This window comes from Gemmatimonadota bacterium, from assembly GCA_016704275.1.
GTDB lineage: Bacteria > Gemmatimonadota > Gemmatimonadetes > Gemmatimonadales > GWC2-71-9 > Palsa-1233.
This window is the reverse complement of the sequence record JADJAK010000002.1, coordinates 514,698-571,865: the sequence shown is the minus strand read 5'-3', so window position 1 is coordinate 571,865 and position 57,168 is coordinate 514,698. Positions and strand designations below refer to the sequence as shown.

The following is a 57,168-nucleotide window of genomic DNA, read 5'->3' as shown; positions in this document are numbered from 1 at the left end:
CTCGGTGCTCGCCCAGATCGGCACCATCGCCGCCGTCGATCGCGACCGCTACCTCTGGCCGCACATTCTCGACGAAGTCGCCAACGCCGTGCCCGATTACACCTGGCTGGTCGAGGTGTCGCAGGTCGGCACCGGGACGCCGGGCACCACGGCCGACAGCAGTGGCATCGTGGCCCCGCCGCCGGTGGTGCGGATCGTCGGGCTGACCAATGACTTGCAGCACTACACCGCCTTCTTGCGGCAGCTCGAAGCCTCGCCCTGGCTCGCCGACGTGATGCCGATCGATGCGAAGACCGTGGTGATCCAGAATCGCGCGCTGACCCGCTTCACGTTGCAGGCGTCGTATTCGCGGGCCGACAGCACGCACATCCGCACGGTGCCGATCCTCGAATCGGTGGTGAGGTAATCGATGGCCGACACACCGAAGACCACCCCCATCCTGCTGGGCCTGATCGCCCTCGTGGTCGGTTATGCCGGCTGGAGTGGCGACGGACTCAATCTCCTCGGGATCGAGGGATTGCGAGCCCGGAGCGCCCACGCCGCGGCGCTGCAGGACACGCTGACGGGGCTTGAAGCGCAGATCGACACCGCCAAGCGCGACCTCGCCAAGGAGTCCGTCGAGGACGTGAAGAAGCGGGCAGCCGCCTTCAGTTCCTCGCTGCAGATTCTCCGCGCCCTGGTGCCGGAGCAGCGCGAAGTGGCGAACCTGCTCGACGACATCCAGATCCGCGCCAAGGTGCGTGGCGTCAACGTCGCCGACTTCACCGTGCTGCCGACCTCGGAAGGCCCGGCGCCGTTCGACACCTATGCCTATCAGATGGCCGTGATCGGCCGCTACCACCAGGTCGGCTCCTTCCTCACCGACGTCGCCTCGCTGCGGCGGATCATGGTGTCGAGCGACGTGAAGCTGGCGGCCGCGGACATGGCCCGGGCCAAGGCACTCGGCGACACCACGGCGATGATCGAGGCACGCTTCACCATCCGGACCTATGTGAAGGCCAAGGTCGACAGCACCGCCACGGAGGCGCCCGATGCGCAATAAGCCCCTCCTGCTCCTGCTGATGCTGGTGGCCGCGTGTGGTGGTGGCAAGAACCCCACCGAGATCGCCGACTCGACGAATGCCGCCCAGCAGGCGGCGGCCGCCGAGGATGCCTCGGCCACGACCGCGAAGCAGACCGCTGCCGCCAAGCCGGTCGTGAAGGCCGAGCCGATCGTCCTCGACACGGCGGGTCTCGCCGGCGATCACCCGCTGCTGCGCGAATCGTTCGGCTACGACGTTGCGTCCCGCGATCCGTTCCGCGCCGTGATCAGCACCGAAGCACGTGGCCCGGAACTCCCGGACCTCCGCCTCGTCGGCATCATGTACGACGAACGGTCGCCGGCGAACAGCGTCGCGACGTTCCGCGATATCGGCAGCACCAAGCGCTACAACGTTCGCCCCGGCGACCGCATTGGCCGCCTCCTCGTGGCCTCCGTTCAGGCTACGGACGTGGTGCTTCGGATGAACGACTTTGGCACCGTCCGTGAACAGACCTACTCGCTCCGCAAGACGGAGGACGCTCCATGATGACCCGCTCCCTCTCCTGGCTGCTGCTGCCGGCCCTCGTGGCCGCGGCTCCGGCGCCTATCCGCCTCCTTCCCGACGCGGCGGTCACGTCGCTCGCGCTCTCGAGCGGTGGGGGGACAGCGCGACTCGCGATCTCCGTCTCCGGCACGGTGTCGGTGAAGGAATCGACGCTTCCCGATCCGGCCCGCCTGGTGCTCGACGTCCAGGGCGCCAAGGTCAGCGACCTCGGTCGCTACGACGGGCTCAAGCGCGGCCGCGTGGTCGACGTCCGGGTGAATCAGTACACCACGGATGTCGTCCGCATCGTGCTCGAGCTTGATCGCCTGCCGAGCTACACGGTGAATCGCGACGTGCCGGGGGTGATCACCGTCACCTTCGCCGACGAGCCGTTCGCCTCGTGGACGGCCGGACAGGGCGGCGCCAAGAGCGTCACCATCGTGTCGGAGGCGCTGGCCGATGCGGCCGCCCCGCCCGCCGCGACCCGGGCACCGACGCGCGAGCGTCCGGCCGCCGCCTCGTATTCGCAGAGTGGCGACCGCTACGCCAGCGGCCTCACGATCACGCCGCAGGCCGGGCAGCAGGGCCAGGACATGCGCCCGATCTCGGTCACCTACGACAAGACCCCGATCGGCGACGTCCTCAACCAGTTCGCCGTCTTCTCGGGCCGTTCGATCGTGCCGGGGAAGGGCGTGGTCGGCGACGTCACGATGTCGATCATCAACCAGCCCTGGCCGTACGCCTTCGAGGCGGTGCTGGCCCAGCAGGGCCTCTCGGCGATGGAGATGCGCGGCGGGATCATCCGCGTCGACGCGCCGGCCGAACTCGCCAAGCTCGACGCCGTCGAGGTCCTCGACACCCGTCAGAAGCGGCTGAACTATGCCCGCGCCGGCGACGTCGTCAATTCGCTCAAGGCGATGATGCTGAAGGATCGTGGCTCGGTCGTCGCCGATTCGGCCAGCAACTCGCTGATCATCACCGACACGCGCACGCGGATGCCGGGGATCCTCGAGTTCGTCGATCAGCTCGACATCCGGACGCCGCTCGTGGCGATCCAGGCCAAGCTGATCTACGTCGACCGCACCGACCTCCAGCAGCTCGGCCTGAAGTACGACATCGGCACCGCCGATCAGTTCTTCAACAAGCTGGTGTCGCGTCCGGATCCGCTCACCGGGCAGCCGTACAACCCGAACGTGAACGTGGTGAACCTCGGCGGCAGCGCGGTCTCCGCGATCTCCAACGCCGACGCACTCATCTCGGGCTCCGCGCTCGACCTGGTCTTCTCGACCGCGATCGGCGGCTTCTCGGTCACCTCGTTCCTCTCCGCCCTCGAGCGGGTTGAACTGACGGACGTCGAGGCCTCGCCGTTGGTCCACACGCTCGACAACAACGAAGCGACGATCTGGTCCGGTGAAGAAACGCCGGTCCGCGTCATCGACGCCTCGTCGTTCGGCCAGGTCAACCAGGCGCCGCGCGCCAACGTGACCTTCAAGGAGACGGGCATCAAGCTGATCGTCCGCCCCCACGTCACGGCCAACCGGCAGATCTCGATGGAGATCAAGGCCGAGCGGTCGTCGATCCAGCCGCTCGCCGCGGCCGACCTCGGCTTCACGATTCCGAAGCAGTACGCCGAGACCCGCACGCTGGTGAACGATGGCGAGACCGCGATGCTCGGCGGCCTGACCATCACCACGGTGACGCGCAACCGGAACGGGATTCCGCTCCTCTCGGGGCTGCCGTTCATCGGCAACCTCTTCTCCTTCACGGAGAATCGCGAGAACCGCAAGGACCTGATCATCCTGGTCATGCCGCGGATCGTGGACGACGCGCAGAACATCGTCCCCTGAGCCCACGCGGCTCGCGGGACCAGGGCGCCCGGCTTCGGCCGGGCGCCTTGTCGTTTGCCCCCCTCGCGTCGCCACCACCCCCGGGTGTTAGCTTCCCTCCACTATGCCACTGACCTTCCGCACCGCCGGTGAATCGCACGGCAAGGCCCTGCTCGCGCTTGTCGAGGGCGTGCCCGCCGGATTGCCGATCTCCGCCGACGCCGTCGACAAGGACCTCGGCCGCCGCATGCAGGGCCACGGCCGCGGCGCCCGGATGAAGATCGAGCAGGACCGCATCGAGTGGATTTCCGGCGTGCGCGCCGGCGAGACGATCGGTTCGCCGATCGCGATGCTGATCCACAATCGCGACTGGGCCAACTGGGAAGAGGTGATGTCGGCCGAGGGGACGCCCGGGGAGCTGCGGCGCCGCCGCGTGACCCGCCCGCGCCCCGGCCACGCCGATCTCGTCGGCGTCCTCAAGTATGATCGCGTCGACGCGCGCGACATCCTCGAGCGCGCCTCCGCCCGCGAGACCGCGGCGCGCGTTGCCGCGGGTGCCGTCGCACGCCGTCTGCTGGCCGAATTCGGGATCGACATCGGTTCGCATCTCGTCTCGCTCGGCGGCATTCGCGCCACGGTGCCTGCGGTGTTGCCGACGCCGCTCAACGATGCTTCCGATGCCTCGCCGGTGCGCACGCTCGACCCCGTGGCCGGCGCGGCGATGATCGCGCGGATCGACCAGGCCAAGCAGGACGGCGACACTCTCGGCGGCGAGATCGAGGTGGTGGCGCAGGGGCTTCCTGTGGGCCTCGGCTCGCATGTCAGCTGGGATCGCAAGCTCGACGGGCGGCTCGCGGGAATCCTGATGTCGATTCCCGCGGTGAAGGGCGTCGAGATCGGGCTGGGGTTCGAGGCGGCGCGGCGGCCGGGATCGGAGGTTCACGATCCGATCGTGGCCACGATCCCGACACCCAACGACGCGCACGGATCGTCGATGGTGGGCGACGCGTGCCCAACCCCCCCCCCCCCCCCGCCCCCGCCGCCGGCGGCGCCCCCCCCCCCCCCCCCCCCCCCCGCGCCCGGCGCGCCCGGGCCGGGGGGGGGGGTGGTGCGTCCCCACTCGGCAGGCCTGGGCGCGTCGACGGACCCCCGCGCCGGGTTCCGCCGCGTCGGCAACAACGCCGGCGGGCTCGAGGGCGGGATGACGACCGGCGAGCCGCTGGTGGTGCGCGTGGCGATGAAGCCGATCTCGACGCTGATGTCGCCGCTCAAGACGGTGAACCTCGCGACGGGTGGTGAGGCGAACGCGGTGAGTGAGCGGTCCGACGTGACCGCGGTCCCGGCGATGGGGGTGATCGCGGAGGCGCTGGTGGCAATCGTGCTCGCCGATGCGATGATCGAGAAGTTCGGCGGCGATTCGCTCGCGGAGATGCAGCGCAACCACGCCAGCTACCTCGCCTCGGCGGGGGCGCGCTGGGCCGCATTGCGTGATGCCCCGGCGCCGGAGGAGGAGCGCTGAGCACGCCGCGCTCGCTGATCCTGGTGGGCCTTCCGGGGGCGGGGAAGAGCACCGTCGGCCCGCTGGTGGCCGCCGCGCTGGGGGCACGCTGGTCTGACCTCGACGACCTGATCGTCGCCGAGGCGGGACGCACCATTCCAGAGATCTGGGCCGAGGAAGGTGAGGCGGGATTTCGGCTGCGTGAGCGGGCGGCGATGGCGGCGGCCCTGGCCGACGGGCCGCAGGTGATCGCTGCCGGTGGGGGGTGGATTGCCCAGCCCGGCAACCTCCTCGAAGCCGAGCCGTTCGCACTCGTACTATATATGTCGCTGGATCCGGCCGATGCTGCGCGAAGGGTGGCCGCCCAGGGGGGTCGACCGTTGCTGGAGGGACGCGATCCTGATGCGGCGTTGCGGGAGCTGCTGGTCGAGCGGGAACGCTGGTACCGACTGGCCGGCGTCGAGGTTGCCGTGGGGCGTGCGGCCCCTGCTGCCGCCGCCGAATCGATCGTGGTCGCGGCGAGGCAATACGGCGGCTGGTAAGGCGTTGAAAAGACATAACTTGCGGTGATGGCACTTGCCGGAAGGCGACGGGGTGGGGTATTTAGGGGCAGTTAGAGGTCCTTCGACTGCGCGCCCCTTCGGGTCGCTTCGCTCAGGATGACACCGTTTCACGTTTCACGTCTCACGACTTTCCATCAGGCATCCCAATGGCCACTCGCACCACCAAACGCGCCGCCCCCAAGTCCTCCTCCGGAGGGCTGGGCAGTCGTGCGTTGGTGATCGTCGAGTCGCCGACCAAGGCCAAGACGATTCGCGGCTTCCTGCCGGCGGGCTTCACGGTGGCGGCCTCGATGGGCCACGTCCGGGACCTGCCCCGGAAGGCCGCCGAGATTCCGCCGAAGTACAAGGACCAGAAGTGGGCCAAGTACGGCGTGAATGTCGACGAGGGGTTCGAGCCGCTCTACATCGTGACCCCCGACAAGAAGGGCACCATCCGCGAGTTGAAGGAACTGCTCAAGGATGCCGACGTCCTCTACCTCGCGACCGACGAAGACCGCGAGGGGGAGAGCATCTCGTGGCACCTGCTCGAGGTGCTGCAGCCGAAGGTGCCGGTGCATCGGATGGTGTTCCACGAGATCACCAAGGAGGCGATCCTCGACGCGCTCGCCCATCCGCGTGACCTCGACGAGAACCTGGTCCATGCGCAGGAGACCCGACGGATTCTCGATCGGCTCGTCGGCTATACCGTCTCGCCGATTCTCTGGAACAAGGTCGGCGGCAACGGCCTCTCGGCGGGGCGCGTGCAGTCGGTGGCGCTGCGGCTGATCGTCGATCGCGAACGCGAACGGCTCGCCTTCAAGACCGGCTCGTACTGGGACCTCACCGCGACGCTGGCGCACAAGAGCGCCGAGTTCGAGGCGGGCCTCGTCTCGCTGAACGGCAAGCGCCTCGCGACCGGCAAGGACTTCGACGAACAGACCGGCCGGATTGCCGAGGGGAAGGACGTCCTTCTGCTCGACGAGGCGCAGGCCGGCGCGCTGGTGGCCCGGCTCAAGGATGCGCCGTGGCGCGTCGAGTCGGTCGAGGAGACGCCGCGCACGTTGCGCCCGTATGCACCGTTCACGACGTCGACGCTGCAGCAGGAAGCCAACCGCAAGCTGCGCTTCGGCGCGCGGCGGACGATGCAGGTGGCGCAGAAGCTGTACGAGAACGGCTACATCACCTACATGCGAACCGACTCGACGGCACTGTCGGATCAGGCGATCCAGGCCGCGCGCGCCAACGTGACGCGCCTCTACGGCGACGAGTACCTCCCGCCCGCCCCGCGCGTCTATGCCAACAAGGTGGCCAACGCGCAGGAAGCGCACGAGGCGATCCGCCCCGCCGGCTCCTCCTTCCGCACGCCGGAAGAGACGCGCTTGGGCGGCGAAGAACTCGCGCTCTACTCCCTCATCTGGAAGCGCACCGTCGCCTCGCAGATGAAGGACGCCAAGAAGACCAGCACGACCGCCGAGATCGTCGTCGGCGAGGCACGGTTCAAGGCGAGCGGCATTCGCACCGACTTCCCCGGCTTCCTCCGCGCGTATGTCGAAGGCTCCGACGACCCGGATGCGGCGCTCGAGGATCGCGACAATCCCTTGCCGCCGCTGAAGGTCGGTGACGCGCCGACCTGCACCGAGCTCGAGCCGGTCGGCCACGAGACCAAGCCGCCGGCGCGCTACACCGAAGCGTCGCTGGTGAAGGCGCTCGAAGAGAACGGCATCGGCCGTCCGTCGACCTACGCCTCGATCCTGGGCACCATCCAGGAGCGCGGCTACGTCGTGGCCCAGGGGCAGGCCCTGGTGCCGACCTTCACCGGCTTTGCCGTGAGCGACTTCCTCGTGCGGCACTTCTCCGAGTTGGTCGACCTCGCCTTCACGCGGAAGATGGAAGGGCGGCTCGACGACATCGCCGGCGGCGACGAGTCGTGGCGCGAGTATCTCGGCCAGTTCTACTCGGGACCGAAAGGCCTCGCGGCGCAGGTCGAAGAGAAGGCCAAGCTGCCGTCGAACGAGGGCCGCACGATCGCCCTCGACGGGGTGGAAGGGATCGTGCGGATCGGCCGCTTCGGCGCGTACATCGAGCGTGAGCTCGACGGGCAGATGGTGAAGGCCAACCTGCCGGCCGACGCGACGCCGGCCGACCTCGATCCGGAACGGATCGAGCAGTTGCTGCGGCAGCGCGCTGAAGGACCCGCGTCGCTCGGTTCGCATCCCGACAACGGCGAGTCGATCTATCTGCTCGACGGGCAGTACGGCCCGTACGTGCAGCTCGGTCAGCAGGTCGAAGGGAGCAAGGAGAAGCCGAAGCGCGCGTCGCTGCCGAAGGGCGTGACGCCGCCGCAGGTGACGCTTGAGATGGCCGTCGGGCTCCTCGCGCTGCCGCGTCTGCTCGGCAACCACCCGGTCAGCGGCCGTCCGGTGAAGGCTGGTCTCGGCCGCTTCGGCCCCTACATCCTGCACGACCTCGGCAAGGGCGAGGCGGAGTTCCGCTCGCTCAAGGCCGGCGATGACGTCCTCACGGTGCAGCTCGATCGCGCGGTGGCGCTGCTCGCCGAACCGAAGCTCGGCCGCGGTGGGCGCGCGGCGGCAACCCCGATCCGCGAAATCGGGGCGCACCCGACTGACGGCAAGCCGGTGCAGCTCTTCGAAGGGAAGTACGGCCCCTATGTGAAGCACGGTGACTTGAATGCCTCGGTGCCGAAGGGCGTCGACCCGATGACGTTCGCGCTCGACGCGGCGGTGGAGCTGATCGCCGAAAAGGGGAAGGCGCCGAAGAGCCTCAAGGCGAAGGGGCGCACCGGCGCCAAGAAAGCGGCGCCCCGCAAGAAGGCTGCGAAGAAGTCCGCGAAGAAGAGCGCGAAGAAGACGGCCAAGAAGGCCACATGAAGGCGACCATCATCGGTGGCGGGCTCGCGGGCTGCGAAGCGGCCCTCGCGCTGGCCGCACGCGACGTGGATGTCACCCTGGTCGAGATGCGGCCGGTGGTGAAGACTGCCGCGCACCAGACCGACCGCCTCGGCGAGCTGGTCTGCAGCAACTCCTTCAAGTCGATCGAGCTGCAGAACGCGCACGGCCTTCTCAAGCAGGAGCTGCGCGACCTGGGCTCGCAGCTGTTGCCCTGCGCCGACGAAGCGCGCGTTCCCGGCGGCGCCGCGCTCGCGGTCGACCGCGAGGTCTTCTCGCAGCTGGTCGATGCGCGCGTCAAGGCGTCGAGTCGGATCACCGTGGTGCGCGAGGAAGCGACGGCGCTGCCCGAGGTCGGCATCGTGGCGACCGGCCCGCTCACCTCCGACGCGCTGGCCACGGCGATCAGCACGCGCCTCGGCACCGGCGCGCTGGCGTTCTTCGATGCGATCGCGCCGATCGTCTCGCATGACTCCCTCGACCACAGCCAGCTCTACGCGCTCAGTCGCTGGGGGAAGGGCGACGGCGACGACTACCTGAATGCCCCGATGGACAAGGCGATGTACGAGGCGTTCATCGACGCGCTGGTGGCGGGCGACCAGTTCCAGGGCCACGCCTTCGACGAGGTGCCGTACTTCGAAGGCTGCCTGCCGGTCGAGGAGATGGCGAAGCGCGGCCGCGAAACGCTGCGCTTCGGGCCGATGAAGCCGATCGGGCTGCACGATCCGCGGACCAATCGCGAGCCGTATGCGGTGGTGCAGTTCCGGCGCGAGGACAAGGCGGGGCAGATGTGGAACCTCGTCGGGTTCCAGACGCGGCTACGGATCCCTGAGCAGCAGAAGGTCTTCCGCACCATTCCGGGGATGGCCGAGGCGGAATTCCTCCGCTATGGCTCGATCCACCGGAACAGCTACCTCAATGCGCCGGCGGCGCTCGGCCCCGCGTTGCAGGTGAAGGATGGCGCCGCGCTCTTCTTCGCGGGGCAACTCACCGGCGTCGAGGGATACACCGAGTCGCTGGCGACCGGCATCTTGTGCGGGATCAACCTGGCGCGGGTGCTCCATGGCGAGGCGCCGAGCGTGCCGCCGCCGAGCACGATGCTGGGCGGGTTGCTGCGCTACCTGCAGGAGGCGGAGCCGGCGCACTTCCAACCGATGAACGCCAACTTCGGCCTCCTCGATCCGATCGAGGGGCGTGCGACGAAGGTGGAGCGGAAGGCGCGGGCGGTGGAGCGCGCGCGGCAGGACTTTGCGGCATGGCGGTCCACCCTGTGAGAGTGCCCCTGGTGCGCGAGTTCCTCGAGCACCTGGAGAAGGCGCGTGACCAATCGCCCAACACCCTCGTCGCCTACGGCCGCGACCTCGACGCCTTCACCGAATTCCTGACGCGCCGCGCGGCTGGGGCGGCGTGGAGCTTCGAAAAGGTCGACCGCCTCGCGCTCCGCGGCTTCCTCGGCGAACTCGAACGCCGCGGCCTGGCTCGGCGCTCGGCCGCCCGCACCCTCTCCGCGATCCGCTCCTTCTACAAGTGGCTCCACGTCCACCACGACGTCGACATCCCCGCGATCCGCGCGGCGAAGTTGCCGCGCCTGGAGAAGCGGCTGCCGGGTTATCTGCTGCAGGAGCAGATCACCCGGCTCTTTGCGTTTGCCGAGGAGCAGGCGGCGTCGGGCGAACTCGACGACGTGCGCGACCTCGCGATGCTGGAGCTCTTCTATTCGTCGGGGCTGCGGCTCTCGGAGCTGCGTGGGTTGGACCTGGATCGGCTCGACTTGCTCAGCGATCAGGTCAAGGTCGTCGGCAAGGGGCGCAAGGAGCGGATCGTCCCGCTGGGTGCGCGCGCGTCACGAGCGCTGCGGCAATACCTGAACCTGCGCGAGACCGTGATCCGCCTGCCGGGTGCCGACAAACCGGCGGTGTTTGTTGGGCGGCGCGGCAAGCGGCTCTCGCCGGTCACCATCCAGCGGCGGATGCACCGCTTCTACGACGCGATCGGCGCCGACGGGATGGTGACGCACTCGATGCGGCACACCTTTGCCACGCACTTGCTGGATGGCGGCGCCGACCTGCGCGCGGTGCAGGAGCTGCTCGGCCATGCCTCGCTCAGCACGACGCAGATCTACACGCATACGTCGGTGGAGCGGTTGAAGCAGGTGTATCGGGATGCGCATCCGAGAGGGAAGACGGTGAGGGGTGAGGGGTGAGGGGTGCCACAGGGTTGTCATCCTGAGCGAAGCGACGGCATGACCCGCCCTGCCGCTCGCAGTCGCTCCGGCGCGCTCGGCCCGGTTGGGAAGCTGCTCGGACGCAGCAGCAGCCAACCGGCCGGCGTCGCCCCGTCGGGCCACTGCTTGATCTCGGGGACGGCGAGTGCTTCGCCGGCCATGCGGGCGTAGTAGCGGAGCGGCAGGGCAGTGAAGCCGTCGAAGACGTAGATGGGCTGCCGAGGCGCGCGAGTCAGCAGCGTCTCCGTCACGGTGCGCCAAGGCAGTCGCCAGGTTGCCGGGGTGAAGGCACCCCACGCGGAGAGGGCGAGGACGGCCGCGGTGGAGAGCGCGGCACCGCGATGCGGCGTGTCACTCCATTCGCCGATCAGCAACGCCAGCGGCACCACAGCGCCAATCAGGTAGCGCGGGTCCCAGAGCCCGACGCCGAAGACCAGCCCGCCGGCGAGGATGGCCACTGGCGGGGCGACGACCAGCAGGGCGAGATCGCGCTGGGCCGGCGTGCGCACGGCGTTCGCGAGGAGCAGCCAGCCAAGCAGTGCGGCGACGGCCATCGCGATCGCTGGCGTGCGATCGGCGAGCATCGTGCCGGGGAGGAGCAGCGCATCGTGGAGCGTGGGCGGATGGCTCCACGCGAGCTGGATGCCGACGGTGCTGCGAGATTTGGCGGCGAGTGCGACGGCCCAGGGGATCGCCGCGAGCACGGCGGCGCCACCGACCAGCAGACCATCGCGCCAGCGACCCCGACGGGCGAGGATCAGGACCACCGCGAGGACACTCGGCCAGGCGAAGTAGTGGGTCCAGGTGGCCGCGACTGCCGCGGCGACCAGGATGGCGCGATCGGCCGGCCGATGGCCCTCGGGCGTCGTGAGGCGGCGCACGGCCCCGATGGCGAGCGCCAGCAGCGTCACCAGCAGGATGTTCCCCCGCAACTCGGCGCCGGCCTCGAAGACGATCGGCGAGACCGCCACGGCGAGGGCAGTCACGGCACGGCCCCTCGGTGACAGCGCGGCCGCGGCCCACCAGCTGGCGAGGATCGCGGCGACGTAGAGACCGAGGGGGAGGAGGCGGAGCGCGGCCGGGGTCGGCTCGACCAGCTTGAGCCAGCCCCAGAGGGTCAGATAGAAGAGCGGAGGGTGGACCCGGTCGGCCACGGCCGACGCCCAGAGCTGGGGGAGGTCGCCCAAAGCCGTGAATACCGAGTAAAGTTCGTCATACCAGAGGTCGTAACGGAGCAGGGTCGCCGCGCGGAGCGCCATGGCGCCGACGATCAGCACCACCACGAGGACGGGCCAGAGACGATGCTGACGACTTTTCACGGTACGACAATCCTAGCCGTCCGGAAGGATGGCCGCTTGGCCCTGGGCGGCGACGGCCAGGTCTCGATCGGCGACACGATCATGAAGGGACACGCCGTGAAGGTCCGGGCGCTCAAGGGCGGGCGAATCCTCGCCGGCTTCGCAGGGTCGGTGGCCGACGCCCTGACGCTCTTCGAGCGCTTCGAGGAGAAGTTCGACCGCTACCCCGGCAACCTGACCCGCGCGGCGACGGAGCTGGCCAAGGATTGGCGCAGCGATCGCTACCTGCGCCGGCTCGAGGCGCTGCTGGTCGTCGCCGATCTCGACCACGTCTTCCTGCTCAGCGGGACCGGCGAACTGATCGAGCCCGACGACGGTATCCTCGCTGTCGGCTCCGGTGGCACTTACGCCCTCGCCGCCGCCCGCGCCCTCCTCCCCGACGAGCGCCTCTCGGCGCGGCAGATCGTCGAGCGGAGTCTGGGGATTGCAGCGGAGATCTGCGTGTATACGAATACGAGTCTGACGATTTTGGAGTTGCCGCAGTAGCGACTGCGAACGGCGAGAGGCGAACGGCGAACTGCTGACTCGTGTCATCCTGAGCGAAGCCGGGCCCCCGGTATTGTCATCCTGAGCGAAGCCGGGCCCCCGGTGTTGTCATCCTGAGCGGAGCCCGCGAAGCGGGCGGAGTCGAAGGACCTCTTACCCATTCGCAACGAAGCAGGTCCTTCGACTGCGCGTCGGCTGCGCCGCCGCTCCGCTCAGGATAACACCTGCCCTCGCTGCTCGCCGTTCGCTGTTCGCCGTTCGCCGTTCGCCCCGAGGCTAGATTCCCCGCATGACGACTCCCCCGACCCCCGACGCTGAATTGCCCCCGCCGCTGCCCTGGCTGGAGGAGCTGCCACCGCGCCAAATCGTGGCGGAGCTCGACCGCTACATCGTCGGGCAGGGGGCGGCGAAGAAGGCGATTGCGATCGCGATCCGGAACCGCTGGCGCCGCGGGCAGGCGCCCGAGGGGATCCGCGACGAGATCACGCCGAGCAACATCATCCTGATCGGTCCGACGGGTGTGGGCAAGACGGAGATCGCTCGGCGGCTGGCGCGGCTGGCGGGGGCGCCGTTCGTAAAGGTCGAGGCGACGAAGTTCACCGAGGTGGGCTACGTCGGTCGCGATGTCGAGGCGATGATCCGCGACCTGGTCGACGCGGCCATTTCATTGGTGCGCGCCGAGCGCGAGGACGAGGTCTTTCCGCAGGCGGAGCAGCGGGCGATCGAGCGCGTGCTCGACCTGCTCTTGCCCGCGAGCGATGGCGATGCTGATGATGCCGCGCTCGCGAAGCGGCAGGCGGCGTCGCGCGAGAAGCTCAAGGCGATGCTGCTCGACGGGAAGCTCGACGACAGGGAAGTCGAGGTCGAGGTGATGCCGGCGAACTATCCGAACCCCGACGCGATGCGTGCGCCGGACGGGATGGATGCGCCGGAGTCGTCGTTTGCCGATTGGCTGATGGACATGCTGCCGAAGAAGCCGAAGCGGCGGTTGGTGAAGGTGCCCGATGCGCGGCGGATCCTCGAGGACGAGGAGCTGCGCGCGATGGTCGACATGGACGACACCGTCTCCGAGGCGCTCGACCGGGTCGAGAATCACGGCATCGTCTTCATCGACGAGATCGACAAGATCGCCGGCGAGAAGGGAACCAGCGGGCCTGACGTGTCGCGGCAGGGTGTGCAGCGCGATCTCCTCCCGATCGTCGAGGGGAGCACGGTGCAGACGCGCTATGGCCATGTGCGGACCGACCACATCCTCTTCGTGGCGGCGGGCGCCTTCCACGTGACGAAGCCGAGCGACTTGATCCCGGAGTTGCAGGGGCGCTTCCCGATCCGGGTGGAGCTGGAGCCGCTGACCGAGAAGGACTTCGTCCGGATCCTCACCGAGCCGGAGAATTCGCTCACGCGGCAGTACGCCGCGCTGGTGGCGGCCGAGGGGTGCGTGCTGGAGTTCTCGGACGAGGCGGTGAGCGAGCTGGCGCGGATTGCCTGGCTGGCGAACGACCGGATGGAGAATATCGGCGCGCGACGGCTGCACACGGTGATGTCGACGCTGCTCGAGGACATCCTCTTCGACCTGCCCGACGGCGGCAAGACGACCAAGCTCAAGCTGGACGGGGCGGCGGTGCGGGAGCGGCTGGCGAGTGTGGTGCAGGACGATGATTTGCGGAAGTACATTCTGTAGGCATCCGCAGGTGGCGCCTCGCCGTTTGGGGCGTAGGGGTATCTTTTTTCGAAACCCCCTGCGCCCTCCGGCAACGGGGATCGAGTCTCGGCCTTTCCCCAGCCCCGAGTCGACCATGTCCGTCCTCCGTGCGTCCGCCGCCGCCCTCCTGTTCGCGATTCCCTTCACGCAGGCGCCCGCCCAAACGCCGGCGCTCTGGCCGGTCGGCGCCAAGCCTTCCGTGGCCATTGGTGTCGAGGAGGGTGAGCTCGAGTACGAATTCTCTGGCGTGACCGGGGTGCGCAAGCTGCCCAACGGCATGGTGGTGGTCGCCAACACCAAGCCACTGGAACTTCGACTCTTCGATGCCAAGGGGAAGTTTGTCCGTCGGATCGGGCGCTCAGGGAATGGTCCGGGCGAATTCCGTGGCGACCTCCGGCCCCGGCGATTTGATTGTCGTCTTCGTTAGCGGCCGCCTGCGCAACGTCATCTATCGCCAGGACGGGACGCTGCTCGGCGAGACGGTCTTCGAGCGCAATCTCTCGCCCATGCTCACCACGAGTGCCCTCGCGTCGCGCACCTCGATCTGGTCCGGTGGCGCGCCGATTTCGGGATGCGTGCGGCCCGTGCTCGCAGCAATTCCCAAGGGCGACGAGCCGATGCTCCACGAGCTCTACTCCGATCAGGCTGGGCGGAGCTGGGTCCGTGACTTCGGGGCGCGGCAGTTCACCGTCTACTCCCCGGCCGGACGCACCGTCGGGCGCGTGGTGTTGCCCGCCAGCTTCGAGCCGATGCAGATCGAGCCGACCTTCGTCGCCGGCGTCGGTCGCCTGACCGATGACGTCGAGCAGATCCAGGTGTGGCCGGTGACGACACCGGCGGCCGCGAGGCCCGCGTGCATGTCGACCGTCGATTCGTTCCCGGTGCCGAGCTCGGTTCGGCTCGCCGAACTGAAGACGCTGGTCCGGAATGCGGCCACGGCGAGTGAGGCCTCCTACGTCCGCTACAATCGGTACGTGTATTCCCAGGACTCGCTCGAGCTCGAGGTTCCGTCGGACATGGTCTACCGGACGCTCCGTGCCACCGGGAACGGCTGGGCAATCTCGGTCTTCGACAAGAAGTCCACGCTCTTCTGCGTCATGGGTGTCGCCCCCGAACGGGATGCTGCGGGTCGTGAGGGTGGGGGTGGCGCCGTTGACTTCGCGGCTGTGGTGCGTCGCACTGCTCAGCGCCTCCCCACTCGTCGCCCAAGAGGAAGGGATCACGCTTGGGAAGGTGATCGTCAACACGGGGTCGGACTCGTCAAGTCTCTCGAATGCGAGTCAGTTCAGCTGATTGACACCTGACGGTGGTGTGCCGTCGCCGACCACGCACGCAGATGCCTACCACTACGCACCGCGCCGCGCGCCGCAGCGCGAGGGCCCAGGGGAGTTTCGCTCGCCAACTTCGGTGCCGACGCAGGTCGCGTGATCGCCCTGGATCGGGCACTCCGCCGGACCACGATCTTCTCGCTCAAGAGCGGGAAGCTCATCGAGACACGACCCTTTCCAATCGGCGCATGCAGTGCGTGGCTCGCCAAGGAGCCGCAGACGACCTACCTCGGCTTGGCAACGGTCTCGGACAAGGGGAAACTCCACCGCTTCTCGCTGGGTGGGGCCGCCACCCAAGCCGTCACGATCCATCATCAGGGTCAGGACCGCAATTTCTTCCCGCCGTACTTACTCCTTCCGCAACCCGGTCTGGATGTCGTGCGGGGAGACGTGGCCATCGTCTCGAAGCCTCAGATCAATGCGCGGAGCGTCCGGTTCGAGTTGGCTCGCCTTGATGCGTGCGGACGTCCGACCTTCCCAGCGCGCACAGTCGAGTTCCCCGCGATCCTGTTTCCTGCGGGCGAGCGCGAGCGGCACGTGAAGATGTGGAATGAGGCGGGAGAAAGGATGGGCATTCCGGGATCGGAGATGCGCTCTGCAATTGCCAGGGGACTCCAGCTTCCGCCCGCGTATCCGCCCCTGGTCAATGCCTCGTTGGCGACCGATCGGTCGCCGGACCGGGGAGACCGTCGAACCAGTAAGTGCGGTCGCGCGGCGATGGGTCCTCATCCCGACCGTCGGAGGACCGATTGTGGAGTTCGTGACGCGACGGAGCATGACCGTCATCGACGTGGTCGGGAAGGACGTGCTGATCCGTGACCTGCCGAACGGTTGGGGCGGGGCAGAGGTTATTCGGCTCGCGAGGCTGCCGTGACGCTCCCTGGGAACACGCGCACCCTCATGCCGCTCTGTTCGCTCGCTCTCCTCGGCGCGATGCTCGGCTGCACCGCTGAGAAACCAGGGCGCGAGGCACCGGACGAATTACTTGCCGTTCCGATCGACACCCTGACAAGCACTGAGGTCGTGACCTCCCCGTTCTTCGGCAGCCTTACGGCAGTCGCAGTGATCGACGATCGCATCCTGCTGGTCGACGGCAGCGGCGAACCATTTCTCCATCTGGTCGATCCGGCCACCGGCACAGTGGTGCGCTCCATGGGCCGGCATGGGCAAGGCCCGCGGGAGTATGGCGTCGCACCGATGGTGGCCGGGCAGTGGAGCGGAGCTCGCGGCCGGGTCGCACTCTACGATGCGATGATCGGTCGACTCTCCGTCGTGTCCATCGGTGATGCCGATGCCAGCCCTGGGGAATCCCAACCAAGGGCGATTCCCGAACTGCCGGTGCTCCAAGTGCGCATGATGGACGGCGGAGGCTCTGCCACCACGAGGTGGGATGCAGCCAGGGGGCTGCAGGTGACGCAGTACGACTCACTGGGAACTCGGACGGCATCGCTCGATAGCCTCGCCATCGATGACGCTCGCTGCCCTGCGGGCTCTCCGGGGCGTATTCGCTGTGCGTGCGTCCGGGCCCGCGACGTGGCGCTTGTCTCCGCTATGTCTTGTGTTCGTCGACCGGGCCACGCGCTCCCCTTCACGTTCCTGCCCCCGCCCGCTCACCAGTCAGCTCGCCTTCAAGAGCGGTGAGGCAGGCACCCGCCGCGCTTACCTCGACTGCGTCGGAAGCTCGACACGCCTCTACGCGTTGTTCGATGGCGGCTACCATCACCGGCTCGGCCAGGACCCGGTTCGGACCAACTCCGTCGTGCATGCCTTCGATTGGGATGGGAAGATGGTCGGCGCGATTCAGCTGGATCATCCCCGTTGCCATATGCGTCGGGCGTATCCTCTATTCCGTGCCGCAACGCGTCGGAACTGGGTCCCACCTGCATTGACGGTGAGCGCACGCCGAGGCGGCGTCGCACTCAAATTGCTCGCCGGTGTGGCGATGTTGGCCGTTGTCGGCGTGGTCGTCTTCAACCAGTTCATCCTGCCGACGCTTAAGCCCACCGCGTTCGTGATCGGGAGCACGACCGGATACCGGGGGCGGCCGCGCCGATTCCGACCCGGCACGTGCAAGCTCCGGACGGCGACTCGGTCCGGATGAGCCGGTGATCCGGGTGGTGGCATTCCTGCCGACGGGGTGCGCGGAATGCGCGACGCTCGAGGCCGCGATCGACACGGTTCGGCGCCAGCTCCCTGACCGACGACCGCCTCGCTGAAGCAGGCCGTCTCGGAAGAACTGGTCGGCCGGGCGACTCGCTAGCCCCGCGGCTGGAGGCCGCCACCCGCTTCCCCCACCCCCACCCCCGGGGGTAGACTCCACTCTGCCATTCTGGCCGATTTCTCCAGATCGAGTGGACCATGTCGCCTCGTCACTTCCTCTCCTTTGCCGACATCACCCGCGCCGAGCTCCGGACCCTGCTCGACACCGCACGGGCGATGAAGCGCGGGGAATACCGGGCCCGGCCGCTCGCCGACAAGCACATCGGCCTGATCTTCGCCAAGAGCTCCACCCGCACCCGCGTCTCCTTCGAGGTCGGCACCCGCCAGCTTGGCGGACAGGCCATCTTCCTCTCGGCCCGCGACATCCAGCTCGGTCGCGGCGAACCGCTCAAGGACATGGCCCGCGTCCTCTCCCGCTTCGTCGACGGGATGATGATTCGGACCTTCGCCCACGCCGACGTCGAGGAGCTGGCCGCCTGGTCGGCCGTCCCCGTCATCAACGGCCTGACCGACCTGCTCCATCCCTGCCAGCTCCTCGCCGACCTCCTGACCATCGACGAGGCGATCGGCTCCCTCGACGGCAAGGTCGTGGCCTGGGTCGGCGACGGCTGCAACATGGCCAACTCCTGGATCGAGGCTGCCGGCCTGCTCGGCTTCGAGCTGCGGATCGCCTGCCCAGAGGGCTACGAGCCCGACAAGGCGATCTACGACGCCAACCGGACCCGCACCAAGATCATGATCACCGAGGACCCCGACGAAGCAGTCGCGGGCGCCCACGTGATCAACACCGATGTCTGGGTCTCGATGGGGCAGGAGGCCGAGATCGCCGTGCGCAAGCAGGCCTTCAAGGGCTACATCGTCGACGAGGCGCTGCTGACCCGAGCCGATCCGTCGGCGATCGTCCTCCACTGTCTTCCCGCGCATCGCGGCGAGGAGATCAGCGAGGGTGTGCTCGAAGGGCCACAGTCGCGCGTCTGGGATCAGGCAGAGAATCGACTCCACGCCCAGAAGGCCTTACTTGCGATGCTCTTTACATGACTGATCTCCTCACGCAGTACCGCGCCCTCACCGGGGGCGCGGCCTCCTGGACCGCACCGGGCCTTGGTCAGTTCGAACTGACCGGCTCCGACGCCCATGCCCTCGTCAACCGCCTCACCACCGCCGACATCACTCAGCTCCCGCCGGGGCGTTTCGTGCACGCGCTGCTGCTGCGCGACGATGCCACGATCCTCGGCCGCGTGACGATCTATCGCTTCCCCGACCAGCTGATGCTGCTGGTCGATGCCGCGCAAAAGGAGGCGGCGTGGGAATATCTCGTCGCCCGCAAGCGCGGCACCGTCCGCATGCGCGACATCTCCGATGATGTCTGCGTTGTCACCGTGCGCGGTCCCGCCGCCGCGGTGCGCCTCTCGCGGCTGCTCGAGCCGACGCCGACCGAGGGCGGTGACGTCGTCGGCGCGCGCCTCGCCGGCGTCGATCTCTTCGCGGCACGCGCCACGCTCGATGGCCCGGAAGGCTTCGATTTCTTCTGCCGGCTGCGCGACCGTGCCTCGCTCGAGTCCGCGCTGAAGAGCGCGGCGGTCGAACCCGTCGGCGAGGAGGCGTGGCAACTCTTTCGTGCCGAATGGGGGACCGCGCGCGTCGGGTTCGAAATCGACGCCGAGGACACGCCGGTCGAGGCGGGATTGGAATCGCAGGTGGCCGAAGGGAAGGGCGCGCCGTTCCCGGGCGAGACCGCGCTCGCCGCGCGGCGTCGCACCGGTGCGATCAAGCGGCTCGCCGGATTCAGCGTGGCCGGTGACGAGATGCCGCCCGTCGGCGCGTCGGTGCGCGTCGGCGGTCATCTGGTGGACCGCGTGCGGTCGGTGGTGCGGTCCCCACGCGTCGGCATCATCGGGATGACCGCGCTGCCCACCTCGACCGAAGCCGCGGGCACGCCGCTGGTGATCGAGGCCGACGGCCGCAGTTGGACGGCCGAGGTGGTGCGGCGTCCGTTCGTGTCACGCAGCACGCCACCGCTGGAACCCGAGGCGTGACCATGCGGGTGGCCGTGTTGACGATCTCCGATGCCGCGTCGCGTGGTGAGCGCGAGGACCGCTCCGGCGCGGCGATCGTCGAGTGGATCGGCGAGCATCAGGCCGCGCTCGCCGCGCGAGCGCTGGTGCCCGACGAGGCCGACCAGATCTCGATGCAACTGCTGACCTGGTCAGATGGCGGCGCGGTGGATGTGATCCTGACCACCGGGGGTACCGGTCTCGCGCCGCGCGATGTGACGCCCGAGGCGACGCGCGCCGTACTCGACCGCGAGGCGCCGGGGATCGCCGAGGCGCTGCGGCGTGCGGGCCAGCCGGCGGTGCCGACGGCGATCCTCTCGCGTGGCGTGGCCGGAGCGCGCGGCGCGACGTTGATCGTCAATCTCCCCGGCTCGCCGGGCGGCGTGCGCGACGGCCTCGCGGCGCTGCTCCCGATCCTTCACCATGCCGTGCGCCAGTTGCACGGCGACACCGCGCACTGACCATGGCTGCCCAGGTTGTCATCACGCTCGCCGATCTCGAGCTGGCCGTGCCGCTCGATCGCGCCCTCGAGAACGCCGGCGTCGCGAGTGCCGTCGCCGTCACCGCCGACGAGGCGCGGGCGGCCATCCGTCGCGAGCATCCCGACCTGCTGGTGATCACCGGCGCGTTGCACGAGCCGAGCATCGCGGCCCTCGCGAGCTATGCGCGCGACCACGAGACCGCCGTGCTCGTGCTCCACGAGCCCGGTGATCGCGAGCGGGGCGAGCGCCTTGGCGCCACCGAAATCGTCACCAAGCCGCTGGCCAGTGACGACCTCGTGGCCACCGTGCGCCGCATGGTCGAGCGGCATGGCCTGCAGCGCCGGACCGGGATCTTCGGCGACTCGCCGCCGGTGCACGAGGTGCTGGTCAAGATCGAGCAGATGGCGCCGGTCTCGAGCACGGTGCTCATCCAGGGCGAGTCGGGCACCGGCAAGGAGCTCGTCGCGAAGGCGATCCACGACCTCTCGCCGCGTCGCGGCCGGCCCTTCATCGCGATCAACTGCGCCGCGCTGCCGGAGACGCTGCTCGAGAGCGAACTGTTCGGCCACGAGAAGGGCGCCTTCACCGGCGCGGCGGAACGGCGCCTCGGCCGCTTCGAGCTGGCCGATACGGGGACGATCTTCCTCGACGAGATCGGCGAGATTCCGCCGAGCGTGCAGGTCAAGCTGCTGCGCGTGCTGGAGACGCGATCCTTCTTCCGGCTCGGCGGCGTGTCACCGATCAAGGTCGACGTGCGCGTCGTCGCCGCGACGAACAGGGCGCTCAAGGACCAGGTTGCCAACGGCGCCTTCCGCGACGACCTCTACTACCGGCTCAACGTCCTCTCGATCTATCTCCCGCCGCTGCGCGAGCGGCGCAGCGACATCCCGCTGCTGGTGAAGCGCTTCGTGAAGGAGTTCACGGCGCAGCACGATCGCCCCTTTCCGGGCATCAGCGGCGAGGCGATGCAGCGGCTCGTGAATGCGCCGTGGCCCGGCAACGTCCGTCAACTGCGCAACCTGGTCGAGTCGATGGTGGTGCTCGCGCCGGGGAACGAGATCCGCGCCAGCGACATTCCCGCCGACATCAACGACGGGGCCGTCGGTGTCCTCCCGATGCGGATGCCGGTCGTCGGCACGCGCGAGACCGGTGGACTCGCGGTCGGGGGCGCCGAGTTCGAATTCATCCTCCGCTCGTTGATGGAGCTGCGGATGCAGGTCGAGGAGTTGCGCCGACGTCTGGAGGATCGCCACAACCCCGTGCATGTCATCGAGGTCTCGGAGCCGCATGGTGTCACAATTCCAGTCATTGGTCCTTCGGCGCCCTCGGGGATCGAAGCCATTGGAGCAATCGGGCCCGTCGATCCGGAGGTGGAGGAGCCCGAACCCGAGACGCAGGTGCTTTACCGGCCCGGGATGACGATGGCGGAGGTCGAAAAGGCGACGATTCTGGCGGTTTTGGAGGAATTCCGGGGCAATCGGCGGAAGGCGGCCCAGGTTCTGGGGATCGGCGAGCGGACGCTGTACCGCAAGCTGAAGGAGTTCGATATCGTCTAAGTCGTGACATTCCAAACCTTTGGGCCACCTCACCTCTTGACACTTCTCAGGGATCTTGCCACTTTGCAGGGAGCGCTGGACCACCTTCCTCCCTTGAGCGCCATTGCACCTCGCCATTGACCCCTCGCGTTGCGTCGCTTGTCTGGCCTGCGTTCGCGCTTGCCCGACCGATGCGATTGCCCTCCCGCCCGAGGCGCGTGTGGTCGAAATCGTCGAGGAGAACTGCATCAGTTGCGGCGAGTGCATCCCCTCCTGTCCCCATCAGGCGATCTCAGCCTCAGGAGCGGTGGATCGGGCACTGGCGATCGCCGAGGGCGGGAACGGGGCACTGATCCTCGCTCCGGAGGCGGTGGTCCATTTTCATCCAGCCTCGCCCGAGCAGCTGGTCAATGCCTGTTACGAGGCGGGGTTCCGGTTGGTCTCCCGGGGGGTCATCGGCGACGAGCTGGTGGCGCAGCAATACCTCAAGTTGTGGGAGGATCCCGACTGGGGGACGCTCATCCGGAGCACCGATCCGGTCGCGGTGGCGGCCATTACGGCCCACTATCCCGAGCTGGTCCCCTATCTGGCCCCCGTGACCTACCCGTGCGTGGCCGAGGCGCGATTCCTGCGTCGTTTGCATGGGGATTCCCTCCCGGTCGTGTATGCCGGGGTGAGTGCCCCAGGGGGCACGGTCCCCGAGCTCGACGCCCTGCTCTCCTTTGCGGACCTCGAGCAGCTCTTTGCCTTGCGGGAAGTCCGGCCGGAGACGCTGCCACGGACCCATTCCCGGGTCCCGCCCGAAACACGCCGTCACATGTCGGTCGCGGGCGGGTTGCCGTTGGAGATGGTGGTGAGCGGCTCGTCGCGCGGGCGGCGGTTGCTGGCGGTCCGGGGGCTGGAGAATGTGCCGGCGCTGTCGCGGGCGGTGGGGCACGACCGGATCGACCTCGGCTTCGTGGACTTCCTCTCCCATCCCGGCGCCTTGGGCCATCCGGCGGCGGGGCCCAAGGACGAGCTCTTTCGGCGGCGGATGTTGGTCCAGCAGTACGAGCTGCCGCGGAGTCGGCAGCCGGTGGTGCCGGACCAGCCGGATGTGCAGGTGGGGGCGGCGTTCGCCTTCGGGCATCGGCGGGAGCAGGCCGAGCCGGCGGCGGTGCTGACGATTCTCGAGGCGATCGGGACGGGACCGAACGGGAAGGCCTGGGATTGTCGGGCCTGCGGATATCCCACCTGTCATCGCTTCGCCCAGGCGGCGGCATTGGGCCGCGCCTCGCTGCGGCAGTGCGTGCCGTGGTTGTCGAAGCGGGCCGAGGATGCGTCGCGCGATGCGAGCACGGACGCCCTGACGGGATTGGCGAGCTATCGCTCGTTGCAGCAGCGGTTGTCGCACGAGATGGAGCGGAGCAAGCGGAGTGGTGATTCCTTCGCGGTGCTCTTCATCGATCTCGATCGACTCAAGGAGTTGAACGATCGGTACGGCCATGAACGTGGCAACACGGTGCTGCGTAGTGTGGCTGACGAGATCCGGAAGACGATCCGGGCGACCGACCTGGCGGCGCGGTATGGCGGCGACGAGTTCGTGGTGCTGCTGACGCGAACGGACCGGGCGGGTGCGCTGCGAGTCGCCGATGCGTTGCGGGACCGGATCGAGCAGTCGGGTCGGCGGTTGGGCTTCCTGGCCGGGCAGATCACCGCCAGCGTGGGGGTCGCCGAATACGATCCGGCGCATCCGAATGAAGGACCGCTGTTGGAGCAGGCTGATCGCGCGCTGTACCTGGCCAAGTCGGCCGGCCGGAATACCGTCGCCTAGGACTGGCACGACCGTCACCCACGAGGCATCACCGTGACCGCTTCACCCTCGCAGTTCTTCGACGCTTCGGCTTCCCGTCCGGGTGGCTCGCCGATCGATCCGGCGACCGACCCGTGGGGCGTGCGGCGGGCCGAGAATCTCCTGACGTCGCTCGAGGGCGTGCTCTCGGCACGCGTCGTGACGACGCCGCTGGGCGAGGTCAGCGAGATCCACATTCTGGCGCAGGCCGGGCAGGCGCCGAAGCAGGTGGTGCGCAACATCGAGTCGGCACTGCTGGCGCATCTCGGGTTGCGGGTCGATCACCGGAAGATCTCGGTGGCACAGACGGCCGATGTCCGCCCGATCGATGGCGCGCAGCCCGCAGCGGCGATGGTGCAGGCGCACGACGGGCTGGTCAAGCGGATGGTGCTGTTCGACGACCTGGTGATGGCGTCGGCGGCAGGGAAGCGCAAGGTGGCGGCGACGGTGACGCTCTCCTGCGATGGCCGGCTGGAGTCGGCGACCGAGGAAGGGCCGGACACCGCGCGGAACAAGGTCGAGACGGCGGCGCGTGCCGCGGTGGCGGTGCTGGAGCGGCTGGCGGACAAGTATTCGCTGGCGCTCGAGGGGGCGCAGATCCAGGACGCCTTCGGCCGGACCTATGTCATGGTGGGCGTGCACACGGTGGGCGGACGCGAGGCGAAGCTGCTCGTGGGGACCGCCGAAGTGATCGAGAGTGCCGAGCACGCGGCAGTGTATGCGGTCCTCGATGCGACGAACCGGTGGTTCGCGCAGCGTCGGGGGCGGTAGGGGTTCGTAGGAATGAACAGAAACCTTTATTTGTGAGGACTGCGGGTCGGGAAATCTCAGGACTCGGCATAAAGCGGAGCCGAGCGGTCGAAAAATAGCGAAGCGTCTGGTGGACCATAGCGGGGTCTGCCACCTCCAGAAGTAACTGATTGACCGGAGAGGAGGTGACGCATATGCTGGAGTGGCTGGCTGCGGCCGTCGACTTCATCGCGAGTATTTTCCTCGCGGAGACCGTGACCTGGATCTAGTGCCCTGAACTCTGGGGTTTCCCACCCACACCTTTTATGTCCCAAAACCAAGCAGTGCAGCGGTATGTAGGTGCGATCGCGGTGACGGCACTAATGGTGCTCATTGCTGCGTCGTATTTGCCGCGTCCCGATGTGGACTATTGGGCACTGTTCAGCCTTGGGCTCGTTGGTGTGTTGCTTGAGATCTCAAGGACTGCTAAGAAGTCTGGCTCGATGGCCGGTTCCCTCGTCTTCATCATGCACCTTGCCATCGGAGTCGCGCTGGGAGCGATGTGGGGGGCCGTGACGGCAGCCTTCATCACCGGGATCACCCAGACGTATGTCCGTGTCGCACCTGTGAAGATCGTTTTCAATGTTTCCGAGCGGATTTTTAGTGTCGGCCTGGCATTCGGCACGTACTTCTTTCTGGGCGGCCACCATCCCCCGGCGATCTTTGAGCCCGTGGTTACTGGCTCTGGCGTGCCATTCAACGAGGCGCTCCGCGAGATCGCGGTGTTTCTCGCGTCCGCAGTCGTCTATTTCATCGCGAACTCGGTTACCGTCAATACCGCAGTTGCACTGTCAACGAAGAAGCACATTCTTTCGACCTGGCGTTCAAATACACTCTGGGTCCTTGGCTACGACATTGTTGCCAGCTTGCTCGCGCTGGCCGTGGCCTATGTCTTCGTGCGGTTTGATCCATGGGAACGGAGTTGGCAAAGTTGGTTTTGCTCGCAATCTTCCTGCCATTCATCGCCGTGCGCCATGTCTACGGCAAATTGAATACTTTGGAAGATGTCTACCGAGAACTCGATCAAGCATATGATGAACTCGCGCTAAACGTGCGCGAGCAACTCAGTATGATGGTGAAGGCAATCGAAGCCCGAGATCCCTACACTTCGGGTCACTCCCGGCGAGTCTGTGGGCTTTCTCGGGCAATCGCAACCGACCTCGGCTTGCCACCAGAGCACATCGAGCACTCGGCCAGGAGTGCCGAGCTTGTCTCTTCGTTTCTCTCGCTTCCAGGGATACGTCGTTTCTTGTGTGCGTCATCACCACGAGCGTTGGGACGGCCGCGGCTATCCAGATGGTATTGCGGGCATGGACATCCCGCTCGGCGCGCGGATCATCACGATCGCAGACACCATCGATGCGATGACGACGAATCGGCCATACCGTGGCGCGCTCTCGCTCGAAGCGGTAGTCTCGGAACTCAACAAGTGTCGCGGTGGACAATTCGACGCAGAATTGGTGGAGCTGACCGTGAACTCGGTCACCGTTCGTCGATTGATTTGTGATCCTTCTTTGGTGCCTGAATACCTGCCTTCCCCAAAATCCGTAATCGCTCGGGCGCGCCGCTTCGGCGCGGCACCTCCCTGAGGGGAGCGACAGGAGGAAGAATCGAAGGGCTCCGGGGCGTTAGGTCACCCGAGGGTGCCCAGTCTCCGCATGACCGTAGTCACCGTCTTGGGCAAGCGTTCCAACTGCGCCTCCACCTCAGTCCACGTCCCGGCAGCATCCTCGCCCGCCCGATCCTCCAGCATCGCAATCGCTGCCAACACCTCCGCGCGATCCTTGGCGTGGTAGTTCCCAATCGCCTTTGCCTGCTCCCTCAGTGCTGCGAGGGTGGCCCGCTCGGTTCCGTCACGCCTCGCGAGCAGGCTCTGCCACCTCGCATGGAGCCCGGCAAAATCGTTTAGTAGCAGGCGCCCGTTCTTCCCACGCGCACCATTGCTCGCAGCGGCAAACGCACCTCGCGAATGCCGGCCAGTGCCAGAATGTCAGCTTTAACTAGGTGCCACGCCTGAGTCGCCCAAGCCGGCCTGCGCTTGGCGAACCGGTGGTCGAGTTCGCGGACCGCAACACATGCCTCGGTGAAACGAGCGTCGAGAGCCAGCGCGAGAGCCCTTGGTCGTAGGCAGCACTCAAGGCGCATGATGCCCCCAATCATCCGCGCGCAGGAATTCCTAGGGCAAGTGCGCCCAGTCCAGTTGAAGCCCGCGCATTCCCGAGCCTGCCCTGCGCGATCGCCAATCCCGCGGCGGCAGCCGAGAGGTGGACCCGGTTGTCGATCTGCCGCGCCATTCTCGCCTCCCCGAGAATCGGTTGGGCCGCGGATGAGTACATTCCACCTTGGCGAAGCGTTCCGCCCCTGACGAACACCGTCACGCGCGATGGAGCTTGCGGTTTCGGTGTTGCCGAATTAGTGCAACGCCTCGTCCATAAGCGTTGGCAGGCGAGGACGTCATTTCGCACTTGATCCTCGCACCAGGCCCGCGCGAGAAGGAGTTGGATGCGCTGGTACTCATCGAGTGTGAATTGCGCGTCACAGCCGAGAGGCCCCGACCGGACTCTGAAATGGCAGGCACCTCTGGTCGCAGTCAGGAGAGTGGAAGCGCACAGCGCTTTGGCCAGGACGTCAACGTCGGTAGTCGTCGATGCGATGTGACAAAGTGTTTCACCGGCTTCCGTTAGCTCGGCGTCCTCAAGGTGCCCCGACCACCGCCGTGCGATAATCCGCAACACCTCCCGACAGCACTCCTCCGATTCCGAGAACGCCTCCCGCGCCTCATCGAGCAGGCGCAGCGAGTCCGCCCACCGCCCCAGCTCCTGCTGCGCCTCGGCGAGAAGCAGGATGGCGGTCCGGCGCGGCTGCCCGGTGAGCGCCGGCAGGCCCGTCGAGAGCGCCAGGTCGGCCTCGTGCGGCGCCCCGCGACGGATCGATTCCTTGCCACCCGCCAGCAGGAAGGGGATGGCATCATGGAGCCGGTCGGCGCGCACCAGGTGCCAGGCGATCTCCAGCCCCGGGATCGCCTCGTCGCCGCCATCGGCCAGCAACAGCCGCTCGGCCACGAGGCCGTGCAGCATCCGCCGGAGCGGCGCCGCCGTCCCGACGTAACACTGGCCCCGGATGAATTCGTTCGCGAACTCCAGGTGACTGCCGGCATCGCGGAGGATCCGATACGCGGTGAGCGCCGTCATCGCCCGCATCGTGCGCGCCACCGGCAGGTCGACCATCGTGTACATGGTGAGGTCGTTGAGCCGCTGCCCGAGGATCGCCGCGAGCTCGACCACCGACCGCTCCTCGCCGTTGAGCGCAGCGAGCGTCCCCTCGACCAGCCGCTGGAAGGTCTCCTTCGGCGGGCGCTCCGCCCGCGGCGTCATCGCACTCACCGACAACGCGAGGCAGCCGTCGCCACGCCGCCGCCAGTCGCCCACGAGCAGTTCCAGCACCATCGGGTTGCCGCGGCCACCCGCCAGCACGGCACGCCGAATGGCCGGCCCCGGGTCGCCGCCATCGGACAGGAGCAATTCCACCAACTCCGCCGACTCCCCGTCGGACAGCGGCCCCAACGCCAACGGCAACAGCGAGAGCGACGCCGCGTTGTCGAAGAAGCGCCGCGTGCTCGGCGTCTCCGCCTCAGGAGCACTCGACGCCGTCAGCATCACCATCAACGGCAACGCCTCCAGGCGCCGCAACATCAAGTGCAGCACCGTGAGCGACGTGGCGTCGGCGAGATGGATGTCGTCGATCACCAGCACCACCGGATGATCCTCGGCCACGGCCCCCACCAGCGCCATCACCGCCTCGGTGTAGAGGATCCGCGCACTCTCGCCGCTGGTCTCGATCGGTGCGGGCAAGGAGGGATAGCGCTGGCGGACCTTGGCGGTGAGCCGCCCGAGCTCCGCCAACTGCTCCGGTGGCGTAGCACTCGCGCCGGGAAGGTCGAGCAGGTGATTGACGAGCGACCCGGTGACACCGAACGGCAACTCGCGCTCGAGCTCGTAGCACTGCACCCGCGCGACACTCGCCCCCTCCAGCGCCATCGACGTCGTCAGGCGCTCCACCAGCGTGGTCTTGCCGATGCCGCTCTCGCCGCGGACCAGCAGGTGCTGCACCTCGCCGCGCTGCACCCGCTCCCAGCGATCGTAACAGGTCCGGAACTCGGCGCCGCGGCCGATGAAGGAGCGCTCCTTCCACTGCTCCGTCGGCACCGGGGCGAGCAGCGCGATCGTGGGCCGCTGCCACCCGCCGCGCCGCAGCCGCTCGGCCATCCGCTCCAGTTGTGCCGAGGGGTGCGCACCAAGCTCGTCGGCGAGCCGCGCGCGCCACCGATCAAAGGAGCGCAGCGCGCCGATGCGATCGCCCGCCATGGCGCGAGCCTCGAGCACGGCTCGCGCCGCCTCCTCGGAGAGCTCGTCGATGCGCTGCAGCCGATGGCCGAGCGCTTCCATGCGCCGCGAGTCCCCGCGGCGACGACTCTGTTCGATGCGCGAGGCCATCGCCGAGTGAATCGAGGGAAGCAGCCGCGCGTGCTGGCCGTCCTTCCACTGCTGATAGTCGACGGCGTCGGGGATGTCGAACTCCTCGAGGAAGGGACCGAGTGGCCCTTCGTCGAGTTCGTCGGGGTCGGCCAGGTCGAGCCCCTGCAGGTCGGTCACGATCCGCCCCGGCATCAGCCGCACCGTGTCCCGATCGGTGTCGAGGAGCTCGGCGCCGAGCCGGCCGCGGATCATGGAGAGCGCGGTGGCCAGGGAGTGCCGGGCCTCGTCGACGTCGGCGGCGGACCAGAGCAGGGTGGCGAGCCGGTCCCGGCGGTGGGGGATGCCCGGCTCGACCGCGAGGTAGAGCAGCAGGGCGAAGTGCTTCCGGGTCCGGAACCGGATCGGGTCGCCATCCGGGCCGTAGAGGACCGGGGGACCAAGGCAGCTGAGTCGGAACGGGGCCATCCGGCGGGGCACTCCGTGTGAGGGGGACGCTCCGATGATAGTCCCACCGAATCAACGGATCGTCAAATCGAGCGGGGCGGGATCGGGGACCGAGCGGCGGTAGGAGGGTCCCCGGGGGGATCGGTGACTGCGGGAGGTTGGGGGATTTGCACCTCCTCGTTGGCGGTCGGCATGAAGGTCCGAATCCTCTTGAGAATCCTCGCCCAAGACGGTTGGCGGCTTGCCAGAATCCGTGGCAGTCACCGACAATTCAGGCATCCGACAAAGCCAGGGCTGGTGACGGTCGCGGGTCACCCCAACGATGACGTTGCCCCCGGTACCTTGAACAGCGTACTCAAGCAGGCGGGATTGAAATGACGCGGCTCTTGATTGTGATTGAGGAAACGCCGACTGGCTATTCGGCCTATGCGCCCGACGTCCCGGGTTGCATTGCCACTGGCGCAACGCGCGAGGCGGTCGAAGCGGCGATGCGTGAGGCGATCGCCTTCCATATCGAGGGGCTGCACGAGGAGGGGCTCGAGACCCCGGTGCCGCACTCTTACGCCGTCATGGTCGAAATCGCGGCCTGACCAGCTTGCCGTCGCTAGGTCGCTCAACGTTCTGGGAGGGCACTCAATGATTTCCAGGGTGCAGAAGTGGGGCAACTCCCAGGGGCTCCCGCTCCCCAAGGCGCTCTTGGCCGAGGCCGGGCTCAGGGTCGGCAGTGAGGTGGAGCTGGTCGTGAAGCATGGGGCTCTCGTGATCACGCCATTCCAGCGCCGTCGCGGCGGACACCACCTCCGCACCTTGGTGCGTCGGCTGCCCGCGGCTCTAATCCACCGGAGTGGGAGTCGGGGCCACCCTCAGGCCGGGAAGCCTGGTAGGTCGGCCCCACACAGCGCGTTCCGACGCCTAGGCGCGCCCCTCACTCCGCCACATACCGCCACGGCTGCCCCGGCCCCGCACGCCGCCACACGGTGAAGAACGGGAAGCCCTTCGCCTTGCTGCCATCGGCGGCGGGCTCCTTGGGGTAGATCATCCCGATCGTCACGCCCAGGTCGCCGCTCGACGCGGCGATCACGCGGTCGGGCCCCCACGTTACGGGCGACGTCTTCGTGGTGTCACCGTCGCCGATCTTCCGACCAATCGCTTCGGCGCCAAAGGTGAAGTTGCTGTCGGCCTGCGAGCCGAGGTTCATCGCATCGGCGCTGCCATGCTTGGCGAAGGCGGGGCCGAGGCCGATCGTCTGCGCCTCGCGCGAGAAGGTCCGCTCGGCCTCGGCGAGCGACTCCTCGATGGTGCGCTGCGTGGCGGCGTCGCTGCGCGGGGCGATGTAGGCGGGGGGAATTGCGGCCATCCGCATCGTGGTGGGCATCACCGGCACGGGGGCCCGCAACCGCTTGTACACGGCGACCTGCCAGCCCGCCCCCCCCTTGACCCAGTAGGCCAGATAGCGGAACGGTACGGCGGTGCCGTCGGCATTGGCCTGCGTCATCGCGCCGAAGGTGAAGCCCTGCGACCCGTCGGCGGCGATCCCGCCGCGGATCGGGGTCCAGCTGCACTTCGCCGTGGCGAAGCCGGGCGATGCGGCGTAGACGGCCAGGACGCTGTCGCGCCCCTGGAGCAGGCCGCGGGGACCGGCCGGAATGGTCACGTCGGGGGCGAACATCTCGGTGAGTACGGCGCCACAGCCGCGGAGTTTGCCGATGTCGGAGAAGGAGCGGTCGGCTGTGATCAGCCCTTTGACCAGAGCTTCCGGAGCGGGAAGCTGGGCCGGGAGGGATGCCGGCAGGACGAAGAGGAGGAGCGCGGCGGCGGAGGGGCGAATGGTCATCGAGGTCTCGAGGGTGTCAGGGCAAGGGCGTCCCTACGGATGGCTGGCGGCCGTGTTTCCGGACGATACCGATTCGACCGTGGGTGGCGCCACGCGCTTCCCGTTTTCGTACATTCGGAGGTACTCTCCGTGACCTCCTCCGGAGCCCCGATGCCCCTTCGCGCCTCCATTCTCGCCGGCCTGTCGCTCGCCATCGCCGTCGCCGCTCCTCGCGCGGTGCCAGCGCAACGGGAGGGGGCGGAGTTCGACGTGTTGGCCGCGCGGGTCACGGCCGGTGAGGCCGGCGCGCGCAAGGAGCTGATGCCGATTGCCCGGCGGATGCTGGTCGACTGGAACGGGAAGCCGCGCCGCGCCGAGCCGGTTCGCGAGATGGTGACGGTGCTGCTCGCGATGGCCCAGCCGCTCACGCCGCTCGACCAACCCCCGCGCGAGAACGAGGTCGACTGGCGCGGTCCGGCGGTGCGTGCGTTGCGCTGGCTGGTCGCGGCTGACAGTGGCGACGTCGCAAGTCTCGAGCGCTTGATGCGGATCGCGCCATACCCCTACATCTGGCTACCACCCGAGAAGGAGTTGGCGCATCTCCGTGCTGCGGCGACGCGCCTGCCGGTGCTGCCTCTCCGCCTCGGCCTGGCGTGGTTCGGGTTGGAGTTGGAGGTCGGCACGACGGACGGTGCGGCGCGCGCACTCGAGCGGATTCCTGCCGACTCGATCTCGAGCGCGATGCGGCATCATCTACTCACCAGACTCGCGTACGCGGAGGGCGACTCGGCGCGTGCACGCGAGGCGTATCGCGCTGGCGCGCAGGCGATCGCCTCGGCGGGTGATGCGGAGTGGTACTACAGCGATCTCAACTGGTTCGCCAGCAGCGCGGAACGCGCGCAGTGGCAAGCATTGCCATTGCAGCCGGGGAGTCATGCGACGTGGTTGGCGAACTTTTGGGACCGTCAGGATCTCGAGGACGGCCGCCTGCCAGGGTCGCGACTCGCCGCGCAGTTCGAACGATGGCGCTACGCGTTGCGCGAGTTTCGCTGGGATCTTGATGGCAGCGTCGCCGAGGGTCTGCCGGTGCCTCGTGACGCCGCCCAGGAACTCGGCTTGGGTGATTCACCCTTCCCCAAGGACGAACTGACTGCTCGGATCATGTACGACAATCGCTACGCTCCCATCGATCGCGTGCTCGACGATCGTGGCCGACTCGTGATGCGCCACGGGCTGCCGACTGAGCGGATCCTCACCCCGGGGATCACCAGCATGGCGCAGGAAACTCTGGTCTGGTCGCGCGGTGATGGGCAGGTCCTGGTCTCATTCTCTCGGCCGGCGATGAGCGGGACGGTCATGCGGCTCGGGATGATCGCGCGCAACTATCCCGTCGGCGACTTGATGACCCTCTGTCGGCGCGATCCGCGCCTCTGCGTGCTGGCGGGGATCTCGGCGACTGGCGGACGCAACCTGGCCGAGCGGATTCGCCAGGAATTCACTGCGGCGCGCGAAGTCGCCGAACGGACGGAAGGAAACCCTGAGCTCTACCGGAAGGGGATGGCGGGAATCTTCCAGGCCTACGGCATTGCGGGGGGCGGTGTCCTGGTCGTGATGGCGTTGCCGGCGGACGCGCTGCGCAGTGGCACGGGAAGCGGGGTGGAGCTGCTGGCGGAGTGGCGCGCGGTCATCGGTGACGCCGCCACGGGGCGGATCGTCGCGACGCTCGACACGGTGCGGCGGTGGCGGGTGGATCCGTCGACGGTGAAGGGACGATTCCTCACCGCGTACGCCGTCGTGCCCACGCCGCCGGGCGAATACACGGTGACGATGGTGGCTGGCGACGCTGCGCATCAGGTTGGTGCGGGCGGGCGCATCGCGCCGGTGTCCGTCATTCCCCGGGACGGCCGGGTCCTCCGGCTCTCCGATCCGATTCTCGGGCGCGCAGGGAGCGGGGTCACCTGGCAGCACGCGGGCGACGCCGTGTCGTTGAATCCGACCAATGCCTGGACGCGCGACGACGAGGCGCCGCTCTACTACGAGCTCGATGGTCTGGTCGTCGGGCGGAGCTACGCGATCGAGGTCGAGATCTGGGAGGGGGGAGCGAAGGCGAAGTCGCCGGAGACGCGCGTCGCCTTCTCGCTCGTCGCCACGGGGGTGAGTCACCGCGGGGAACAACTGGTCTCGTTCAAGCAGCTGAAGACGGGCGACTATCGCCTGGTGTTGCGTGTGCGCGATGCGGTTGGTGGGGCGAGCGTCGAGCGGAGCCGGAGTGTCGCGGTGCGGTGAGGGCTAGCCGCGATCCTCGGGAACGAGCGCTGGCTCCACCTCGATCTCATAGCACGACGGGCAGATGCCGTGACTGAACTGCGTGTCGGTGTGGGTCTGGATGTAGCCCTCGACACTGTGCCAGTAGTTCTCGTCGTCGCGCACCTTCTTGCAGTACGAACAGACCGGCAGGATCGCCTGCAGCGTGCGCACCTCGGCGAGTGCGGCCTGGAGCTCGACAACCAATCGATCGCGCTCTTCCTCGGCCGCCTTCCGCCGGGTGATGTCGCGCGCCACGGAGTAGATCGTCTGCTTGTCGACATCCGCGATCGCATTCCAGACCAGCCACTTGTACGAGCCATCCTTGCAGCGATAGCGATTCTCGAAATGCACCGCGTGGCCGCCGGCGCGCACCTCCCGATTCTGCGCCAGTGTGCGCTCGCGGTCGTCGGGGTGGACGAACTCGATCATCGGCTGCGATTGCAGCTCCGCGATCGTGTGGCCGAGGGTGCGTTCCCAGGCTGGATTGAGGTGCTGGAAGTAGCCATCGAAGCGGGCAAAGCAGAGCATGTCGATCGACAGCTCGAAGAAGCGGTGCTCGGCGAGCTCGTCAGGGGTGGTGGGAGCGTGCACGGGGGTGGTCATGGTAGAAAGGTAGTGCGCGGCCTCGGAATTCCGATGACCGGAAATTGGTGACCGGGAGTTGGACGGTCGGTCCGCGGGGAGGCGGCCCCTCACCCCTCACCCCTCACCCCTCACCCCCGCCCCCGTGCCTCCACAGCGCAGGTCTCGACTCGGCCATCGGGATGCACGAGCGTCATCTCGCCGAAGTTGTGCACCGCCACGCAGGCATGATTCGGCAGCAGCCGCACCTGCTCGCCGACCCGGGGCCGCCATTCAGTGTGCGACAGGTCGAGCACGCCGTGCTCCTCCGAGAGTCGCACCACGGGGACCTCGGGATGGTCAGTGACACATGCATATCCGTCCGCATCACCCCCACGCATCGGCTCGCGGCCCAGTGCCTTGACCCCCGCGTCGACCACCGCCTGCCCAGGGACCGCCGTGCTCACGACCGTCGCGAGAATGGTTGCCGCGCAGTCTGCCGGCCCACAGATGCCACCCACCACCGAAGTGCGGTCGAAGTAGACCGCCGTTCCCGCACGCAGCTCGGTCAAGCCCGCGATCTCGTGCGACCGCCAGAGCAGCGGCGTCGAACCCGCCGAGATGGTGTGCACCACCAATCCCGACGCTTCGGCACCGGCCCGCAATGCAGCCACCATCACTGAGAGCCGCACCAACTCGGCATCCACCTCCGGTCCCGCACTCCGGAGCTGGCCCGGATAGAATCCAAAGCCGGCAAAGGTGAGGCCAGGAAACGCAGCGACGGCGCGCGCCAACTCCACCGCCGGCTCAACGCCCACCACCCCGGTGCGCCGCATCCCGGCGTCTACCTCGATCAGCACGCGCGCGGAGGCACCCGGCGCCGCAAGTGCCTCGGACAACGCCGTGGCTGACTCGAGAGAATCGAGCATGACGGTGAGCCGGACCTGCGCTGCCACTGCGACGGTGCGCCGGAGCCGCTCGGTGCCCACGGGCGGATAGGCCAGCAAGAGGTCACTGCAGACTGTGGCCATCACCTCGGCCTCACGCGGGGTGGCGCACGAGAGGCCGACCGCACCCGCTGCAAGCTGGCGCGCGGCCACCTGAGCCGACTTGTGGGTCTTCACATGCGGCCGCCACGTCAGGCCGTGGTCCGCCGCATACGCCGCCACGCGGGCACAGTTGCGATCCACCTGCGCGAGGTCGATCACCAGGGCGGGCGTGGCCACGGCGGAGAAGTCGGTCACGGGGGAGGCAACTCCTTGCGATTGTTGGCACGGTCACGATCGAGCAGGCGTCGTTCTGGGTCGAGTACCAGCTGTACCACGCCCGGCAACGCGGGGAGTGTAACCCTGCCCACACCATCACGCACCGCGACCGTGCCCCGCCACTGGACGCTTCCCGCCGCATCGAACCCCGCCATGGTTATCAGCGCCGAAGCGCCCGCGGCCTCCATCGGGAGGGTCGCATCGCCCTGCCGTGTCGCGCGTACCGTCACCAGATACCCTGGGGGCGCAGCGGTGATCGCGTCGACCACCACGTCCCAGACCGCTCGTCCGCCGAACCACTCCACGATGGCCGCGGAATCGGTGGCCGCCCGGGCATGCGCAAGCAGGGCACTCCGCAGCACCGGCGCCGTGGCCACCCCACCCGAGCCACGATGCCTCGCGATGACCGACCGCAACGCGGCATCAACGCTCGAGTCACCCACTGCAGCACGCACTGCGTGCATCATGAGGCTTCCCTTGCCGTAGTAGAGCCAGGGCTCGTCGGTCAGCCGCTCGAGCGCAGGTTCATCGCCCCCGGCATCGGCACGCCCGACGAGGTAACGATCCTCGTCATAGGCAAGGATGGCATCCACACCGGCCGCGCCGTGGACCGATTGCACCACGGCCTGTTCGGCATCCTTCGCCAGCGATTCCACCAGCAGCAGGCTCCCCTCGGCCTGCGGTGGCTCGACGCTGTGCCCCCACCATTGATGCGCGACCTCGTGCGCCACACGCCGCAGCAGCAGGTCGACGCCACCGGCACGCTCGTCGAGCAGGAAGCCGCGATGCTCCGGAAAGAGCACCATGCCGCGGAGCGCAAAGGCCCCGAAGCCCGACCAGCGCGGCAACTCCACGATGCGGAGCAGCGCATCGGGCATCGGACCGAGTCGCGCCGAGAGTGTGGCAATCGAGGTGAGCGCCGCCTGGGCGACCTGATCGACGTTGACGGCGTGCTCCGGCAGGTGCCAAACCTCAACCGTGGTGCCATGCGCCTGAGCGACATGCTTCGCGTAGCGGGCCGAGATGACGGCGGTCAGCGGGGTGACCGGTTGCGGCGTCGAGTAGCGGAACCAGCGCCGGCCTGCGCTGTCCCACGCGGCGGCAAGGTCGCCGACGGCCAGCGCGACCTGATCCGGGTCCGTGCCGATGGTCACATCCATCATGAGCCAGCTCGGATCGCTCGCGAGAGCATGTGCCTGATCGGCCCTGGGCCACGGGGTCGGTGTGATGGTGAGCCCCACCTGTGCTCGCTCCCTCGGATCCACGATCTCCTGCTGGGGGCGGTACCCCACGGCCGGGACGAGCTGCGGATGCAGCAGCACAGTGCCATTCCGCGTGACATCGCGCGGCGGCACGGACGCGTAGACGCCGCCACGATCGAGTGTATGTGCGAAGTCGAGCTGCAATGAGTCACCCGGGCGCATCGCGGTTTGCAGCACGACCAACGCCACCTGATGCACCGAGTCCACGCTGACGGTGTGATTGCCCGAGAGGGTGAAAGGACGCGTCGCGAATATCGCGCGGGAGGTTGAGGAGGATGGTGTCGATGGGCGCCATGCTCTGATTCACCAGGGTGAGCGTGCCTCGGGTCTCGGCACGGGCTTCGCCCGGGGTGAGGACCACGCGGAGCATCAGTGCGGTGGCGGCGGGTTGCGCGCGCCCATGGAAATGCCGATAGCGCCGTTCATAGCCGGCGCGCGAGGCGAGCACGGCCGCGCGATCCGCGAAGCGCGTGGTGCGTGCCAGTGCGTTCGCGAGCTGCACCCCGCTGACCGTGGCGCACAGCAGCGCGACCGTACCGAACGCGAATCCCGGTCGACCGAGTGCGGCCGTGGCGCCGCGGAGTCGGCGACGGAAGCTCAGATCGTGGCCATGATGACGCAGGGCCCACGCTGCGACAAGGAGCAGCATCGCGATGCTCATCCACCACGCCGCAAAAGCCAGGAAGGATTGCGGCGATACGCCGAAGCCATCGAAGTCCGAGTAGCCCGCGAGCGGGAAGGCGGCGAAGCGGAGCAGCGGGTGGCGCACTCCGGGCAACTCGCCCGAACCAGCCAGGGCCAGGACGATCCCGGCCATCATCGCGACCCAGCGATTGGGAATGATCACCTGCAGCGTGAAGACGCCGACCCCGAAGAGCAGGAGTGGCAGGCCGGCATGCCACGCGGTGCCGAGCAGGACCAGCGGGCGCCATTCGACGTGGCCGAGCGCGACTTGAATCCCGAGGCCGACACCGAGGCCGGTGACCAGCAGTACCACCGGAAGCGCCAGGAGGGCGGTGAGCTGACTGCCGAGGCGCGCGAGCGCCGGGGCGGGTGTCGCATCGGTGAGGGCGTGCATTCCGCTCACCCGATCGCGCCAGACGATGTCGCCGGCGAAGTAGAGCAGGACGATCATGCCGAGCATGCCGAGCGGTTGGAGCAAGCGATCGACGACGACGGCGGTGGTCGGGAGGAGTCGCGCGCCGTATTCGCCGGAGGTGACCTCGGAGACGATCTCGATGCCGGCGGCCATCATCCAGAAGAGCACCAGGACGACGAAGGCCCAACTGCGTAGCGCCGTGCGCAGTTCATGCCTGGTCAGCCGACGCCAGGTCGCCCAGGCCCCGAGGGCGCTGATCGCGTGCGTGGCGTCGCTCGGCAACGTCGGTGCGGTCTCGTGCCGTGCGGGCCGGATCACACGTCGAGCGGCCCGAGTGCGCGGCGCCATCTGCCGTGCCGCCACGATCAACATCCCGGCTGCAATGGTGAGCCAGAGCACGCGGTTCACCAGGAGTCGACCACTCAGGCTCATCAGGCGGGTGTTGCGCTCCTCCGGGGTCCAGTAGCGGGTCTGCTCGAAGAATGCAGAGAGCCCGAACGGGTCGAGCACTGCCGCGCGCGCCAACGCCTCGGCGGAGGGCGGTGCGGTGCCGGCGAGGAGTGGCGAATCGACGAGCAGCGCGGTGACCCAGAAGAGCGCCCAGATCCCGATCCCCGCGACGGCGGTGACGGTGGAGCTGCCCGAGAGTGCGGCGGCCGTAAAGAGGATCGCGCCGATGAGGATCAGGTTCGGCAACACGATGATGAGCAGCGCCCAGAGTGCGCCACCGAATGCCATCGGGCCGACACGTGCCGGATCGACTGCCACGAACGATGGTGCGACCACCAGCACGATCGCGGCAACGATCATGGCGGCGAATCCCGCGAGGATCACCGCGGTGCACCGGCCGGCGAACCAGGCGCCGCGTGTCAGCGGCGTGGCGAAGAGCAGCTCCTGCATCTTGCTCTCGGAATCCCCGAGGGCGGCATGCGTCACGAAGAAGGTGAGCACGAAGATCGCCACGAGCGTCAGCATTCCGAGCGACTGCGCCTGGAGGTAGGGCGCGGTGAGGAGCACCGTGCGCGGGCCGAAGCCGGTCACGATCAGCGTTAGCGCGCTGCCGCCAAGCAGGAGCAGGGATGCGGCGAAGGCCGGGTGCCGTACCAGCCGACGGAGTTCGAAGCTGAGGGTCGGGGCGATCAGCTCCACGGGGCAACTCCCCGATCGAGCGCCGCGAAGTAGGCATCGGCGAGTTCGGGTTCGGCGGCGGAGAAGGCGGGCGTCGGCGGCGCGTCGGCGAGCACGCGCACGTGGCGACGGCCCGCCTGCCACTGCGAGGAGAGGACGGTGGTGGTGCTCGCCAGGCTTCGCACTTCGTCGCGCGTGGCGGGTGCGCTCCAGACGCGCCCCGCCAGCTCGGCGACGAGTGCCCCGGGCGTGCCCTCGCGCACGATGCGCCCAGCATGCAGCACCGCGAGGCGCGGACAGAGCTGGCGCACATCTTCGACGATGTGCGTCGAGAGGAGCACCACCACTTCCTCGCCGATCTCGCCGAGGAGGGCGTGGAAGCGGTCGCGCTCCTCGGGGTCGAGACCGGCCGTTGGTTCATCCACGACGACCAGTGCCGGCGAGCCAAGCAGCGCCTGCGCAATGCCGAAGCGTTGGCGCATGCCACCCGAGAAGCCGCTCACGGCGCGGCGCCGATGCTCCCAGAGGTTGGTGCGCACCAGTTGCGCCGCGACTTCCTCTTTGCGTGCGGCGGCGGGCCCGATCCCCTTGAGCACGGCGAGGTGATCGAGCAGTGCCAGCGCGGAAACGCCGGGGTGCACCCCGAAATCCTGCGGCAGGTACCCGAGGCGTCGGCGGTGACTGACCTGATCCGCGAAGATGTCGCGGCCGTCGAAGCGGACACTGCCGCGATCGGGGAGTTGCAGGGTCGCGAGGGTGCGCATCAGGGTCGACTTCCCGGCGCCGTTTGGACCGAGGAGGCCGAAGAGTCCACGGGGGATCGAGACGGTGACGCCCTGCAGGGCGGCAACGCCGTTGGCGTAGGTCCGGGTCAGGTCATGGATTTCGAGCATGGCGGCTTCTCCGTTGGTGTTTCACTCTGCACAATGTCACATTGTGCAACTGACGCCGCAATCGAATGAATCGCCATTGTGCATTAAGTTGGTATTAATGCTCACCTCCGCCGACCTCGATTTCTTCGCCGCCGTCGCGACTTCCCCCTCGCTTGCCGCGGCGGCTCGCTCCCTCGGCGTCTCGCCGCCCGCCGTGACCCAGCGGCTCCAGGAACTTGAGCGGCGGGTCGGCGTGCGGCTGGTGCACCGGACCGGCCGCACCTTGGCGCTGACGGAGGAAGGCCTCCTCCTCGCGGACGGGGGTGGGTCAATCGTCGCGGCGCTGGGGAGCTTGACCGACCAGATCCAGGCGCGGCGTGGCGCGGTCACCGGGCGGCTCCGCCTCGTGGCGCCGCTCGGCTTCGGACGGGTGTACATCGCCCCGCTGGTATCGGCGTTCGCCGCGACCCACCCCGCGGTGCAGGTCGAGCTGCACCTCTCCGACCGGCAGGGGACGATTTCCGATGGGAACTGGGACATCGCCGTGCATATCGGCGAGCTGCGCGATTCATCGCTGGTGGCCCATCGGATCGCGCCGAACGATCGGATCTGCTGTGCTGCGCCGTCGCTGCTCGCCACGCGTGGGCTCCCGGCGTCGCCAGGGGAGCTGACGGGATGGCCCTGCATCGCCATTCGCGAGAACGACGAAGACACCACGCTCTGGCGCTTCGCGTCGGCGGAGCGGACGCAGACGGTCCGCATCGAGCCGGCGCTGGCCACCAACGATGGTGAGGTCGCGCGCGACTGGGCGGTCGCCGGGCTCGGCGTCGTGGTCCGCTCGGAGTGGTCGGTCGCGGAGGACCTCGCGGCGGGTCGCCTGATGCGCGTCCTCCCGGAGACGCCACCACCCAGTGCCGACGTGATGGCGCTGGTCGCGAGTCGGGCGGGGCGATCGGCGAGGGTGACCGCCTTCATTGCGGCCTTGCGGCGCGCGTTCACTCGAGTGCCGTGGCGGGAGGGCCCACCAACGACCCCCACTTGACAAATCCACTGTGTATACTGAGTATATCACTATGCACAGTGGCTTGAACCTCGCCAAGGCCGATCCCCGGCCGATCTACCTGCAGATCATCGAGCAGGTCCGCCAGCGCATCGCGCTGGGCGATTGGCCCGCCGGCTTTGGGCTCCCGTCCATCCGGGAGCTGTCCGCCGAGCTGCGCGTCTCCGTCATCACCGTCAAGCGCGCCTATTTCGAGCTCGAGCGCGAAGGGGTGATCGTGACGCGCCACGGGATCGGGTCGGTCGTGGCTGAAGTGCCCGACCTGCAGGATCGGCTCTTCGAGGCACAGCTCCAGCCGCTGCTCGAGACGCTGGCCGACCTCGCCGTCCGCCACCAACTCCCCATCGAGGCGTTGCGCGCACGTCTCGCTGAGGCGATTCGCCGCGCCGAGGATTGCTCATGACCGACCATGCCATCCGGCTCCGGGGAGTGTGCAAGCACTATCCCCCGTTCTCCCTGCGCGACGTCGCCCTCGAGGTGCCGACGGGCAGCATCACGGGATTCATCGGCGCCAACGGCGCCGGGAAGTCGACGACCATTCGCATCATCATGGGGCTGGTCACCGCCGATTCCGGCGAGATCGAGGTGCTTGGCCACCGCATCCCGGAGGCCACCGCGCGTGCCAAGCAGGACATCGGCTATGTGTCCGAGGACACGCGCCTCTTTCCGCGGGCGACACTGCAGTGGCACATGGACTTTGTGGCGCAGGTCTTCGGCGCGTGGGACGGTGCGTACGCCGCCGCGCTCGTGCGCCGCTTCGATCTTCGCCCGGAGCAGCGCATCAAGGGGATGTCCCATGGTCAGCGGATCAAGGCCGCGCTGCTGCTCGCGCTTGCTCGGCGGCCGACGCTGCTTGTCCTCGATGAGCCGACCACGGGCCTCGATCCGGTGGCGCGGCAGGAAGTGATCGGCGCATTGACCGATGTGGTCCGGGACGCGGGGCGCTCGGTGCTCTTCTCGAGCCAGAACACGCTGGATGTGGAGCAGATCGCCGACCGCGTGAACTTCATCGATCGGGGGCGGATCATCGATGCCGACGACACGGCCGCGTATCTCGATCGGTGGCGTCGCCTGCGCCTGGAGCTCGCGGTGCCGGGAGTGGTGCCCGTGTTGCCGCACATCGTGCAGACGGCCATGCATGGACATGTCGCCACGCTCGTGACGGATCATTACGACGAGGCGATGCTCCAGGCGTGTGCGGCGGGCGGGGCGACGGTGCAGGGGGTGGAGCGCCTCACCCTCGAGGAAATCTTCGTGACCACGGTGATGGCACGCCGTGAGGAGGTCGCGGCGTGAATACCACGATGATTGGCCACCTGGTCCGCAAGGACTGGTACTTCCAGCGCGGCCCGATCGCCGCCGGGCTGGCGCTCGGACTTCTGAGTCTCGGCATGTTGCTCTCATCGAGCCAGGGCGTCTTCTATCTCGGCGCGGTGCTGCTGCTCACGGTCGTGATCAGCATCGGGATCTTTCTGACCTTCCTGACCGTGGTGCAGGAGCGCACGCAGGGGATGCTGCCGTTCGTGATGTCGTTGCCGATCGGGGTGCGCGAGTACACCGCGGCCAAACTCGCCGCCAACCTGCTCCTCTTCCTCACGCCCTGGCTCATGCTCGGCGCGGGCGCCACCGCCGTGATCCTCCTGCGTGAGTCGGTGCCCGACGGCGTGCTGCCGTTCACCATCGCCCTGCTCCTGTACGTCCTGTGCGGCTACATCGTCACGCTGGCCACGGCGATCGTCACGGACTCCGAAGCGTGGACCATTGCCGTCATGGCGACGATCAACCTTGGGTTGCAGGCGTACATCTATTGGTCGCTGCGGCTGGCGGATGTCGCCGCCACCATCTCCGGGCCCACCGTCGCGTGGGTACCGAGTCTGCGCACGATCGCCGCCGTCGAACTTGGCGTCGTGGCGCTGGTCCTCGTTGCCACCTGGCAATGGCAATCGCGCCGCAAAGACTTCCTCTGATCTAGGCCGACTGTCGGCCAGCGGGTTGCCTCACCCCTGTCGTTCCCGGCAGGGGCTCGGGGGACCGCATCGTATGGACGTGGAGTGGAATCGTGACTCACGCAGCTCCCGCACGGTGGCATGGCCTCGATGCCGTGCGCGGATTCGCCCTCGTCGCGGGCGTGGTGCTCCACGCCTCGATGGCCTTCCTGCCCGGTCCCCAGCTTTGGCTGGTGGCGGATGCCACGCGCAGCACCACGTTGTCGGTGGCGTTCTTCACGATCCACATGGCGCGGATGACGCTCTTCTTCGTGCTGGCCGGATTCTTCGGTCGCGTGGTCCGTGAGCGGCTCGGGACCGCCGGCTTCCTGCGTCAGCGCGCGCTGCGCATCGGGGTGCCGCTGGTGCTGGCCTGGCCGATCGTGCTCGGTGTCATCGATGCCGTGCTGCAGGTGTCGGTGCCGGGCAGCTCGGCCATTGAAGGGAGACTCACGGTCGCGACCTTCCCACTCGCGCACCTCTGGTTCCTCTATCTACTCCTCTGGTTGTATTCCGGCGCGCTCCTCGTGCGCGGCGTCGTCGTGCTGCTTGACCGCGCAGGGCGCCTGCGCACCATGGCGGATGCCAGCATGCGACTCCTGATCGGGCCGTGGACGCCCGTGGTGCTGGCCCTCCCGGTGACGTGGTGGCTCTACGACACGCCGTACTGGATGGGGTGGTTCGGGATTCCGACGCCGGACACCGGTCTGCTGCCGAACCGCGCCGCGCTGCTGAGCTACGGACTCGCCTTCGGCCTCGGCTGGGTGATGCATCGTCAGGCCGAGCTGTTGCTGCAGCGCATTGAGCGGTGGTGGGCGCTCTCCCTGGTGATGGCCATTGCCGCCACGGCGGCGTGCCTGGCAATGGGGGGCCTGACGCCGCGTCTTATGCCGGCGGCATTCGGGGCGCAGAAGCTGTACTTCGCCGCGCTCTACGCCCTGGGAGTGTGGAGTTGGACCTGCGGGCTCATCGGCCTTGGCTTGCACTTCCTGCCGGCGCTGTCGCCCACGCGCCGCTACCTCGCCGATGCCTCGTACTGGATCTACCTGGCCCACCTCCCGCTGCTGCTCGGATTGCAGCTCCTGATGCGCGACTGGCGGCTCCCCTGGCCGGTGAAGTTTGTGCTGCTCCTCGGGACGACGATCCTGCTCCTGCTCCTCTCCTATCACTGGTTGGTGCGTTCGACCTTCGTCGGCGCACTTCTCAACGGCCGTCGCCATCCGCGTGCCTGGCCAACTCCCTCCAACACTGGAACAACTCTGATGCGTGCACTTGCCCTGCTTCTTCTGATGCCTGCGGCGCTCGGTGCGCAGGCGCCTGCTCCACCGGCCGCGATGCCGCTGCCCACTTTGCTGGCGCGCTATGCAGCGGCGAGTGGCCCGCTCGACAAGATCCAGAATCGTCGCGTTGCGATGAAGGTGACCGGGATCCTGCCCGAGGCGATCCCGGTCGTGAGCGAGGCGATGCGTCCGAACCTGCTCCGCAAGGACGCGACCGTGGCGGGGGCGGTGCAGATCACCGCGACCGACGGGGCGAAGCCGTGGCGCATCGACCCCTTCGCCTCACGCGACGGCAAGGCGACGGACGTGCCGGCCGCGGAGCTGGCGGACTTTCTCGAAGAGACCGACTTCGACGGGCCGTTGATCGGTGCCGCGGCGAAGGGAATCGTGGTGACCTACGCCGGACCGAGAGTGGTCCAGGTGCGTGGCACCGCCATCCCGGTGCATGCCGTGAACGTGCGTTGGCCGAATGGCCGCACGGCCACGGTGCACCTGGACGCGCGGAGCTATCTGGAGGTGTTGCGAATGCAGCGCCGGCCGGTCATGGGGCGCGACGCGTCGATGAGCATCACGAGCGGTGACTATCGCGTCGTGCAGGGAATTCAGGTGCCATACGTGATGGAGATCATGGTGGAGGGATCGCCTGCGCCGGTGCGTCTGCAGATCGACAAGGTCGAATTCAATGTGGCAATCGATCGGGGGCGGTTTCGTCGGCCGTAGGGAGCGAGGACTACATTGCACCAGCACCTTCGCCGGGAGCATCACCGTGCACGACGCTGAACACGTTCACCCGCTGGAACGTATGCCGCTGCCGAGGCCGCTGCTGTTGTCGATGCTCTGGGTCAGCGTCACCCTCTGTTACCTCTACGGCGATTACTTCGGCTTGTACGTGCCCGGAAAGATCCAGCAGCTGCTCGACGGCCGAATGGGTCCCCTCGGCGCGGTGACCCAGCAGGTGCTCCTGGGCACCGCGACGATGATGGCGATGCCGTCGCTGATGGTCGTGCTCTCGCTGGTGCTGGCGCCGCGGGTGAGCCGGTGGCTGAACATCGTGGCGGGGGTGTTGTTCACCGCGAGCATGCTGCTCACGATGCCGGGCGCGTGGCGCTTCTACCTTCTGCTCGGAGTCATCGAGGTGGCGCTTACCGTGAGCATCGTCTGGATGGCGTGGACGTGGCCGAGGCGTGCCGCATGAGCCGCACCTCGACGCGCAGTGCCGGGCTGATCTATCTTGTGGTTGTTGTGACCGGGTTGTTCACCCTCGGCATCGTCCCCTCGCGGCTCCTCGTCGACGGTGACCCGACGCGCACGGTGCAGAATCTGGTGGCGAACGAATACCTCTGGCGGCTGGGGATCGTCTCCGGCTACGTCTGTTACACCGCGTTCCTGCTGCTCCCGCTGGAGCTCTACCGCGTGCTGCACCACGTGAGTCCACGAGCCGCGGTCGCGATGGTGGCACTGGCGGCGGTCAGCGCACCGATTGCGTTCCTGAACCAGGTGCACCTGCTGGACATTCTCACGTTGATCGGCAATGCGTCGCTCACCCCCGAGGTGATGGCGGCAGGGGTGTCGGCGGAGCTCTCGACCTACCAGAACGGCCAGTTGATGGCGCAGATCTTCTGGGGGCTGTGGCTCTTGCCGTTCGGCTACCTGGTCTATCGCTCGGGGTTTCTCCCGAAGGCGCTCGGCGTGGTGCTGATGGTGGGCGGCGTCGGCTATGTCACGCACTTCGTGGCGACGATGCTGCTCCCCGGCTATCCGGAAATGGCGATTGTTCGCTGGATCCGGAAGCCGGCAGGGCTGGGTGAGATGGGCGCCGCGTTGTGGATGGCGGTGCGGGGAGCGGGAAGGACGCGGGCGGCGTGACCTCGATTGCCCTCGTCGCCCACCGGTCGGGGAGCGGGCCTGCGTTCATCGGCAGCGCGTCGCATGGTGACGCGTCTGAGATCTTCCACCCGAGCCGCGCTACACGAATCGCCGAAAAGTCGAACTGATCGCTCCGATCTGCTCGGCACTTAACCCCGTCACCTTCGCCTCCGGCTCCCACGTCGTCAGCGCGGCATCGACCTCACCGAGGATCTCGGCGCCGTCATGCGGGACATCGAAGGCACGCCCCACCGCGAGCAGGTCGTCGCGGGTGAAGTCGTCGTCCTTGCCGCCGACGGTCATCTGGTGGGTGAGCGTCCAGTTGCTGCCGTAGGCCCAGGTCACGTCGAAGGCGGGGGCGAGGCGCCAGCGGCCGTCGGGTCCCATCAGGAAGGCGATGTTCTTGACGTGATCGTCCTGATTGCGTGCGGCAAGGTTGAACACCATGCGCCGGAACGCCTGGTCGATCGCGGGCTGGCCCATGCCGAGGGTGCGGATGGTGCGGAAGTAGTCTTCGTAGGAGACCAGCTGCCGGATGTTGTAGTCGGCGTGAAGGAGGCCGCCGAGGGAGTGCAGGTGGATGCGCTCGCTCCCGTCGCGATCGAACCGCTGTGTCATGAAGTGGGCGAAGTCGCGCTCGTGCAGCAGGTGGCACTCCGCCATCTCGATGCCCGCGGCGCGTGCCATCTGCGCGTAGGCGTACTCGATGCGGCCGAACGGTCCCGGCGCGAACGCCTTGTCGAGCGCGTGGCCGCCCTGGCCGGCGGAGACGCCGTCGAACTTGATCAGCCACTGCTCGTCACCGGCGGCTGCAGGCGCAAAGGCCGACTTCACCCGACCGAGCGCGCGGTTCCACTGGATCAGCGCCTTGGCGCGCGCACCGCCGGCACTCGCGCCGACACGCATCATCTCCGGGACGGCCACAGCCGGGTCACCCTCGATCACGCGCCGTGCCTCGGCGACGAGCTGCGCCACCGAGAGCGCTTCTTCCGCTTCGCGACTCGCCTGCCGATCGAGCGGCGGCGTGAACTCGAGTGCGCCCATCGCGCGCCTGCCGATATAGAGCAGTCGCTGTACCGGACTCAGCGCCGCGGCGGGCGTGCCGCGCTGCTCGAAGTAGCGCTTGATGACCGCGTTGCCGAACGCATCGGGAAGGGAATCGGCGAGCACACCCGGCAGTCCGGCGAAGGCCTCGACGCGCTGCAGCTCGGGAAAGGCGACGGGCCCGCTCTGGGTGAGGGGGAGGTGGATGGGGGAGATCTCAAGCCCCGAGCGTCGGAATGGCTCGCTGTACTCGAAGGTGACCGCGCCGAGGCGGTCCTCGGCGACCGCGCCAACGTGCTGCCCCCAGAGGTGCACGCTCGCGACGGTGTACTCCGTCGCCGGACGGCGCCGCGGCGCGCGCTGCGGAACGTCAGTCACTGGTGGGTCCGCTGCTCCGGCGGCGTGGTCGGCCGGCGCGTTGCCGCTCGCGGCCGGCCATCGACGCGAGCTGCAGGGGCGAGACGAGTGGTGCCGGGAGGAAGGCGTCCAGCGCGTCGACGCGGCCCAGGGCACGGAGGATCCTCACGACGGTCTCGAAGGTGGGGTTCGCCCCTGATTCGGCGCGCTCGACCGTGCGGATGGCGACGCCGGCCTCGCTCGCGACTTCGGCGACGGTGCGATTCTGCTGGAGCCGGTAGCGCTTGAGGCGCTCGCCGGCCTCGCGGAGGATCTCGTCGGTGGTGGCGGATGGGGTGTGTGGGTGCATGGCTGATGCTCCATGTAAACCAGCTTTTGTGACGCTTTATTGCATCATAGTGCTTAAAGACGTCGTATAATGCAGATAATACTGGCATGAGTGAAAGAATGCAATACAAATAGCCAACAATCCGACTTTCCAGTCAGATTGTTGGCACAAATTAGCTTATTGCGACATTTATGACTCTTACAAACCTACTACTATCCTACTTCTACCTCGGCAACCAACTCCCCCCACTCACCAACTCCGCCACCACATCCTCGCTGGTCCGGTCCGCTGCCTCGGCCGCGAAGTTCGTCATCACCCGGTGCCGGAGCACCGCCAACGCCACGCTCTTCACGTCGTCCAAGTCCGCCTGCGGCCGGCCATCCATCGCGGCGCGCGCCTTGGCGCCGAGCACCAGGTACTGCGACGCACGCGGCCCGGCACCCCACTCGACATACTCGCGCACCAGCGGCGGCGCCTCGGCCTCGTTCGGCCGCGTCATCCGCGCCAGCAGCACCGCAGCCGAAATCAGCGACTGGCTCACCGGAATCCGCCGCACCAGCGACTGCATCGCCGAGAGCTCGGCACCGTCGAAGACCGGCTTGACCGTCGGCATCCGTGAGCCGGTGGTCTGCGCCACGATCGTCTCCTCCTCGCTGCGCGACGGATAGCCGAGCCGGAGCTCGAGCATGAAGCGGTCGAGCTGCGCCTCGGGGAGGGGGTAGGTCCCCTCCTGCTCGATCGGATTCTGCGTGGCCAGGACAAAGAACGGCGCGGGGAGCGGGTAGGTCTGCCCGGCGACGGTCACCGTCCGCTCCTGCATCGCCTGGAGCAGGGCGGCCTGGGTCTTCGGCGGCGTCCGGTTGATCTCGTCGGCCAGGACCACCTGGGCGAAGATCGGCCCCGGGACGAAGCGGAAGTGCCGCTTGCCAGTCGCCGGATCCTCCTCGACCAGCTCAGTCCCGGTGATGTCGCCCGGCATCAGGTCCGGGGTGAACTGCACCCGGTTGAAGGAGAGGTTCAGCGCCTCGGCCACGGTCGAGACCAGCAGCGTCTTGGCCAGCCCCGGGACACCCACCAGCAGGGCATGCCCCCCGCCCAGAATGGCGGTCAGGACCCCGTCCACTGCCTCGGTTTGCCCGACCACCCGCTCGGCAACCTGGGTCCGGAGGGCAGTGACACCCTCGGCGAGCCGCCGGAGCTGGGTGAGGTCGTCTGGGGCGGTCGGAGCGGTCATCGGAGGTCCGGAAGGAGGTTTGGTGAGGGGGGAAGATAGGGGGGCCAGAAGCCCGATGATCGATCATCGATGATCGATCATCGATCATCCCTTGCCGACCTCGGTACGCCCCCCCTGCGGATGGGGTTTCGCGGGGGTCGTTTTCGCTTGCGAAATATTTCACAAGCCCATACCTTCCCGCCCGTGAAACCCCGTGATTCGGGCAATCGAGCCATGGGAGAGGGGTGGGTCTACGTCTCCCACGGGATCACCTTCGCGGTGGTCGTGACCCTCTCCGCGTTGGGCGGCGTCTGGCTCGATCGACGCCTCGGCACGATGCCGCTTGCGACCCTCGTCGGCACCATCGGCGGGACGGCCTGGGTCGGGGTCTGGCTCTTCGCCAAGTTGCGCGGCGGGAAGGGGCCCAAGGAGCCACCCGCTGGGTAGCCGAGCGCTGGTCGGCGCGGTCGCGACCGCCGTGGTGAGCTTGGCGGCGTGGCTGGCAAGTGGGAGGGCAGGGGCGACGGGTGCGGCCACGGCCGGCCTCGTGGCGACGCTGCTCTCGCTGCTGGCGGTCCGGTTGGTCAAGCGGACCGGGCGCGAGCCGACGGTGGACCAGTTGATGGTGTATGGCATCGGCGTGGTGCTGCGGATGCTCGGTGTGCTGATCATTGCGGTGCTGGTGATGCGCGACCCGGAACGCTTTCCGGTGCTGCCCACCGCCCTGGGATATCTGGGAGTGATCCTCCCGCTTCTGTATCTGGAGACACGGCTGCGATCATGAGTGGCGAGAGCGAAGGGTTCAGCATTGCCGAGATGATGTTCCACCACACGGCCGACGCCCATGAACTGGACTTCGGCGGGTACATCATTCATCTCCCGCGCTGGGAGCCGGTGCACATCGGCAGCATGGCCATCGACCTCTCGCCGACGCGCCACGTCGTCTTCCTCGTGCTGGCCGCGATCATCGTCGTGGCGCTGATGTGGACCACCGCCAACGGCGTCGAGAAGGCGCGCAAGGCCGGTGTCCCGCCGAAGGGCTTCGCCGGGATGATGGAGATGGTCGTCCTCTACGTGCGGAACGAGATCGCCATCGCCAACATCGGCGAAGAAGAGGGCCGCCGCTGGGCGCCCTTCATCATGACGCTCTTCTTCCTGATCCTCGTCTCGAACTTCCTTGGCCTGATTCCGTTCGGCTCCTCGCCGACCGGCAATCTCGCGATGACCGGCGCGCTGGCGTTCATCGTGCTGCTGGCCATCGAGATCGGCGGGATGTTCAAGCTCGGCTTCAAGGGCTACATGGGCACGATCTTCCCGCACGTCGAGGGGCTCCACGGCGCCGGCGCCGTCGCGATGTCGATCGGCATGGCGCCGATCGAAGTCCTCTCGAAGCTGGTCAAGCCCTTTGCGCTCGCCGTCCGACTCTTCGGCAACATGGTCGCCGGCCACTTCGTCCTGCTCTCGCTCTTCGGCATCGTCTTCATGTTCAGCGGCCTCGGCCTGATCGGCAGCGGCGGCATCGCGCTGATCACTGGCGCGGTGGTCGTCGGCATCATGTTCCTCGAGCTGATCGTGGCGCTGCTGCAGGCGTATGTCTTTGCGCTGTTGAGCGCGGTGTTTATCGGGATGATGCAGCACGAGCACTAGAAAGCGGTCGTAGGTCGTAAGTCGTAGGTCGTAAGTCTCGGGAGTGGTGTCATCCTGAGCGAAGTCCGCGCAGCGGACGAAGTCGAAGGACCTACGACCTAAGACCGAAGACGTACGACCTATGACTTACGACTTACGACCTGTTCCACCCCGGCTCTCCGTGCATCCAGGAGTTCCGGCTTCGAGGCGGTGACCGTCACCGCCCAGGAGGTTGGGCCTCGGCCCGTTGACCTCCATCGTATGGCCGCTCGTTCCGGAAGAGACGAGATGGCTGGCGCGCGATGCAGATCCTTGACTCATCTTCCCTGGCTTTACGGACTACCAAAATGATGATGAACCTCCTGATGCAGACTGGTGAGATGTCGGAAGCGGCGGCGAAGTTGATCGGCGCGGGCTATGGTCAGCTCGGCGCCGGCATCGCGATCGGCCTCGCCATCCTCGGCGCGGGTCTCGGCCTCGGCCGGATCGGTGGCCAGGTGGCCGAAGGGATCGCGCGGCAGCCGGAAGCGGCGGGCGAGATCCGCGGCGCGGGCCTGCTGATCGCCGTCCTCCTCGAAGGCGCCACGATCATCGCGCTCGTCTTCGCCCTGCTCTTCAAGGTCATTAAGTGATCATCCCGATGCTGCTCCTCAGCACGGAAGGTGGGGAGGGGCTTCCTGGCCCCTTCCAGCCGACCCCGGCGCTTGCGGTGTGGACGGTGGTGGTCTTCGCGGTGGTGTTGTTCATCCTCGCGAAGAAGCTCTTCCCGGTGATCGTCCGCGCGACGGCCGACCGCGAGGAGACCATCCGGCTGCAGCTCGCCGAGGCGAAGCAGATGCATGCCGAAGCCCAGGCGGCGCTCGAGGAACAGCGTCAACTGCTGGCGGGCTCGCGTGGCGAGGCGACGGCGATGCTGGCCGAAGCGCGTCAGGCGGCCGAGCGCGAGCGCACGCTTGCCGTCGAGAAGACCCGTGCCGAGCAGGATGAGATGCTGGCGCGTGCCCGTCGCGAGATCGAGGCGGAGAAGGGCCGTGCCGTCGCCGAGCTCCGTCGTGAGGCGGTGGATCTGGCGATTGCGGCCGCCGGCAAGGTCGTCGGGCAGTCGCTCGACAGCGCCGCCGATCGCAAGCTGGTCGAGGAATACCTCGGGTCGATCGGGAAGTCGGCGTGAGGGAAGTCACCATCGCCCGCAACTACGCCGAGACGCTGCTGTCGCTGGCGAAGCACGCGGGGGCTCCGGAGGCGTGGGGCACCCTGATGGACGAGGCGACCGCGGCACTGGGTACCCCGTCGATCGAGGCGGTGATGATGTCGCCGCGCGTCACCAAGGAGAAGAAGGTCGAGATCATCCGACTGGCCCTCCAGGGCGCCCCGTCGCCGTTCATCCTCTTCCTCGCCGCGGTGGTCAAGCGCGGCCGGCAGATGCTGTTGCCCCAGATCGCCGACGAGTACCGGACGCTGGTGGACGTGCAACTCAATCGCGTGCGGGCCGGGGTCACCCTGGCGCGCGACGTCGATGCCCTCACCCGGCAGGTGCTGGTGGAGCGGCTGAAGACGGCGATCGGCAAGGACGTGATTGCAGGCTTCGCGGTCGACCCGTCGCTGCTCGGTGGCGTGGTCGTGAAGATCGGCGATCGTGTCTACGACGGCTCGGTGCGGAAGCGCCTCGCGATGCTGCGCAACAAGCTCATCAGCCGCTGAATTCCGCGGTTGGACGGACCCGCGACGCCGCACGCAGCACTGGTGCGGCGTCGCTCGTTTCCGGGTATCCTTCGGGTCATCCCATGACCATCCTGACCACGCGATGCCTGCTGATTGCCGCCCTCTGCGCGCCTGCCACCCTCGGGGCGCAGCGGCCGTTTCCGGATGCCTGGTACAACGACGCCGGCGGCCTCACCCTCGGCGTCCGACTCCGCACGCCGCTGACGGAACACGGTGATCGGCATACCCTGCGCCTCGGCTGGTCGACCGGGCTCCTCTCGCCCCGCGACACGACGGTGAAGACGCTGCAGGCGTCGCTGACGCTGGAGAATCCGTTCCGGATTCAGCGGCTCGACGTCACGCAGCGGATCGACCTCTTCCGGCTCGACGGGCGGAGCGGCGCCTCCATCAGCATCGCGCAGCGCGACCGCGTCGGGGCCGCACTCCGCTGGGTCGCGGTGCACGACGATCGCTTCGTGGCGGGACCGACGTGGGAGGTCGGCGGCACCGTCGAAATTCCCGTCTGGATCGAACGCCATGGCACCATCGGCGCGTGGCAGACCCGCGCGCGCGGCACCGTCACCGGTGGCATCGAGTATCGCCGCCCGGGCGACGGCATCACCACGCGCACGCGCTACGACCTCCAGCCGTGGGGCAAGCTCGCGCTCGAGGCGATTGCGCGTCGCACGCTGTCGAGTCGCGTCGAGCTGGCGATGCGCGGCGCCCATGCGTCGTTGTTCAGCGCCGATCCGCTCCTGCCGCAACGACGGTTGTTCGTCGCCGGCGCCGACCCGTATGAGCAGCTCGCGAACCCGTTCCTCCGCGCCGACGGTGCGCCGCTGGTGCGCGGCGAGATGGCGGGACACTGGCACGAGGCGGGCGGCGGCAACCTCCGCGGCTTTGCGCCATCACTCTCGACCAACCACCTCACCTCGGTCAATGTCGAAGTGGTGGCCACCATCGCGCAGCCGAGGACGCCGCTCCTTTCGCGCGTCGCGCTCGTCGCCTTCGGCGATGCCGCGCGTCTCGGCGGCGAGCGCGGCCCCGGGGGCGATGGGACCTCGCTGGCGCTGCTGCTTCCGGTGCGCCGCATGTTGGTCGATGCCGGCGCCGGGCTGCGGCTCACGCACCGACTCTTCGGGATGGAGTTCACCAGCCGGCTCGAATTGCCGTTCTACGTCAACGACTCGCCCTGGGCCGCGTCCGAGCCGATGGACCGCGTCTCCGCGAAGCGCTGGCTCATCGGCATCGCCCCGGTGATCCGATGACCGACTTTGGCGGCGACCGTCGCTCCTTCTTCCGGCGCGCCCTCGGCAACGCCATGGAGCAAGTGGCCAAGGCCACGGAAGAGCGGATCGTCCAGAAGCGCTATGTCCGGCCGCCCGGTGCCCTCGGCGAGGTCGGCTTCCTCACGGCGTGCACCCGATGCGGCGCCTGCGCTGCCGCGTGCCCGGCCGGGTCGATCCTGCATGTGCCGTCCAGCGGCGGACTCGCCGCGGCCACGCCCTATCTCGAGCCGGCGCGGATCCCCTGCATCGCCTGCCCCGACATGCCGTGCGCGGTCGCCTGCCCGACCGATGCGCTGACGGTTCCGCCGAACGGGTGGGAGGGCCAACGGCTCGGCTGGATTGAGTTTCATCCCGATCGCTGCATTACGTTTGAAGGAAAGGAATGCGGGGTCTGCGTCCGCAGTTGCCCTGTCGGGGAACGGGCGCTCTCGCTCGACGAGGACGGCCGCCCCGTGCTCAAGGTCGAGGGCTGCGTCGCCTGCGGCGTCTGCGTCCGCGACTGCATCACCGTCCCATCGTCGTTCACCTTCCACATGCAGGGGTCGTGATGGCCGAAGTGCCGCGGCGGGTCGAGAAACCATGGGGCCACGAGCTCATCTGGGCGCACACCGACCGGTACGTGGGCAAGGTGCTCCACGTGAAGGCGGGGCACATTCTCTCCTGCCAGTACCATCACAAGAAGGACGAGACGATGCACGTCTTCTCCGGGGAGCTGATTCTCCGGACCTGGCCGCACGAGGGGGCGGAGCCGGTCGAGCGGCCGTTCCGCGCCGGCGACTCGGTGCACATCCCCGCGCTCACCATTCACCAGATCGAAGCCGTCGTCGACAGCGACGTGCTCGAGGCCTCCACGCCGGAGCTCGACGACCTGGTACGCATCAACGACCGCTACGGACGAGGCTGACGCGATGCAGGTGATCATTCCGACCGCAGGGAAGGGCACTCGGCTCCGGCCGCACACGCACCTCATTCCGAAGCCGATGCTGAAGGTCGCCGGCCGCCCGGTCATGGACTGGGTGATGGACAAGCTCGTCGGCCTCGACGTCGAGGAGCTCATCTTCATCACGGGGCACCTCAAGGACCAGGTCGAGGCGCACGCGCGGAGCAGCTATGCCATCCCCTCGCGCTTCATCGAGCAGAAGGTCCAGGACGGCACGGCCGGGGCGATCAACCTCGCGCGGCCGTTCATCCACGGCCCGGTGATGATCATCTTCGTCGACACCGTCTTCGAGGCTGACCTCTCGCTGGCGGAGACGGTGGACGCCGACGGGATCATCTGGGCCAAGGAAGTCGAGGACTACCAGCGCTTCGGCGTGGTGGTGACCGATGCCGACGGCTACATGACGAAGATCGTCGAGAAGCCGAGCGAGCCGATCTCGAAGCTCGCCAACATCGGCCTCTACTTCATTCGCGATGTCGAGGCGCTCTGGGCCGGGATCGACGCAGTCCTTGCCGCACCGGCGAACAAGGGCGAGTACTACCTGACCGACGCGTTCCAGCACATGATCGAGCACGGCAAGAAGATCCGCACCGCCGAAGTCGGCGGTTGGTACGACTGCGGCCAGCTCGAGACCACCATCGAGACCAACGGCATCCTCCTCGCGCAGGGCGCGGCGAAGCACGGCCCGGTCGGCGCCGACGTGCGGATCGTCGAGCCGGTGCTGATCGAGCCCGGCTGCACGCTGGAGCGCTGCACCATCGGGCCCAACGTGACGCTCGAGGCCGGCACGACGGTGCGCGATTCCACCCTGGCCAATGCCATCGTCGGCCCGGGGTGCACCATCGAGCGGAGCACGCTCGACCAGGTGATGCTGGGCGAGAAGGCCAAGGTCATCGGCTTCACCGGCTCCGGCAGCTTCGGGGCGCATACCGAGGTGCACGGCGCATGACGGCTGACTTGACCGCCCTGCTCGCGTCGTACCTCGACCTGGCACGCCACCTCGATCCGATGCGCCATCCCGACGGTGCCCCCGCCGAGACCCAGCAGCGCCTCGGTCGCTTCGACGCGCCATGGTTGGTGGCGCAGGCCGCCGCGCTCCGCAGTATCGCACACGCCATCGAGGACCTCGAGGATGTGGAGGCGCTCGACGACGAGGTCGATCGCACCGCGCTGCTCGACACCATTCGTGATGACATCCTTGCCCTCGAGGCGGTGACCCAGGCCGAGGCCGCCGACCCGACCCTTCCGCTGCGTCACGCCGTCGACGCGCTCGCCGTGCTGATGGACGAGGGCTTCAACGCCGAAGCGGAAGCTGCGCTGCGCGGCCGGATCGCGGCGTTGCCGGAATTTCTCGGTGGCGTCCAAGCCGACACGCGCCCGATCCCCGATCAGACCGCCGGCGACGCGCTGGCACTCGTGGCCCAGCTCGAGGACTTGCTCGACGAGGCGTCGGAGTACCTCGATGACATCGCCGTCCAGCCCGCGCTGGTGGCATTGGCCGAGCATCGTCGCTGGCTGGAGGTCGAGGCGCCGCGTGGTGGCGAGCCGGGACTCGGCGAGGACGCGCTGGAGCGCCGCCTCGCGATGCTCACGCACGAGCCGGTGGGCATCCGCGGCACCCTCCGCATTCTCGAACTGCGCCGTGCCGGCGTCGAGCGGTCGCTGCACGCCGTCGCCCTGGTGCTGGGCTCCGAAGATCCGCTCGCGCTCGTCACCGAGTTGCAAGAGAACGGGGAGATCGACTTCGAGGAACTCCCGACCGAGTGGACCGATACCTGGGAGCGGGTGCGTGGCGAGCTGGTCACGCTCGGGCTTCCCGCGACGGACGCGCCGTGCACCGAGGATCCAGTAGACGCCTTCGATCGCCATGCGCTTGGTGGCGAGGCGATCCGCGCGCATGCCGAGCTGATGCAGGAGGCAGCGCGCGGCGAACTGTCGAGCGTCATTCGGCGAGTGCTGGTCGCGCCTGGCCTCGCGATGGGATGGGGGCGCACCGTCTCGGCGCTGGTCCGCACCACGATCGTCGGTGGCAGTGAGGAGCAGCAGTTGATGATGTGCCACCGCGCGCTGATCGAGAGCGCAGCGGCAGAGGTCGATCTCCAGTTGCAGGCGCGGCGGATGGATCGCGAAACCGCCACCGCGTTCGTGCGCGAGGTGACCGGGCTCTCCGAGGTGGAGGCGCGCCTCGTGGTGCAGGAGGTCTCGTCGCAGCCGCTCGAGGCGCTGGCCGCCGCGCTCTCGCACGAGGCGTGGCAGTCGTGGTACGCCGAACAGGGCGGCGATCCGGTCGCCTTCATCGGGCGCGCGCTGCAGGGTGGCGGCCTCCCGGTGCGGCTCGCCCGCTGGGCGCTTGGCCAGGACTGACGCACCACTCCCGCGCCGCGTGCGCGGGCTTTCGCTGGTCTCGGGGCTCAACGACGCCTCGAGTGAAATGGTCTACCCGCTCCTTCCCGCCCTCATCGTCACCACACTGGGCGGGTCGGCCACCTCCCTCGCCGCCCTCGATGGTCTCGCGGACCTGACCGCCGCGCTGCTCCGCCTCCCGGCGGGGAAGCTCGCGGACCGTCGCGAGCGCAGGCCGTTGCTGGTGCTCGGCGGGTACGGCATCGCCGCGGCGGCACGTGCGCTGATCGCGGTCGCGAGTTCAGTCGGCATGGTGATCGGCCTCCGGATGACCGATCGGGTCGGCAAGGGGCTGCGGTCGCCGGGCCGAGATGCGATGCTGGCCGAGGCGGTGCCGGCTGCGCAACGCGGGCGCGCCTTCGGTTTTCATCGTGCGTTTGACCATGGCGGCGCGGTGGTGGGATCGTTGCTCGGGTGGGCGTTGCTGCAGTACGCCGGGCTGACGCCGCGCGCGGTCATCGGTTGGAGTGTGGTACCCGGAGTGCTCGCGATCCTGATGCTCTG

58 protein-coding genes (2 of these 58 running past the window's edge) are annotated in these 57,168 nt (G+C 68.1%); 47 read left to right on the top strand and 11 right to left on the bottom strand.

Features of this window, described 5'->3' with window-relative positions; translation table 11 throughout:
• The 9 genes from IPG05_06465 to IPG05_06425 all read left to right on the top strand — a co-directional run.
• Positions 1–406, top strand: partial view of a PilN domain-containing protein gene (locus IPG05_06465; protein MBK6494730.1) — the 3' portion only. It extends 287 nt beyond the left edge of the window; 406 of the gene's 693 nt are visible here — the last part of the coding sequence; the start codon falls outside the window, past its left edge; it ends in the stop codon at positions 404–406.
• 3 nt (positions 407–409) lie between these two features.
• Positions 410–1,042 (top strand): type 4a pilus biogenesis protein PilO, encoded by a 633-nt coding sequence (gene pilO / locus IPG05_06460; protein ID MBK6494729.1) that lies wholly within the window; start codon positions 410–412, stop codon positions 1,040–1,042.
• Complete coding sequence (locus tag IPG05_06455; protein MBK6494728.1) at positions 1,032–1,568, top strand: hypothetical protein; 537 nt, start codon at positions 1,032–1,034, stop codon at positions 1,566–1,568. Before pilO ends, IPG05_06455 begins: the two co-directional genes overlap by 11 nt.
• The gene (locus tag IPG05_06450) at positions 1,565–3,412 is read left to right on the top strand and encodes an AMIN domain-containing protein (protein MBK6494727.1); all 1,848 of its coding nucleotides are present in this window, start codon (positions 1,565–1,567) and stop codon (positions 3,410–3,412) included. The genes IPG05_06455 and IPG05_06450 overlap by 4 nt, the downstream gene beginning before the upstream one ends.
• A gap of 103 nt (positions 3,413–3,515) precedes the next feature.
• Entirely contained in the window at positions 3,516–4,910 is a 1,395-nt protein-coding gene (gene aroC, locus IPG05_06445; protein ID MBK6494726.1) for a chorismate synthase, read from the top strand.
• Between the two features lie 23 nt (positions 4,911–4,933).
• On the top strand, positions 4,934–5,431 hold the full coding sequence (locus IPG05_06440) for a shikimate kinase (protein MBK6494725.1): 498 nt from the start codon (positions 4,934–4,936) through the stop codon (positions 5,429–5,431).
• A gap of 167 nt (positions 5,432–5,598) precedes the next feature.
• Entirely contained in the window at positions 5,599–8,319 is a 2,721-nt protein-coding gene (gene topA, locus IPG05_06435; protein MBK6494724.1) for a type I DNA topoisomerase, read from the top strand.
• Entirely contained in the window at positions 8,316–9,611 is a 1,296-nt protein-coding gene (gene trmFO, locus IPG05_06430; protein MBK6494723.1) for a methylenetetrahydrofolate--tRNA-(uracil(54)-C(5))-methyltransferase (FADH(2)-oxidizing) TrmFO, read from the top strand. The genes topA and trmFO overlap by 4 nt, the downstream gene beginning before the upstream one ends.
• An 11-nt stretch (positions 9,612–9,622) precedes the next feature.
• Positions 9,623–10,540 (top strand): tyrosine recombinase XerC, encoded by a 918-nt coding sequence (locus IPG05_06425; protein ID MBK6494722.1) that lies wholly within the window; start codon positions 9,623–9,625, stop codon positions 10,538–10,540.
• A 17-nt stretch (positions 10,541–10,557) separates the two neighbouring features.
• Here IPG05_06425 and IPG05_06420 read toward each other — a convergent pair whose 3' ends face one another.
• Positions 10,558–11,880 carry a glycosyltransferase family 39 protein gene (locus tag IPG05_06420; protein ID MBK6494721.1) on the bottom strand — a complete coding sequence of 441 codons (1,323 nt, stop codon included), beginning with the start codon at positions 11,878–11,880 and terminating at the stop codon, positions 10,558–10,560.
• Here IPG05_06420 and hslV point away from each other — a divergent pair.
• The 15 genes from hslV to IPG05_06345 all read left to right on the top strand — a co-directional run bounded on the left by hslV (position 11,863) and on the right by IPG05_06345 (position 25,935).
• On the top strand, positions 11,863–12,405 hold the full coding sequence (hslV, locus tag IPG05_06415; protein ID MBK6494720.1) for an ATP-dependent protease subunit HslV: 543 nt from the start codon (positions 11,863–11,865) through the stop codon (positions 12,403–12,405). The two genes, IPG05_06420 and hslV, sit on opposite strands and share 18 nt — an antisense overlap.
• A 289-nt stretch (positions 12,406–12,694) precedes the next feature.
• Positions 12,695–14,086: an ATP-dependent protease ATPase subunit HslU gene (hslU, locus tag IPG05_06410; protein MBK6494719.1), complete on the top strand. Its 1,392-nt coding sequence runs from the start codon at positions 12,695–12,697 to the stop codon at positions 14,084–14,086.
• A 115-nt stretch (positions 14,087–14,201) separates the two neighbouring features.
• On the top strand, positions 14,202–14,534 hold the full coding sequence (locus IPG05_06405) for a 6-bladed beta-propeller (GenBank protein MBK6494718.1): 333 nt from the start codon (positions 14,202–14,204) through the stop codon (positions 14,532–14,534).
• Positions 14,491–15,411, top strand: a complete 921-nt coding sequence (locus IPG05_06400; GenBank protein ID MBK6494717.1) for a hypothetical protein — start codon at positions 14,491–14,493, stop codon at positions 15,409–15,411. Before IPG05_06405 ends, IPG05_06400 begins: the two co-directional genes overlap by 44 nt.
• Positions 15,412–15,531: 120 nt before the next feature.
• The gene (locus tag IPG05_06395) at positions 15,532–16,254 is read left to right on the top strand and encodes a hypothetical protein (protein MBK6494716.1); all 723 of its coding nucleotides are present in this window, start codon (positions 15,532–15,534) and stop codon (positions 16,252–16,254) included.
• A gap of 51 nt (positions 16,255–16,305) precedes the next feature.
• Entirely contained in the window at positions 16,306–17,076 is a 771-nt protein-coding gene (locus tag IPG05_06390; protein MBK6494715.1) for a hypothetical protein, read from the top strand.
• A 250-nt stretch (positions 17,077–17,326) separates the two neighbouring features.
• Positions 17,327–17,536, top strand: coding sequence for a hypothetical protein (locus tag IPG05_06385; GenBank protein ID MBK6494714.1), 210 nt, complete (start codon positions 17,327–17,329; stop codon positions 17,534–17,536).
• 257 nt (positions 17,537–17,793) lie between these two features.
• Complete coding sequence (gene argF, locus IPG05_06380; protein ID MBK6494713.1) at positions 17,794–18,693, top strand: ornithine carbamoyltransferase; 900 nt, start codon at positions 17,794–17,796, stop codon at positions 18,691–18,693.
• Positions 18,690–19,691, top strand: coding sequence for an aminomethyl transferase family protein (locus IPG05_06375; protein MBK6494712.1), 1,002 nt, complete (start codon positions 18,690–18,692; stop codon positions 19,689–19,691). The genes argF and IPG05_06375 overlap by 4 nt, the downstream gene beginning before the upstream one ends.
• 2 nt (positions 19,692–19,693) lie before the next feature.
• A complete protein-coding gene (locus IPG05_06370) occupies positions 19,694–20,170 on the top strand; it encodes a MogA/MoaB family molybdenum cofactor biosynthesis protein (GenBank protein MBK6494711.1) in 477 nt (158 codons plus the stop codon).
• A 2-nt stretch (positions 20,171–20,172) separates the two neighbouring features.
• Positions 20,173–21,747, top strand: coding sequence for a sigma-54-dependent Fis family transcriptional regulator (locus tag IPG05_06365; protein ID MBK6494710.1), 1,575 nt, complete (start codon positions 20,173–20,175; stop codon positions 21,745–21,747).
• A 103-nt stretch (positions 21,748–21,850) separates the two neighbouring features.
• Positions 21,851–23,539, top strand: coding sequence for a diguanylate cyclase (locus IPG05_06360; protein MBK6494709.1), 1,689 nt, complete (start codon positions 21,851–21,853; stop codon positions 23,537–23,539).
• A 33-nt stretch (positions 23,540–23,572) separates the two neighbouring features.
• Positions 23,573–24,328: a hypothetical protein gene (locus tag IPG05_06355; GenBank protein ID MBK6494708.1), complete on the top strand. Its 756-nt coding sequence runs from the start codon at positions 23,573–23,575 to the stop codon at positions 24,326–24,328.
• Between the two features lie 329 nt (positions 24,329–24,657).
• Positions 24,658–25,338, top strand: coding sequence for a hypothetical protein (locus tag IPG05_06350; GenBank protein MBK6494707.1), 681 nt, complete (start codon positions 24,658–24,660; stop codon positions 25,336–25,338).
• A 105-nt stretch (positions 25,339–25,443) separates the two neighbouring features.
• Positions 25,444–25,935, top strand: a complete 492-nt coding sequence (locus IPG05_06345) for an HD domain-containing protein (GenBank protein MBK6494706.1) — start codon at positions 25,444–25,446, stop codon at positions 25,933–25,935.
• 567 nt (positions 25,936–26,502) lie between these two features.
• Here IPG05_06345 and IPG05_06340 read toward each other — a convergent pair.
• A complete protein-coding gene (locus tag IPG05_06340) occupies positions 26,503–29,286 on the bottom strand; it encodes an AAA family ATPase (protein ID MBK6494705.1) in 2,784 nt (927 codons plus the stop codon).
• Positions 29,287–29,457: 171 nt separating this feature from the next.
• Between IPG05_06340 and IPG05_06335 the strand changes: the two genes are divergently transcribed.
• From IPG05_06335 to IPG05_06325, 3 genes are read left to right on the top strand one after another with little or no spacing between them, the layout of a single operon-like run.
• Positions 29,458–29,643: a type II toxin-antitoxin system HicA family toxin gene (locus IPG05_06335; GenBank protein MBK6494704.1), complete on the top strand. Its 186-nt coding sequence runs from the start codon at positions 29,458–29,460 to the stop codon at positions 29,641–29,643.
• Positions 29,640–29,855, top strand: coding sequence for a type II toxin-antitoxin system HicB family antitoxin (locus tag IPG05_06330; protein ID MBK6494703.1), 216 nt, complete (start codon positions 29,640–29,642; stop codon positions 29,853–29,855). Before IPG05_06335 ends, IPG05_06330 begins: the two co-directional genes overlap by 4 nt.
• Before the next feature lie 46 nt (positions 29,856–29,901).
• Positions 29,902–30,246, top strand: coding sequence for an AbrB/MazE/SpoVT family DNA-binding domain-containing protein (locus tag IPG05_06325; GenBank protein ID MBK6494702.1), 345 nt, complete (start codon positions 29,902–29,904; stop codon positions 30,244–30,246).
• Here IPG05_06325 and IPG05_06320 read toward each other — a convergent pair.
• Positions 30,191–31,099 carry a nuclear transport factor 2 family protein gene (locus IPG05_06320; GenBank protein MBK6494701.1) on the bottom strand — a complete coding sequence of 303 codons (909 nt, stop codon included), beginning with the start codon at positions 31,097–31,099 and terminating at the stop codon, positions 30,191–30,193. The two genes, IPG05_06325 and IPG05_06320, sit on opposite strands and share 56 nt — an antisense overlap.
• 150 nt (positions 31,100–31,249) lie before the next feature.
• Between IPG05_06320 and IPG05_06315 the strand changes: the two genes are divergently transcribed.
• The gene (locus IPG05_06315) at positions 31,250–33,364 is read left to right on the top strand and encodes a hypothetical protein (GenBank protein ID MBK6494700.1); all 2,115 of its coding nucleotides are present in this window, start codon (positions 31,250–31,252) and stop codon (positions 33,362–33,364) included.
• Between the two features lie 3 nt (positions 33,365–33,367).
• On the opposite strand, the gene IPG05_06310 is transcribed toward IPG05_06315, so the two are convergent.
• The 5 genes from IPG05_06310 to IPG05_06290 form a co-directional block, all read right to left on the bottom strand.
• The gene (locus tag IPG05_06310; GenBank protein ID MBK6494699.1) at positions 33,368–33,988 is read right to left on the bottom strand and encodes a PAS domain S-box protein; all 621 of its coding nucleotides are present in this window, start codon (positions 33,986–33,988) and stop codon (positions 33,368–33,370) included.
• A 110-nt stretch (positions 33,989–34,098) separates the two neighbouring features.
• The gene (locus IPG05_06305) at positions 34,099–35,190 is read right to left on the bottom strand and encodes an alanine racemase (GenBank protein MBK6494698.1); all 1,092 of its coding nucleotides are present in this window, start codon (positions 35,188–35,190) and stop codon (positions 34,099–34,101) included.
• Positions 35,187–36,680: a hypothetical protein gene (locus IPG05_06300; GenBank protein ID MBK6494697.1), complete on the bottom strand. Its 1,494-nt coding sequence runs from the start codon at positions 36,678–36,680 to the stop codon at positions 35,187–35,189. Before IPG05_06300 ends, IPG05_06305 begins: the two co-directional genes overlap by 4 nt.
• Positions 36,622–38,721 carry a hypothetical protein gene (locus tag IPG05_06295; GenBank protein ID MBK6494696.1) on the bottom strand — a complete coding sequence of 700 codons (2,100 nt, stop codon included), beginning with the start codon at positions 38,719–38,721 and terminating at the stop codon, positions 36,622–36,624. The genes IPG05_06300 and IPG05_06295 overlap by 59 nt, the downstream gene beginning before the upstream one ends.
• Positions 38,712–39,593, bottom strand: coding sequence for an ABC transporter ATP-binding protein (locus IPG05_06290; protein MBK6494695.1), 882 nt, complete (start codon positions 39,591–39,593; stop codon positions 38,712–38,714). The genes IPG05_06295 and IPG05_06290 overlap by 10 nt, the downstream gene beginning before the upstream one ends.
• A 97-nt stretch (positions 39,594–39,690) precedes the next feature.
• On the opposite strand from IPG05_06290, the gene IPG05_06285 reads away from it, so the two are divergent.
• The 7 genes from IPG05_06285 to IPG05_06255 all read left to right on the top strand — a co-directional run bounded on the left by IPG05_06285 (position 39,691) and on the right by IPG05_06255 (position 45,763).
• Positions 39,691–40,614: a LysR family transcriptional regulator gene (locus tag IPG05_06285; protein ID MBK6494694.1), complete on the top strand. Its 924-nt coding sequence runs from the start codon at positions 39,691–39,693 to the stop codon at positions 40,612–40,614.
• Positions 40,615–40,645: 31 nt separating this feature from the next.
• Complete coding sequence (locus tag IPG05_06280; GenBank protein ID MBK6494693.1) at positions 40,646–41,035, top strand: GntR family transcriptional regulator; 390 nt, start codon at positions 40,646–40,648, stop codon at positions 41,033–41,035.
• A complete protein-coding gene (locus IPG05_06275) occupies positions 41,032–41,928 on the top strand; it encodes an ABC transporter ATP-binding protein (GenBank protein MBK6494692.1) in 897 nt (298 codons plus the stop codon). The genes IPG05_06280 and IPG05_06275 overlap by 4 nt, the downstream gene beginning before the upstream one ends.
• Positions 41,925–42,599, top strand: a complete 675-nt coding sequence (locus tag IPG05_06270) for an ABC-2 transporter permease (protein ID MBK6494691.1) — start codon at positions 41,925–41,927, stop codon at positions 42,597–42,599. The genes IPG05_06275 and IPG05_06270 overlap by 4 nt, the downstream gene beginning before the upstream one ends.
• Before the next feature lie 92 nt (positions 42,600–42,691).
• Positions 42,692–44,617: an acyltransferase family protein gene (locus IPG05_06265; protein MBK6494690.1), complete on the top strand. Its 1,926-nt coding sequence runs from the start codon at positions 42,692–42,694 to the stop codon at positions 44,615–44,617.
• Positions 44,618–44,699: 82 nt separating this feature from the next.
• Entirely contained in the window at positions 44,700–45,092 is a 393-nt protein-coding gene (locus tag IPG05_06260) for a hypothetical protein (GenBank protein ID MBK6494689.1), read from the top strand.
• Entirely contained in the window at positions 45,089–45,763 is a 675-nt protein-coding gene (locus tag IPG05_06255) for a DUF4386 domain-containing protein (protein ID MBK6494688.1), read from the top strand. The genes IPG05_06260 and IPG05_06255 overlap by 4 nt, the downstream gene beginning before the upstream one ends.
• A 99-nt stretch (positions 45,764–45,862) precedes the next feature.
• Here IPG05_06255 and IPG05_06250 read toward each other — a convergent pair whose 3' ends face one another.
• From IPG05_06250 to IPG05_06240, 3 genes are all read right to left on the bottom strand, one after another.
• A complete protein-coding gene (locus tag IPG05_06250) occupies positions 45,863–47,185 on the bottom strand; it encodes a type II toxin-antitoxin system HipA family toxin (GenBank protein ID MBK6494687.1) in 1,323 nt (440 codons plus the stop codon).
• Positions 47,178–47,513 (bottom strand): helix-turn-helix transcriptional regulator, encoded by a 336-nt coding sequence (locus tag IPG05_06245; protein ID MBK6494686.1) that lies wholly within the window; start codon positions 47,511–47,513, stop codon positions 47,178–47,180. The genes IPG05_06250 and IPG05_06245 overlap by 8 nt, the downstream gene beginning before the upstream one ends.
• A gap of 202 nt (positions 47,514–47,715) precedes the next feature.
• Positions 47,716–48,726, bottom strand: a complete 1,011-nt coding sequence (locus tag IPG05_06240; GenBank protein MBK6494685.1) for an AAA family ATPase — start codon at positions 48,724–48,726, stop codon at positions 47,716–47,718.
• 183 nt (positions 48,727–48,909) lie between these two features.
• On the opposite strand from IPG05_06240, the gene IPG05_06235 reads away from it, so the two are divergent.
• The 12 genes from IPG05_06235 to IPG05_06180 form a co-directional block, all read left to right on the top strand.
• Positions 48,910–49,152: an AtpZ/AtpI family protein gene (locus tag IPG05_06235; GenBank protein MBK6494684.1), complete on the top strand. Its 243-nt coding sequence runs from the start codon at positions 48,910–48,912 to the stop codon at positions 49,150–49,152.
• A 34-nt stretch (positions 49,153–49,186) separates the two neighbouring features.
• Entirely contained in the window at positions 49,187–49,489 is a 303-nt protein-coding gene (locus IPG05_06230; GenBank protein ID MBK6494683.1) for an ATP synthase subunit I, read from the top strand.
• Positions 49,486–50,352: a F0F1 ATP synthase subunit A gene (gene atpB / locus IPG05_06225; protein MBK6494682.1), complete on the top strand. Its 867-nt coding sequence runs from the start codon at positions 49,486–49,488 to the stop codon at positions 50,350–50,352. Before IPG05_06230 ends, atpB begins: the two co-directional genes overlap by 4 nt.
• Positions 50,353–50,678: 326 nt before the next feature.
• A complete protein-coding gene (locus tag IPG05_06220; GenBank protein MBK6494681.1) occupies positions 50,679–50,963 on the top strand; it encodes an ATP synthase F0 subunit C in 285 nt (94 codons plus the stop codon).
• A complete protein-coding gene (gene atpF, locus IPG05_06215) occupies positions 50,960–51,502 on the top strand; it encodes a F0F1 ATP synthase subunit B (GenBank protein MBK6494680.1) in 543 nt (180 codons plus the stop codon). The genes IPG05_06220 and atpF overlap by 4 nt, the downstream gene beginning before the upstream one ends.
• Positions 51,499–52,032 (top strand): ATP synthase F1 subunit delta, encoded by a 534-nt coding sequence (atpH, locus tag IPG05_06210; GenBank protein MBK6494679.1) that lies wholly within the window; start codon positions 51,499–51,501, stop codon positions 52,030–52,032. Before atpF ends, atpH begins: the two co-directional genes overlap by 4 nt.
• 83 nt (positions 52,033–52,115) lie before the next feature.
• The gene (locus IPG05_06205) at positions 52,116–53,300 is read left to right on the top strand and encodes a hypothetical protein (GenBank protein ID MBK6494678.1); all 1,185 of its coding nucleotides are present in this window, start codon (positions 52,116–52,118) and stop codon (positions 53,298–53,300) included.
• 62 nt (positions 53,301–53,362) lie between these two features.
• Positions 53,363–53,869, top strand: a complete 507-nt coding sequence (locus IPG05_06200) for a 4Fe-4S dicluster domain-containing protein (GenBank protein MBK6494677.1) — start codon at positions 53,363–53,365, stop codon at positions 53,867–53,869.
• On the top strand, positions 53,869–54,225 hold the full coding sequence (locus IPG05_06195) for a cupin (GenBank protein ID MBK6494676.1): 357 nt from the start codon (positions 53,869–53,871) through the stop codon (positions 54,223–54,225). Before IPG05_06200 ends, IPG05_06195 begins: the two co-directional genes overlap by 1 nt.
• 4 nt (positions 54,226–54,229) lie before the next feature.
• Positions 54,230–55,210 (top strand): NTP transferase domain-containing protein, encoded by a 981-nt coding sequence (locus IPG05_06190; protein MBK6494675.1) that lies wholly within the window; start codon positions 54,230–54,232, stop codon positions 55,208–55,210.
• Positions 55,207–56,625, top strand: coding sequence for a hypothetical protein (locus IPG05_06185; protein ID MBK6494674.1), 1,419 nt, complete (start codon positions 55,207–55,209; stop codon positions 56,623–56,625). The genes IPG05_06190 and IPG05_06185 overlap by 4 nt, the downstream gene beginning before the upstream one ends.
• 19 nt (positions 56,626–56,644) lie before the next feature.
• Positions 56,645–57,168: the start of an MFS transporter gene (locus IPG05_06180; GenBank protein ID MBK6494673.1), read on the top strand. 625 nt of this gene lie beyond the right edge of the window; 524 of the gene's 1,149 nt are visible here — the first part of the coding sequence; it begins with the start codon at positions 56,645–56,647; its stop codon lies beyond the right edge, outside the window.

Excerpts from the sequence above, each read along its gene's own strand:
- pilO (MBK6494729.1), top strand. The coding sequence starts at position 410 with ATGGCCGACACACCGAAGACCACCCCCATCCTGCTGGGCCTGATCGCC.
- IPG05_06455 (MBK6494728.1), top strand. The coding sequence starts at position 1,032 with ATGCGCAATAAGCCCCTCCTGCTCCTGCTGATGCTGGTGGCCGCGTGT.
- IPG05_06450 (MBK6494727.1), top strand. The coding sequence starts at position 1,565 with ATGATGACCCGCTCCCTCTCCTGGCTGCTGCTGCCGGCCCTCGTGGCC.
- aroC (MBK6494726.1), top strand. The coding sequence starts at position 3,516 with ATGCCACTGACCTTCCGCACCGCCGGTGAATCGCACGGCAAGGCCCTG.
- topA (MBK6494724.1), top strand. The coding sequence starts at position 5,599 with ATGGCCACTCGCACCACCAAACGCGCCGCCCCCAAGTCCTCCTCCGGA.
- trmFO (MBK6494723.1), top strand. The coding sequence starts at position 8,316 with ATGAAGGCGACCATCATCGGTGGCGGGCTCGCGGGCTGCGAAGCGGCC.
- hslV (MBK6494720.1), top strand. The coding sequence starts at position 11,863 with ATGCTGACGACTTTTCACGGTACGACAATCCTAGCCGTCCGGAAGGAT.
- hslU (MBK6494719.1), top strand. The coding sequence starts at position 12,695 with ATGACGACTCCCCCGACCCCCGACGCTGAATTGCCCCCGCCGCTGCCC.
- IPG05_06405 (MBK6494718.1), top strand. The coding sequence starts at position 14,202 with ATGTCCGTCCTCCGTGCGTCCGCCGCCGCCCTCCTGTTCGCGATTCCC.
- argF (MBK6494713.1), top strand. The coding sequence starts at position 17,794 with ATGTCGCCTCGTCACTTCCTCTCCTTTGCCGACATCACCCGCGCCGAG.
- IPG05_06375 (MBK6494712.1), top strand. The coding sequence starts at position 18,690 with ATGACTGATCTCCTCACGCAGTACCGCGCCCTCACCGGGGGCGCGGCC.
- IPG05_06370 (MBK6494711.1), top strand. The coding sequence starts at position 19,694 with ATGCGGGTGGCCGTGTTGACGATCTCCGATGCCGCGTCGCGTGGTGAG.
- IPG05_06365 (MBK6494710.1), top strand. The coding sequence starts at position 20,173 with ATGGCTGCCCAGGTTGTCATCACGCTCGCCGATCTCGAGCTGGCCGTG.
- IPG05_06340 (MBK6494705.1), bottom strand. The coding sequence starts at position 29,286 with ATGGCCCCGTTCCGACTCAGCTGCCTTGGTCCCCCGGTCCTCTACGGC.
- IPG05_06335 (MBK6494704.1), top strand. The coding sequence starts at position 29,458 with ATGAAGGTCCGAATCCTCTTGAGAATCCTCGCCCAAGACGGTTGGCGG.
- IPG05_06330 (MBK6494703.1), top strand. The coding sequence starts at position 29,640 with ATGACGCGGCTCTTGATTGTGATTGAGGAAACGCCGACTGGCTATTCG.
- IPG05_06325 (MBK6494702.1), top strand. The coding sequence starts at position 29,902 with ATGATTTCCAGGGTGCAGAAGTGGGGCAACTCCCAGGGGCTCCCGCTC.
- IPG05_06320 (MBK6494701.1), bottom strand. The coding sequence starts at position 31,099 with ATGACCATTCGCCCCTCCGCCGCCGCGCTCCTCCTCTTCGTCCTGCCG.
- IPG05_06315 (MBK6494700.1), top strand. The coding sequence starts at position 31,250 with ATGCCCCTTCGCGCCTCCATTCTCGCCGGCCTGTCGCTCGCCATCGCC.
- IPG05_06310 (MBK6494699.1), bottom strand. The coding sequence starts at position 33,988 with ATGACCACCCCCGTGCACGCTCCCACCACCCCTGACGAGCTCGCCGAG.
- IPG05_06290 (MBK6494695.1), bottom strand. The coding sequence starts at position 39,593 with ATGCTCGAAATCCATGACCTGACCCGGACCTACGCCAACGGCGTTGCC.
- IPG05_06285 (MBK6494694.1), top strand. The coding sequence starts at position 39,691 with ATGCTCACCTCCGCCGACCTCGATTTCTTCGCCGCCGTCGCGACTTCC.
- IPG05_06280 (MBK6494693.1), top strand. The coding sequence starts at position 40,646 with ATGCACAGTGGCTTGAACCTCGCCAAGGCCGATCCCCGGCCGATCTAC.
- IPG05_06275 (MBK6494692.1), top strand. The coding sequence starts at position 41,032 with ATGACCGACCATGCCATCCGGCTCCGGGGAGTGTGCAAGCACTATCCC.
- IPG05_06260 (MBK6494689.1), top strand. The coding sequence starts at position 44,700 with ATGCCGCTGCCGAGGCCGCTGCTGTTGTCGATGCTCTGGGTCAGCGTC.
- IPG05_06255 (MBK6494688.1), top strand. The coding sequence starts at position 45,089 with ATGAGCCGCACCTCGACGCGCAGTGCCGGGCTGATCTATCTTGTGGTT.
- IPG05_06245 (MBK6494686.1), bottom strand. The coding sequence starts at position 47,513 with ATGCACCCACACACCCCATCCGCCACCACCGACGAGATCCTCCGCGAG.
- IPG05_06240 (MBK6494685.1), bottom strand. The coding sequence starts at position 48,726 with ATGACCGCTCCGACCGCCCCAGACGACCTCACCCAGCTCCGGCGGCTC.
- atpB (MBK6494682.1), top strand. The coding sequence starts at position 49,486 with ATGAGTGGCGAGAGCGAAGGGTTCAGCATTGCCGAGATGATGTTCCAC.
- IPG05_06220 (MBK6494681.1), top strand. The coding sequence starts at position 50,679 with ATGATGATGAACCTCCTGATGCAGACTGGTGAGATGTCGGAAGCGGCG.
- IPG05_06205 (MBK6494678.1), top strand. The coding sequence starts at position 52,116 with ATGACCATCCTGACCACGCGATGCCTGCTGATTGCCGCCCTCTGCGCG.
- IPG05_06195 (MBK6494676.1), top strand. The coding sequence starts at position 53,869 with ATGGCCGAAGTGCCGCGGCGGGTCGAGAAACCATGGGGCCACGAGCTC.
- IPG05_06190 (MBK6494675.1), top strand. The coding sequence starts at position 54,230 with ATGCAGGTGATCATTCCGACCGCAGGGAAGGGCACTCGGCTCCGGCCG.
- IPG05_06185 (MBK6494674.1), top strand. The coding sequence starts at position 55,207 with ATGACGGCTGACTTGACCGCCCTGCTCGCGTCGTACCTCGACCTGGCA.